The sequence below is a fragment of the Mameliella sp. LZ-28 genome, assembly GCF_012274245.1.
Taxonomy (GTDB): domain Bacteria; phylum Pseudomonadota; class Alphaproteobacteria; order Rhodobacterales; family Rhodobacteraceae; genus Antarctobacter; species Antarctobacter albus.
In genome coordinates, this window is sequence record NZ_JAANYX010000011.1 from 1 (window position 1) to 55,638 (window position 55,638).

The 55,638-nt window shown below is 64.9% G+C and carries 52 protein-coding genes and 2 tRNA genes (1 of these 54 only partly in view); 26 read left to right on the forward strand and 28 right to left on the reverse strand.

The features are described from left to right. The first annotated feature begins 440 nt into the window (after positions 1 to 440). The 3 genes from hsdR (at position 441) to G9Q80_RS06635 (ending at position 6,014) form a co-directional block, all read left to right on the forward strand. Complete coding sequence (gene hsdR / locus G9Q80_RS06625) at positions 441 to 2,762, forward strand: EcoAI/FtnUII family type I restriction enzme subunit R (protein ID WP_088713948.1); 2,322 nt, start codon at positions 441 to 443, stop codon at positions 2,760 to 2,762. A gap of 499 nt (positions 2,763 to 3,261) precedes the next feature. Beyond that, the gene (locus tag G9Q80_RS06630; RefSeq protein WP_088713947.1) at positions 3,262 to 5,013 is read left to right on the forward strand and encodes a hypothetical protein; all 1,752 of its coding nucleotides are present in this window, start codon (positions 3,262 to 3,264) and stop codon (positions 5,011 to 5,013) included. Positions 5,014 to 5,018: 5 nt separating this feature from the next. After that, positions 5,019 to 6,014, forward strand: coding sequence for an SUMF1/EgtB/PvdO family nonheme iron enzyme (locus G9Q80_RS06635; protein WP_088713946.1), 996 nt, complete (start codon positions 5,019 to 5,021; stop codon positions 6,012 to 6,014). A gap of 191 nt (positions 6,015 to 6,205) precedes the next feature. Here the strand turns inward: G9Q80_RS06635 and G9Q80_RS06640 are convergent, their stop codons facing one another. Beyond that, positions 6,206 to 7,726 carry a hypothetical protein gene (locus G9Q80_RS06640; RefSeq protein ID WP_052244754.1) on the reverse strand — a complete coding sequence of 507 codons (1,521 nt, stop codon included), beginning with the start codon at positions 7,724 to 7,726 and terminating at the stop codon, positions 6,206 to 6,208. Between the two features lie 173 nt (positions 7,727 to 7,899). Between G9Q80_RS06640 and G9Q80_RS06645 the strand changes: the two genes are divergently transcribed. Together G9Q80_RS06645 and G9Q80_RS06650 are read left to right on the forward strand one after the other, a co-directional pair. After that, on the forward strand, positions 7,900 to 8,037 hold the full coding sequence (locus G9Q80_RS06645) for a hypothetical protein (RefSeq protein WP_157903766.1): 138 nt from the start codon (positions 7,900 to 7,902) through the stop codon (positions 8,035 to 8,037). Then, positions 8,034 to 9,104, forward strand: coding sequence for a tetratricopeptide repeat protein (locus G9Q80_RS06650; RefSeq protein ID WP_088713945.1), 1,071 nt, complete (start codon positions 8,034 to 8,036; stop codon positions 9,102 to 9,104). Before G9Q80_RS06645 ends, G9Q80_RS06650 begins: the two co-directional genes overlap by 4 nt. Positions 9,105 to 9,182: 78 nt before the next feature. Here G9Q80_RS06650 and G9Q80_RS06655 read toward each other — a convergent pair whose 3' ends face one another. The 7 genes from G9Q80_RS06655 to G9Q80_RS06685 all read right to left on the reverse strand — a co-directional run bounded on the left by G9Q80_RS06655 (position 9,183) and on the right by G9Q80_RS06685 (position 15,824). Continuing rightward, positions 9,183 to 10,364 (reverse strand): vWA domain-containing protein, encoded by a 1,182-nt coding sequence (locus G9Q80_RS06655; RefSeq protein WP_088713944.1) that lies wholly within the window; start codon positions 10,362 to 10,364, stop codon positions 9,183 to 9,185. 110 nt (positions 10,365 to 10,474) lie between these two features. Beyond that, entirely contained in the window at positions 10,475 to 10,645 is a 171-nt protein-coding gene (locus G9Q80_RS06660) for an apolipoprotein acyltransferase (RefSeq protein WP_069211616.1), read from the reverse strand. Continuing rightward, positions 10,642 to 12,030: a DUF2927 domain-containing protein gene (locus tag G9Q80_RS06665; protein ID WP_088713943.1), complete on the reverse strand. Its 1,389-nt coding sequence runs from the start codon at positions 12,028 to 12,030 to the stop codon at positions 10,642 to 10,644. The genes G9Q80_RS06660 and G9Q80_RS06665 overlap by 4 nt, the downstream gene beginning before the upstream one ends. Next, entirely contained in the window at positions 12,030 to 12,461 is a 432-nt protein-coding gene (locus tag G9Q80_RS06670) for a GNAT family N-acetyltransferase (RefSeq protein ID WP_500862228.1), read from the reverse strand. The genes G9Q80_RS06665 and G9Q80_RS06670 overlap by 1 nt, the downstream gene beginning before the upstream one ends. Positions 12,462 to 12,752: 291 nt before the next feature. After that, on the reverse strand, positions 12,753 to 13,655 hold the full coding sequence (locus tag G9Q80_RS06675; RefSeq protein ID WP_088713941.1) for an AEC family transporter: 903 nt from the start codon (positions 13,653 to 13,655) through the stop codon (positions 12,753 to 12,755). A 78-nt stretch (positions 13,656 to 13,733) separates the two neighbouring features. Further along, positions 13,734 to 14,885 carry a cytochrome-c peroxidase gene (locus tag G9Q80_RS06680; RefSeq protein ID WP_088713940.1) on the reverse strand — a complete coding sequence of 384 codons (1,152 nt, stop codon included), beginning with the start codon at positions 14,883 to 14,885 and terminating at the stop codon, positions 13,734 to 13,736. A 99-nt stretch (positions 14,886 to 14,984) separates the two neighbouring features. Then, positions 14,985 to 15,824 carry an AAA family ATPase gene (locus G9Q80_RS06685; RefSeq protein WP_088713939.1) on the reverse strand — a complete coding sequence of 280 codons (840 nt, stop codon included), beginning with the start codon at positions 15,822 to 15,824 and terminating at the stop codon, positions 14,985 to 14,987. Between the two features lie 438 nt (positions 15,825 to 16,262). On the opposite strand from G9Q80_RS06685, the gene dksA reads away from it, so the two are divergent. The 4 genes from dksA to G9Q80_RS06705 all read left to right on the forward strand — a co-directional run bounded on the left by dksA (position 16,263) and on the right by G9Q80_RS06705 (position 19,972). Continuing rightward, on the forward strand, positions 16,263 to 16,685 hold the full coding sequence (dksA, locus tag G9Q80_RS06690; protein ID WP_043145369.1) for an RNA polymerase-binding protein DksA: 423 nt from the start codon (positions 16,263 to 16,265) through the stop codon (positions 16,683 to 16,685). Between the two features lie 75 nt (positions 16,686 to 16,760). Beyond that, positions 16,761 to 17,933, forward strand: a complete 1,173-nt coding sequence (locus G9Q80_RS06695) for an FAD-dependent monooxygenase (RefSeq protein ID WP_088713938.1) — start codon at positions 16,761 to 16,763, stop codon at positions 17,931 to 17,933. Between the two features lie 75 nt (positions 17,934 to 18,008). Then, positions 18,009 to 18,983 (forward strand): XdhC family protein, encoded by a 975-nt coding sequence (locus tag G9Q80_RS06700; protein ID WP_043145246.1) that lies wholly within the window; start codon positions 18,009 to 18,011, stop codon positions 18,981 to 18,983. Next, the gene (locus G9Q80_RS06705) at positions 18,980 to 19,972 is read left to right on the forward strand and encodes a molybdopterin-binding protein (RefSeq protein WP_088713937.1); all 993 of its coding nucleotides are present in this window, start codon (positions 18,980 to 18,982) and stop codon (positions 19,970 to 19,972) included. The genes G9Q80_RS06700 and G9Q80_RS06705 overlap by 4 nt, the downstream gene beginning before the upstream one ends. 3 nt (positions 19,973 to 19,975) lie before the next feature. Here G9Q80_RS06705 and G9Q80_RS06710 read toward each other — a convergent pair whose 3' ends face one another. Continuing rightward, a complete protein-coding gene (locus G9Q80_RS06710) occupies positions 19,976 to 20,572 on the reverse strand; it encodes an SAM-dependent methyltransferase (RefSeq protein WP_069211622.1) in 597 nt (198 codons plus the stop codon). A 93-nt stretch (positions 20,573 to 20,665) separates the two neighbouring features. Then, the gene (gene infC, locus G9Q80_RS06715) at positions 20,666 to 21,265 is read right to left on the reverse strand and encodes a translation initiation factor IF-3 (protein WP_074620908.1); all 600 of its coding nucleotides are present in this window, start codon (positions 21,263 to 21,265) and stop codon (positions 20,666 to 20,668) included. 137 nt (positions 21,266 to 21,402) lie between these two features. Here infC and G9Q80_RS06720 point away from each other — a divergent pair, with 137 nt between their 5' ends. Together G9Q80_RS06720 and G9Q80_RS06725 are read left to right on the forward strand one after the other, a co-directional pair. Further along, entirely contained in the window at positions 21,403 to 22,440 is a 1,038-nt protein-coding gene (locus G9Q80_RS06720; protein WP_133066354.1) for a hypothetical protein, read from the forward strand. 239 nt (positions 22,441 to 22,679) lie between these two features. Further along, positions 22,680 to 24,965 (forward strand): arginine/lysine/ornithine decarboxylase, encoded by a 2,286-nt coding sequence (locus tag G9Q80_RS06725; protein WP_043145241.1) that lies wholly within the window; start codon positions 22,680 to 22,682, stop codon positions 24,963 to 24,965. A 296-nt stretch (positions 24,966 to 25,261) separates the two neighbouring features. Here the strand turns inward: G9Q80_RS06725 and G9Q80_RS06730 are convergent, their stop codons facing one another. The 6 genes from G9Q80_RS06730 to cysG all read right to left on the reverse strand — a co-directional run bounded on the left by G9Q80_RS06730 (position 25,262) and on the right by cysG (position 30,838). Then, entirely contained in the window at positions 25,262 to 26,128 is an 867-nt protein-coding gene (locus G9Q80_RS06730) for a ferredoxin--NADP reductase (RefSeq protein ID WP_088668634.1), read from the reverse strand. Between the two features lie 124 nt (positions 26,129 to 26,252). Continuing rightward, positions 26,253 to 26,642, reverse strand: coding sequence for a DUF934 domain-containing protein (locus G9Q80_RS06735; RefSeq protein ID WP_088713935.1), 390 nt, complete (start codon positions 26,640 to 26,642; stop codon positions 26,253 to 26,255). Continuing rightward, complete coding sequence (locus G9Q80_RS06740; RefSeq protein ID WP_232788142.1) at positions 26,639 to 27,379, reverse strand: phosphoadenylyl-sulfate reductase; 741 nt, start codon at positions 27,377 to 27,379, stop codon at positions 26,639 to 26,641. The genes G9Q80_RS06735 and G9Q80_RS06740 overlap by 4 nt, the downstream gene beginning before the upstream one ends. Before the next feature lie 55 nt (positions 27,380 to 27,434). Next, the gene (locus G9Q80_RS06745; RefSeq protein WP_088713933.1) at positions 27,435 to 29,108 is read right to left on the reverse strand and encodes a nitrite/sulfite reductase; all 1,674 of its coding nucleotides are present in this window, start codon (positions 29,106 to 29,108) and stop codon (positions 27,435 to 27,437) included. A 42-nt stretch (positions 29,109 to 29,150) separates the two neighbouring features. After that, positions 29,151 to 29,450 (reverse strand): DUF2849 domain-containing protein, encoded by a 300-nt coding sequence (locus tag G9Q80_RS06750; RefSeq protein ID WP_069211627.1) that lies wholly within the window; start codon positions 29,448 to 29,450, stop codon positions 29,151 to 29,153. Next, positions 29,381 to 30,838 carry a siroheme synthase CysG gene (gene cysG, locus G9Q80_RS06755; RefSeq protein WP_088713932.1) on the reverse strand — a complete coding sequence of 486 codons (1,458 nt, stop codon included), beginning with the start codon at positions 30,836 to 30,838 and terminating at the stop codon, positions 29,381 to 29,383. Before cysG ends, G9Q80_RS06750 begins: the two co-directional genes overlap by 70 nt. Positions 30,839 to 30,947: 109 nt before the next feature. On the opposite strand from cysG, the gene G9Q80_RS06760 reads away from it, so the two are divergent. Next, the gene (locus G9Q80_RS06760; RefSeq protein ID WP_043145361.1) at positions 30,948 to 31,436 is read left to right on the forward strand and encodes an Lrp/AsnC family transcriptional regulator; all 489 of its coding nucleotides are present in this window, start codon (positions 30,948 to 30,950) and stop codon (positions 31,434 to 31,436) included. A 20-nt stretch (positions 31,437 to 31,456) separates the two neighbouring features. Here G9Q80_RS06760 and G9Q80_RS06765 read toward each other — a convergent pair whose 3' ends face one another. After that, entirely contained in the window at positions 31,457 to 32,632 is a 1,176-nt protein-coding gene (locus tag G9Q80_RS06765; protein ID WP_088713931.1) for a cytochrome P450, read from the reverse strand. A 58-nt stretch (positions 32,633 to 32,690) separates the two neighbouring features. Here G9Q80_RS06765 and G9Q80_RS06770 point away from each other — a divergent pair, with 58 nt between their 5' ends. From G9Q80_RS06770 to G9Q80_RS06790, 5 genes are all read left to right on the forward strand, one after another. Continuing rightward, a complete protein-coding gene (locus G9Q80_RS06770) occupies positions 32,691 to 34,433 on the forward strand; it encodes a sensor histidine kinase (protein ID WP_088713930.1) in 1,743 nt (580 codons plus the stop codon). A 76-nt stretch (positions 34,434 to 34,509) separates the two neighbouring features. After that, positions 34,510 to 35,736: a sigma-54-dependent transcriptional regulator gene (locus G9Q80_RS06775; RefSeq protein WP_088714153.1), complete on the forward strand. Its 1,227-nt coding sequence runs from the start codon at positions 34,510 to 34,512 to the stop codon at positions 35,734 to 35,736. A gap of 293 nt (positions 35,737 to 36,029) precedes the next feature. After that, positions 36,030 to 37,034, forward strand: a complete 1,005-nt coding sequence (locus G9Q80_RS06780) for a DctP family TRAP transporter solute-binding subunit (protein ID WP_043145222.1) — start codon at positions 36,030 to 36,032, stop codon at positions 37,032 to 37,034. Between the two features lie 84 nt (positions 37,035 to 37,118). Then, positions 37,119 to 37,853, forward strand: coding sequence for a TRAP transporter small permease (locus G9Q80_RS06785; protein ID WP_074620916.1), 735 nt, complete (start codon positions 37,119 to 37,121; stop codon positions 37,851 to 37,853). A gap of 4 nt (positions 37,854 to 37,857) precedes the next feature. Beyond that, on the forward strand, positions 37,858 to 39,291 hold the full coding sequence (locus G9Q80_RS06790; protein ID WP_074620917.1) for a TRAP transporter large permease: 1,434 nt from the start codon (positions 37,858 to 37,860) through the stop codon (positions 39,289 to 39,291). 56 nt (positions 39,292 to 39,347) lie between these two features. On the opposite strand, the gene tpiA is transcribed toward G9Q80_RS06790, so the two are convergent. After that, positions 39,348 to 40,100: a triose-phosphate isomerase gene (tpiA, locus tag G9Q80_RS06795; RefSeq protein WP_043145218.1), complete on the reverse strand. Its 753-nt coding sequence runs from the start codon at positions 40,098 to 40,100 to the stop codon at positions 39,348 to 39,350. Positions 40,101 to 40,207: 107 nt separating this feature from the next. Here tpiA and G9Q80_RS06800 point away from each other — a divergent pair, with 107 nt between their 5' ends. Next, positions 40,208 to 41,101 (forward strand): isopenicillin N synthase family dioxygenase, encoded by an 894-nt coding sequence (locus tag G9Q80_RS06800; RefSeq protein WP_088713929.1) that lies wholly within the window; start codon positions 40,208 to 40,210, stop codon positions 41,099 to 41,101. A gap of 35 nt (positions 41,102 to 41,136) precedes the next feature. On the opposite strand, the gene G9Q80_RS06805 is transcribed toward G9Q80_RS06800, so the two are convergent. Further along, complete coding sequence (locus G9Q80_RS06805) at positions 41,137 to 41,460, reverse strand: TfoX/Sxy family protein (RefSeq protein WP_088713928.1); 324 nt, start codon at positions 41,458 to 41,460, stop codon at positions 41,137 to 41,139. Next, positions 41,457 to 41,840 carry a HesB/IscA family protein gene (locus G9Q80_RS06810; protein WP_043145215.1) on the reverse strand — a complete coding sequence of 128 codons (384 nt, stop codon included), beginning with the start codon at positions 41,838 to 41,840 and terminating at the stop codon, positions 41,457 to 41,459. Before G9Q80_RS06810 ends, G9Q80_RS06805 begins: the two co-directional genes overlap by 4 nt. 247 nt (positions 41,841 to 42,087) lie before the next feature. On the opposite strand from G9Q80_RS06810, the gene G9Q80_RS06815 reads away from it, so the two are divergent. Then, complete coding sequence (locus tag G9Q80_RS06815) at positions 42,088 to 42,594, forward strand: hypothetical protein (protein WP_088713927.1); 507 nt, start codon at positions 42,088 to 42,090, stop codon at positions 42,592 to 42,594. 87 nt (positions 42,595 to 42,681) lie between these two features. Continuing rightward, positions 42,682 to 42,861 (forward strand): hypothetical protein, encoded by a 180-nt coding sequence (locus G9Q80_RS06820; protein ID WP_157903765.1) that lies wholly within the window; start codon positions 42,682 to 42,684, stop codon positions 42,859 to 42,861. Between the two features lie 39 nt (positions 42,862 to 42,900). On the opposite strand, the gene G9Q80_RS06825 is transcribed toward G9Q80_RS06820, so the two are convergent. From G9Q80_RS06825 to rimK, 6 genes are all read right to left on the reverse strand, one after another. Further along, on the reverse strand, positions 42,901 to 44,100 hold the full coding sequence (locus G9Q80_RS06825) for a multidrug effflux MFS transporter (RefSeq protein WP_088713925.1): 1,200 nt from the start codon (positions 44,098 to 44,100) through the stop codon (positions 42,901 to 42,903). Positions 44,101 to 44,229: 129 nt separating this feature from the next. Next, on the reverse strand, positions 44,230 to 45,471 hold the full coding sequence (locus tag G9Q80_RS06830) for a glycerophosphodiester phosphodiesterase family protein (RefSeq protein ID WP_088713924.1): 1,242 nt from the start codon (positions 45,469 to 45,471) through the stop codon (positions 44,230 to 44,232). 89 nt (positions 45,472 to 45,560) lie between these two features. Next, positions 45,561 to 46,292, reverse strand: coding sequence for a DUF3307 domain-containing protein (locus G9Q80_RS06835; RefSeq protein ID WP_088713923.1), 732 nt, complete (start codon positions 46,290 to 46,292; stop codon positions 45,561 to 45,563). Continuing rightward, positions 46,292 to 46,954, reverse strand: a complete 663-nt coding sequence (locus G9Q80_RS06840; RefSeq protein ID WP_088713922.1) for a hypothetical protein — start codon at positions 46,952 to 46,954, stop codon at positions 46,292 to 46,294. The genes G9Q80_RS06835 and G9Q80_RS06840 overlap by 1 nt, the downstream gene beginning before the upstream one ends. Positions 46,955 to 47,033: 79 nt before the next feature. Next, positions 47,034 to 47,396 carry an SUF system Fe-S cluster assembly protein gene (locus G9Q80_RS06845; RefSeq protein WP_043145204.1) on the reverse strand — a complete coding sequence of 121 codons (363 nt, stop codon included), beginning with the start codon at positions 47,394 to 47,396 and terminating at the stop codon, positions 47,034 to 47,036. A 564-nt stretch (positions 47,397 to 47,960) separates the two neighbouring features. Then, positions 47,961 to 49,376 carry a 30S ribosomal protein S6--L-glutamate ligase gene (gene rimK, locus G9Q80_RS06850; RefSeq protein ID WP_043145202.1) on the reverse strand — a complete coding sequence of 472 codons (1,416 nt, stop codon included), beginning with the start codon at positions 49,374 to 49,376 and terminating at the stop codon, positions 47,961 to 47,963. A 191-nt stretch (positions 49,377 to 49,567) separates the two neighbouring features. Here rimK and G9Q80_RS06855 point away from each other — a divergent pair, with 191 nt between their 5' ends. Then, entirely contained in the window at positions 49,568 to 50,503 is a 936-nt protein-coding gene (locus G9Q80_RS06855) for a pirin family protein (protein WP_088713920.1), read from the forward strand. 145 nt (positions 50,504 to 50,648) lie between these two features. Then, positions 50,649 to 50,897 carry a hypothetical protein gene (locus tag G9Q80_RS06860; protein ID WP_133066353.1) on the forward strand — a complete coding sequence of 83 codons (249 nt, stop codon included), beginning with the start codon at positions 50,649 to 50,651 and terminating at the stop codon, positions 50,895 to 50,897. A 5-nt stretch (positions 50,898 to 50,902) separates the two neighbouring features. Here G9Q80_RS06860 and G9Q80_RS06865 read toward each other — a convergent pair whose 3' ends face one another. Beyond that, positions 50,903 to 51,667 (reverse strand): polysaccharide deacetylase family protein, encoded by a 765-nt coding sequence (locus tag G9Q80_RS06865; RefSeq protein WP_043145196.1) that lies wholly within the window; start codon positions 51,665 to 51,667, stop codon positions 50,903 to 50,905. 247 nt (positions 51,668 to 51,914) lie between these two features. Here G9Q80_RS06865 and G9Q80_RS06870 point away from each other — a divergent pair. Beyond that, positions 51,915 to 51,991 (forward strand) — tRNA-Asp (locus G9Q80_RS06870). 36 nt (positions 51,992 to 52,027) lie between these two features. Further along, positions 52,028 to 52,104: transfer RNA gene (locus tag G9Q80_RS06875), tRNA-Asp, on the forward strand. 254 nt (positions 52,105 to 52,358) lie between these two features. Here the strand turns inward: G9Q80_RS06875 and mepK are convergent. Further along, the gene (gene mepK, locus G9Q80_RS06880; protein ID WP_069211643.1) at positions 52,359 to 52,928 is read right to left on the reverse strand and encodes a peptidoglycan L,D-endopeptidase MepK; all 570 of its coding nucleotides are present in this window, start codon (positions 52,926 to 52,928) and stop codon (positions 52,359 to 52,361) included. Between the two features lie 336 nt (positions 52,929 to 53,264). Here mepK and G9Q80_RS06885 point away from each other — a divergent pair, with 336 nt between their 5' ends. Both G9Q80_RS06885 and lpxD read left to right on the forward strand, forming a co-directional pair. Further along, entirely contained in the window at positions 53,265 to 54,890 is a 1,626-nt protein-coding gene (locus G9Q80_RS06885) for a L,D-transpeptidase family protein (RefSeq protein WP_088713918.1), read from the forward strand. Between the two features lie 39 nt (positions 54,891 to 54,929). Further along, positions 54,930 to 55,638 carry the 5' portion of a UDP-3-O-(3-hydroxymyristoyl)glucosamine N-acyltransferase gene (lpxD, locus tag G9Q80_RS06890; protein WP_088713917.1) on the forward strand. The gene runs 383 nt beyond the window's last position, so only the first 709 of its 1,092 coding nucleotides appear in the window; its start codon is at positions 54,930 to 54,932; its stop codon lies beyond the right edge, outside the window.

A 55,638-nucleotide genomic window follows, 5' to 3' on the forward strand; every position in this document is an offset into this window, starting at 1 on the left:
CGACAATCACCTCATTGAGAAACTCCGCTGAGTGCTCCATGGAGAAAATCCCTGCAAATCTACACAACGCTGGGACTCGCAGATCACGCGCTCACAGGGAAGGTGGGGGCAGAGCACCGCTTACGCTGCACTGAAACGGCGGGCGCAGCTTTTGGCTGAGCTAGAGCAGATAGTCGGAAGCCAGTGCTACAACGGCAATATCCAGAATTGGGGACCCGGCGGCGCGTATGAAGGCCAAGGCCGGAGCTTTCGCTATCCTTTGACTCTGCGAAATGCGAACGGCGAAGAGATCAAGAGCCGGAACCCATTGCGGGCTGAGTTCTCGCCTGAGGAATTGTCTACAGGCCACTACAAGTTCGGGGCCAACAAGCTTCACATCATCCGAGGGCTGGATGAGGTCCTCCGTTTCCTGGAGGAGAATAAGGGCTTGAAGGTCTAGGATGAGCCTACAAGACGAGACCGAAGCCGACACCCGCGCCGAGCGCATTGACCCGGCGCTCAGGGACGCCGGTTGGGGAGTGGTGCCGGATTCGAAGATCAAGCGCGAGGTCATCTGTCCGGGCCGCATCCAGAGCGGTGGCAAGCGCGGCAAGGGCCTCTCTTGCGACTACGTGCTGATCTACAAGGACCAGAAGCTCGCCACATTGGAAGCCAAGAAGGCGGGCCACAGCCACCGTGACGGGGTCGGACAGGCTAAGGACTACGCTGACCGCCTTGGCACGCGCTTTGCCTTTGCCTCCAACGGGCTGAAGTGGCACCAGACCGACATGGCCACCGGGATTGAGGACGACGACCTCTCGTTGCCGTTCCCTTCGCCCGAGGATTTGTGGTCTCGCACCTTCTCGGACCATCTTGAGTGGCGTGGCCGCTTCGGCGAGGTGGAGTTTGAGACCGATGGCGGCAAGTGGGAACCGCGCTACTACCAGCACCGGGCCGTCACAGCCGCTCTGGAGGCCGTAGCGCGGCGACAGAGCCGCATCCTACTGACGCTGGCCACCGGCACAGGCAAGACGTCCATCGCCTTCCAGATTGCTTGGAAGCTGTTCCAGTCGAGCTGGAACCTGAGCTACGAACCACAGCGCCGCCCGCGCATCCTGTTCCTGGCCGACCGCAACATCCTGGCCGATCAGGCCTACAACGCCTTCTCCGCCTTCCCCTCGGACGCCGTGGCCCGGATCGACCCGAAGACCCTCCGCCGCAAGGGTGGGGTGCCCAGGAACGCCAGCCTCTTCTTCACCATTTTCCAGACCTTCATGACGGGAGACGAGCCGGTCTTCTACGACTATCCGCCCGACTTCTTCGACTTCATCGTGATCGACGAGTGCCACCGGGGCGGGGCAAAGGACGAGAGTTCGTGGAGGCGCATCCTAGAGTACTTCGAGCCTGCGGTGCAGTTGGGCCTGACCGCAACGCCCAAGCGCAAGCACAACGCGGATACCTACGGCTACTTTGGTGAGCCGGTCTACACCTATGCCCTGCGCGACGGGATCGACGACGGCTACCTGACGCCGTTCAAGGTCCGCCAGATGGCCAGCACTATCGACGAGTACGTCTACGATCCCGAGGATGACGTCCTTGCGGGAGAGGTCGAGGAGGGGAAGACCTACACCGAAGACGACTTCAACAACCGCATCATCATCGAAGAGCGCGAGTTGAGCCGGGTGAAGGAGTTCATGAGCCAGATGGACCAGCGACAGAAGACCCTCGTGTTCTGCGCTACGCAGGACCACGCAGCTCTTATCCGGGACCTGATCAACAAGGTGAAGGACAGCAGCGACCCCAACTACTGCCATCGCGTGACAGCCAAGGACGCCGCCGTAGGGGAGCAATGGCTGCGCACCTTTCAGGATAACGACAAGACCATCCCGACGGTCCTGACGACCTCGCACAAGCTCTCCACGGGGGTCGATTCACGGAATGTCCGCCACATCGTCTTGATGCGCCCGATCCGGTCCATGATCGAGTTCAAGCAGATCATCGGTCGGGGGACGCGGGTCTACGACGGCAAGGACTACTTCACGATCTGGGACTTCGTGAAGGCGCACGAGAACTTCAACGATCCCGATTGGGACGGGGAACCAGAGGAGCCGCCAGAGCCGCCACGCGGGCCTCTCCAGCCGCTTCCTCCCGACCCGTCACCAGAGACACCAGAGGACGAGGAAGGGCCTGTGCAGCCTCCTGAGAGGCTTGTGGTCAAGCTGGCTGACGGGAAGGCCCGCAAGATCAAATACGTCGCCGCGACCTCTTACTGGGGACCTGACGGCAAGCCGATCTCTGCAACCGAGTTCCTGCAGCGGCTGTTCGGAGACTTGTCGGGCATGGTGACGGACGAGGACCATCTTCGCGCTCTGTGGAGTGACCCGGACAAGCGCCAGCGCTTTATCGACCAACTTGACGAGGTCGGCTATGGGCGTGACCGTCTGGACGATATCCGCGCCTTGGTCGATGCACCGCACAGTGACCTCTTTGACGTCTTGTCCTACGTGTTGTTCACGCTCCCGCCTCTGACCAGATCAGAGCGGGTAACCAAGCTGGAAGGGTCTGGTTTCGATCAAGCCTATGCTGACGAGATGCGCGAATTGCTACGAGGCATACTCGGCGCCTACGTGTCCAATGGTGAAGACGAGCTGGCTTCAGACAGCTTGGGCCGATTCCTACGGAGCCGCTATGGCAGCGTGTCGGAAGGAAAAGCCAAGCTCGGTGACCTCTCCGAAATCCGAAGGGCCTTCACTGACTTGCAGGCGGAGCTGTATCGGTCCTAGCGCTTGATCGCATTCAGGCTTGTTCTGTTTAGCCGTCCTTCAGAGAATTCTCCTTTCGGCAGCGCTCTTGTGGTCCGCATACTGCTGGGGCATGGTGCTGGTACATAGTGGCAAGACCTCGGCTTTGAGGGTTGCGCAATTTCAATGCGTTACGGTTTTGGTGCGGGAGTTCGAGTCTCTCATCACCCACCATTTCCCGCAGGATGCACGGCATTGGCCCCGGATCGGGCCGGGGTGTTTTCCAACGGCGGACAATGTCGCCGTCCCGGTTGGATTGGACGCCGCCCGGGTGCCCCCTGTGGCGGCTGTGCATAACATCCTCGCGAGCTGTTCCGCGAGGGTTGCTTTCACACACTCAAAATTGTCATTTGTAACTTTGACTGTCCGCGTCCGCCCGGCGCTGCCGGATGACTGTCCAGCCAGGCGGGGTACGGAGAAAATTGTTCATTTCCTTTGAAGGCGGCAGGCCGCTTTCCCGGGACAACGCGAGAGGATAATCGTGCGACCCAAGAGCTTTATCAGCGCCACCGCGGTGGCGGCCATTTCCGCCGCCACCCTGCACACCACGCCCGCACTGGCAGAGGCAGGCGGTGTGCTGGATCCGCAGACGCGCGCGCTTCAGATGCAGCAGTACAATGAGGATCGCACCAAGAGCATTCTCGAACTGCAACCCTTCCGCACCACCCAGACCGCCCAGGGGGCCGACGGCACCAGCTATGAGCTGGTCTCGCTGAACCCGGGCATCAACTCCTGGTATGTTCTGACCGTCAGCTCCGAGGGATTCTGGTCCAGCACGCGGCAGTTCCACCTGGAACTGGCCGATCCGGAACATTCGGTCATGGCGCTGGCGGGCGGGGCCGAGCCCGAACTGGTCATCACCGGCGAGGCGACCGAGTACCGCTGCGCCCCCTGGTCGGGCCGCAGCCCCGAGCTGGACGAGGCCCAGTATCGCGGGCTGCCTTTCGCGCCGATCTGCGAGGAACGCGTGTTCCTGCGCAACCAGGTGCGCGGCAACTCCACCAACCGCGAGGCAGTGGCGGAATTCCTGCGCGACAACGTCGTCTTCGGCGAAAGCATCGTGAACATGATCAAGGGCTCCTTCTACGAGGATGCCTTCATGAACTCCGGCCCCGTGGTCGAGGGCGCGGATGCGGGCGAAACGGTCAAGGCGCTTGGCAAGGCCAAGCTGGACAATGCGCCGGTCTTCCGTGCCAGCTTCAACTTCGATCTCGAAGGCGCCGAGGGCGGCCGTGTCGAGGCGGGCAGCTGGTACGCCATCAAGGATGTGCCCGGTGTCTATGCCAGCGCGATGAAGCCCGGCATGATCTCGCGCGAGATCCTCAGCCGCCCGGGAGAGACGCATGGGCTGGACGGTGTAGAGCGCGGCGCCGACGTCTACATGATGGCCTTCGATCTGGAACAGTTCGAACTGGGCTACGAGCTGGGCACCGAACACCCCCGCCTGGGCTGGTCGCCCCGGCCTTCGGGGGCAGGGCGCAACTATCGTACACCCGGTCCCGACGGCATCGACGACTCCACGCCGCTGGTGCGCTCGGGCATGCTGTCCCCGGCCAAGACCGACCGCGTGGTGGGCACCTTCGCCGCCGGGTTCAAGCGCAGCCACGGCGCCTGGCGCCTGACGGAAAAGGCCTATACCAACTACGGCCATCACTATGGGTTCATCAGTGAAGGCGTGGTCTTCTCCAAGCTGCAGCCGGACCTTGTGACCATTCTCGTCATGGATGATGGCACCATCGACATGCGCAAATGGACGCGCGAGGATGAAAAACTCCTGCCGCGGATCCGCTTTGCCCGCCAGAACGGCGTGCCCCTGGTCGAACCGGACCCCGCCACCGGCGAGGGGGTGCCCGGCAGCCAGGTGCGCAGCTGGATGGGCGGCAACTGGTCCGGCGACGCGGACGCCAAGCTGCGCACCCTGCGCGGCGGCGCCTGCATGAAGACCGCCGCCGGGCGCAAGTTCCTGATCTATGCCTATTTCTCGACCGCGACGCCGTCCGCGATGGCGCGGACATTCCAGGCCTATGGCTGCGACTACGCGATGCTTCTGGACATGAACTCGCAGGAACACACCTATGCCGCCGTCTACACCCAGGAGGACGGTGCCGTGGTCCCGCATCACCTGGTCAGCGGAATGGCCTCGATCGACGACCGCCGCCGCGACGGCACGCCGATTCCGCGGTTCGTGGGCTTCGCGGACAACCGTGACTTCATCTACCTGTTGAGGAAGTGAGCGACATGACGACAAGGCGCAAGGTGATCGGAGCGGCCCTGGGGGTCGTGCTGGCGGGGCTGATCGGCGCATCCGAAGGCGCCGCCCAGACCCTGCAACAGAACAACGAGGCGATGTTTCGCCAGATGCAGGCGGCGCGGGGCGTCACCAATGCCGAGATCCAGCGCATCCGCCAGATCTTTGCCGGCTCGCGCTGGATCGGGCAGGGCAACCCTGCGGTGACGCGTCATCCGCTGACTCCGGAACAGGCGCAGGCGCGCTTGCCCGCCCCGGCGCTGGAGTTCTACCGCAACAAGCGGTTCGAGAAGATCTGCGGCGAGAAGTACATGGCGCCGCTCTACGATCCGGCGACGCAACAGCCAGAGGATGCCAAGGTCTGCGCCGACATGTTCGAATGGCCGAACGTGCCGCTGGCCTACCCGGTGACTTGGGTGCGTGCCCGCGAAGCGGCGGAACTGTGCTGGGCCGAGGGAAAACGCATCGGCGACGCGCATGAATGGGAAGGCGCCTCGCACGGGGCGCTGACCCCGCCGGACTATTTCTTTGGCATGAGCGTGCAGGCCGCCCGCGCGGCCCATAACCGCAAGTACCAGTCCAGCGCCCGCTACAGCATCGGCCCGACCTGGAAAAGCGGCGTCTGCGCGACTGGCAGCTTCAAGTCCGGCGGTTGCAATGGCGGCAGCTTTACCGGCTGCGGGTCCAACACCTATCCGGCGGGCAGCTTCCCGAACTGCAAGAGCCCACTTGGCGTCTACGACATCGACGGCAACGCGGCCGAGCACATGAACCTGCCGCTGGCAGCCGACCAGATGGCCAGCCGCGGCAGCCGCAAGCTGGGCGTGACCGAGATGAAGGGCAGCTGGTTCATCTGGGACACGGTACGCGCCCATACCCATTGGAGCCGTTGGCGCGCGCCTTACTGGCATGGCTCACGCGTGCTGGCGCAGGGCAGCCACCATAACTACCACCTCGGATTCCGCTGCTTCAAGGACGTGAACTGACGCTTCCGTACACCGAAACAAGAAACGCCGCCCGGCCCATCGCCCGGCGGCGTTTCTTCATGTCCGGTGCGGCCCGATACGCCCCTATCGAGTTTCTTCTTGGCAAAAATACCCCGGGGGTGAATTGGCCGAAGGCCAAGAGGGGGCAGCGCCCCCTCTTTATTGGTTCACGTCCGCGAACGGGCCGGGTCTCAGTTGGCGCTTGCGACCTGCAGCTGCGCGGCGCGGATCGGGCCTTCGTCGCTGATCAGCGATGCGTAGTCCGGGTCTGCCATCAGGTCGGCCAGGCGCACGGGGCGTCCGTTCAGATAGGCGGTCTGGCTGATCAGGCGAACACCGTGGCTGTAGTCGGCGTAGGTGGCGCCGTGCACGGTGCTCAGCGGCTGGATCGCCTTGCCGTTGGTCCGGTGCCAGCCATAGATCGCCACGCGGCCACGGTTGCTGCTCAGCCGATTGGTCAGCACCAGGTCCTTCTTGTGGCCCGAGGTCAGGTGGCCGGCGACGGAGGCTCCGCGCAACTGGCCTTCGACGGTGCGGTTGTGGCGCACGAGATAGTCGGTCGAGGACATCTGCGGACCCGGGGTCATCGGCTTCGGTGCCACGCGGGTGTCGGCGGCGCGGTAGATCTGGTCCACCATGCGGCGCGTCGGCAGCATCATGTCAAAGCGCCCGGCGATCTGCATCGCGGCGGGCAGGCCCATCGGCACGCGCACGAAATCGCGGTCACTGCCGACGGCCAGGTAATCGGGCGTCGCGCAGAATGTGATCCGGATCGGCGAGCCGTCGCGGGCGCGGCCCGAGACTTCGACAGGCACCAGGTCCTGGAGGAACGAGGGCATGTTTCCGGCAAGAATTTCACGCGCGACAAGGCGGTCGCGCTCGGTGCCGCTGGTGCGCATCAGGCCGGCCATGACCGCGTCGCCGCCTTTCGCCGAACCACGGCGGTTCGGCATGGCGCGGGTCAGGCGGGTGTTGCAGGTCGCGCCGGACACCGGGCGTTCGATGGCGCGCGGCAGGGCGGCCAGCGTGGCGGTCGGCGCCTCTGCTTCGGGTGTGCGGTCGATGCTGGGTTCGGGCAGTTTCAAACCCTCCGGACGCAGTTTCGGACGCAGCGACACCGCAACCTGGATGGTCTCGGGGACCTCGGGAATGTCCAGTTCGGGGCGGGCGCGGGGGCGGATCGTCCCCAGTGTCGCGATCTGCGGCACCAAGGAAGACTTCAGCACTTCCTTGTCCGGCTCCGGGGTGACGTCGCGCGGCAAGGAGGCCAGCGCCAGCGGTGCACTGTCCAGTTCCGGTGTCGGCAGGCCGTCGGCGCGCGGCGCGGCAAGCCCGCCGGGAGCGCTGCGCGCGATGTCCGGCGCGGCGGAATGGTCGCGCCCGACAGGCAGCTGGTGCGGCGGGTGCCAGGTCTGTGCGCGTGGCAAACGGTGGACCACCTCGCTCAGGGCCGCGTGCCGGGGCTCGGCGGCCGGGGCAGGCGCGACCGTCGGGGCCAGCTTGCTCACCATGACCGGTGTCGCGGGTGCCGCTGTCGGGCCCTGATCGTCGGGCATCATGACAAGAACGGTCACGGCCGCAGCCGCGTTCAGGGCTGCAAAGCCCAGTGCGGCGGCAACGAGGCCGGGACGGCGTGCGGCGGAATCAAGTCTGGATAACCAGCCCTTGTGTTCGGCGGCGATTTCAAGATCGGAGGAGTGTGCCTGCATCATGACGCTGCCTCCTAGTCGCGAAGCGTTAAGCGAACAATGACGATGCGCACGGCATGGCCCGCCTTGGGCGGGAACTCGCCAACCCGGCCCGCAACCATCCTGTGGCTGCAAGGCCGCAAAGCGGATCATGCACCGATGTGTCCGTTGATAGGGTTTGATCTCATCCAATTGGAATGAAAGAGTATCTCTGGATTTTAGTCAAACTGCTTCGGCAGCAGGTGGCGGATTTCCGCGAGGACTTGCATCTGGGCAACAGCCCGCAGGTCATTTGCGAAAATAACGTCGAAAAGTTGAAAGGAACGCGCGGATGATCCGTTCGACACGAGACCTTACCAAAGTGATTCTTGCTGCGGCGCTGATGCCGCTGGCTGCTCCGGCGCAGGCTGCCGGTGCGGAAGATGCGGCCCGGCTGTGCCGCGAACTGGCGGGTCCGGCCACGGCCGAGGCGCCGGTCAGCAAGCAGGCGGTCAGCGATTACTTCCGCGCGCTGCGTTCCGCCCGCGCTGCCTGCGAACGGGCGGTCATCGGGGCCAACCCGGATCCAGAGGCGCTGTTCCAGGTGGCCGTTCTGATGCAAGCCGATGGTGAACATGCCCTGGCGCTGGAAACCTTCGAACTGGCTGCAGAGGCCGGGGTGGCAGCCGCGCGCACCAAGTTGGGTGATTATTTCAACTTCGGCACCGGCGACGTGTCCGAGGATCTGGACCGGGCCATCGCCGAATATCGCGCGGCTGCGGATGCCGGCGATCTACCGGCAAAGGCCACTCTTGGCATGATGAGCGGGCTGGGGCGCGGAACCTCGCGCGACTTCCGCCAGATGGTCGGCCTGCTGCAGGAGGCCGCGGATGGGGGCTATCACTTTGCCCAGCTGCGTCTCGCCTCGATCTACATGAACCCGCGCAGCCTGCCGCGCGGCCTGGCCGAGGAACTGGGCCTGCCCGACGTGGTCAAGGCGGCCGAAATGCTCGAACTGGCCTCGAAACAGGGCAACGAGGATGCGGCGCGGGCCCTGTCTCAGCTTTACTCCGAGGATGGCCCGGTCACTGATCCGGCACAGCGTGCGGCGCTGATCCGGCGGTCGGCCCAGGGTGGCGACCCGGCGGCGATCAACGCGCTGGGGTTCCTCTATGAACGCGGCGAGGGGGTGGACTACGACCCCGAACAGGCGGCTTCGCTCTATGTCCAGGCGCTGGAGTCGGGCCAGGTTTCGGTCAACGAGATCCGGGGCCGGGTGGATGGCCGCGCCGTCGCCTGGGACCGGGACACGGCACTGGCTTTCCAGCGGATCCTGCAGGAACGCGGGCTTTATGACGGTGCGCTGGATGCCAAGGTCGGCCCGGGGACGCTGCGTGCGGCGCGGGGGCTGGCAACCCGGTGACCCGGGCATATCCGGGGCCGTCTGCCAGATTGGCAGGAGGTCCCGGGTCACGCCCGGGACGGGCCCATTCGTGGGACGTCAGCCCAGCAGGCGCACGCCCCGGTCGATCCCTTCCAGCGTCATCGGCACCATGCGGTCTTCGAATATCTCGCGGATCATGGTGATCGACTGCGTGTATTGCCAGTGCTTCTCGGGCACCGGGTTGATCCAGAGGTGATCGTGCCACTGGTCACGCGCCCGTTGCAGCCAGACCTGTCCGGCCTCGGCGTTCCAATGTTCATTGGCGCCGCCGGGATAGGCAATCTCATAGGGTGACATCGAGGCATCGCCGACAAAGATGCACTTGTAGTCCGGCCCGTAGGTGTTCAGCACCTCCCATGTGGGGGTCTGCCCATCCCAGCGCCGGGAATTGTCGCGCCAGACACCTTCGTACAGGCAGTTGTGGAAATAGTAGTGTTCGAGGTGCTTGAACTCGGACCGCGCGGCAGAGAACAGCTCTTCGACCACCTTGATGAACGGATCCATCGAGCCGCCCACGTCGAGAAACAGCAGCACCTTGACCGCGTTGTGCCGTTCCGGCCGGGTGACCACGTCAAGATAGCCGTGTTCGGCGGTCGCGCGGATGGTGCCGTTGAGGTCCAGTTCTTCCTCGGCGCCCTGCCGCACCCAACGGCGCAGGCGTTTGAGCGCGACCTTGATATTGCGCGTGCCCAGCTCGACCGAGTCGTCGAGGTTGCGGAACTCCCGCTTGTCCCAGACCTTGACCGCCCGCTGGTGGCGGCTTTCGTCCTGTCCGATACGCACGCCTTCGGGATTGTAGCCATAGGCGCCGAAGGGTGAGGTGCCGGCCGTGCCGATCCACTTGTTGCCGCCCTGGTGGCGGCCCTGCTGTTCCTTCAGGCGCTCCTTGAGCGTCTCCATCAGCTTGTCGAAGCCGCCAAGCGCCTCAATCTGCGCGCGCTCTTCCTCGGTCAGGTGCTTTTCGGCCTGCTTTTTCAGCCAGTCGGCGGGCAGGTTGACCGCCTCAAAGACTTCTTCTGCGCTGATCTGGTCCAGCCCCTTGAAGGCGGTTGCGAAGGCGCGGTCGAACCGGTCGAGATGCCGTTCGTCCTTGACCATCGCGCTGCGCGCCAGAAAGTAGAAGGCTTCGACGTCATAGGTGGCGAGGCCCGCGCGCAATCCTTCGAGAAAGGTCAGGTATTCGCGCAGCGTGACCGGCACGCCGGATTTCCGGAGGGTTTCGAAGAAGGGTACGAACATGGCGCGACGCTATCCCGATTTGCCGGGCATGGAAATGGGGTACGGGACGGCAGTTCGGCTGTCCGCGTTGGCCGTCATCCTGGCGATTGCCCGCGAATTTCCGGCGTTCCTCAGCCCAGCAGGGTCTTTTCCAGCGCGATCGTCACGACCAGCCCCAACAGGGCGAAGGCGATGGCATAGATCACCGCGTATTGGGCAATATCGGCCCAGTTGCCCTTGCGCCGTTTGGCGGTCGTCCCGCCGATGATGGCGCCCAGAAGCGCCCCGAGGATCACGATCATAGCGTCCCTTGTCCCTGCCTCGCGGGATTGAGCGATCCGATCTCGCGCAGTTTCGCGCGCACCGCCCAATCAGAGCCGAACCCGTAGCGTGCCCAGCCGAGCGAGTCCACCCGGACGCTGCGGCCCTCGGCAACGCGGCCCGAGAGTTCCAGTGCCTCGGCCCGCAGCATCAGGAGCGTCGCCAGAAGGGCCGCGTTCTCATGCCGGGCGGCGGTGTCCAGGTGCGGACCGATGAGGGCCAGAGCATGTTCCGAATTGCCCGAGGCGATGGCATAGGCCCCCAGTTGCGAGGCGACATAGGCGCGATGGAGCGCGGTGTCCGGGCGGCGGCCAAAATAGCGTTGTGCCAGGACGAACTGATCCTGCGCCGCCTGCGGGTCGGTGGCCTGCAGCAGCCGGCCCATCGCGTAATGCGAAAAGGCGCGGCGATGATCCGTCCAGCCCATTGCCGAGGCAACCTGTAGCGCCTCGATGGCGGCGGTGCGCCGCTGTGCCGGGTTGGCGCCGGGGCCAAGGGCCGTCTGAACCGCGTCGATCCAGACCCGGGGCGTTTTTGCCAGCCGCTGCGGGACGATGCCCTGGCCGCGCGGGTTCACGCGGGCCAGGATCGCGGGCAGACGGTCGGCAACCTGTCGCCGCGTCATGCCGGTGCGCAGCGCCGGGTCATAGTAGACACGCAGTATCATCATGTCGTAGCCGGTCAGGACCGTGTGGACGTTGTCGTCGTTGAACACGCTGTCGGGCAGGCGATAGAGATCGTTCAGAGGGCCGATGGCCTGGGCCAGCTCCTCGTGCAGGCAGTCGCGGACTTCCTGCGGCGAGGCGTCGTTGGGCAGGAAGATCGCCAGCCGTTCACGCTGTGTCAGCGAGGACCAGCTGACAGACCGGGATCGCCGCTTGCTGCGGTATTCCGCCAGGGACGAGACGTTGGGAACCACGAAACAGGCGGCCTGGGGCAGGGCGGCGCGGATGTCGGCCCGGCTGACGGCCTGGACGGTGATATTGGCCTGGGGGTCGCCGCTGAGCGCGATGTCGATCCCGGCCTCTTTGCGCAGCCGGTGCAGCAGTCGGCGCAGGTCCGGCGCCAGCGAGGCGGGTGGCGCACCGGTGACGCGGACGGTGATCGGCGTGTCGAAACGGGTAAAGCTCTGCAGCGGGCGGCCCGATTCCAGCGTGAAGGCCAGGTCGAGGAAATCCCGCGCCACGTCCTGGTTCGAGGCCACGGGCGCTTGTGGGCGCGGTGCGGCAAAGCTCTTCATCGGGGGCAGGCCGCTGGTTCCGTCGACCGCGGCCGCGCGGGTGGCCGCGGTGTCGGTCGGCGTGGCCGGCATGCAGGCGCCCAGCAGCAGGTAGAGCGGGAGCATCAGGCGACGGGACCTGCGCATCACATCCTCTGGTACTTGATGAAGGGCGTCAGCGTGCCGATCCGGTCGTAAAGCTGGCGGGCCGTGGTGTTGAAGTCCTGCGTTAACCAATAGACGGTGGCGGCGCCATGGGCATCTGCCTTGTCATAGACGCCCTGGATCAAGGCGCGACCGATGCCCTGTCCGCGCACATCGGGAACTGCGTAGAGATCCTGCAGGTAGCAGACCTCCTCGATCTTCCAGGCGTGGCGGTGGAACAGGTATTGCGTCAGGCCGACCAGCCTGCCGTCAAGTTCGGCGACAAGGGCGTTGAAGTCGCGCGGATCATCGCCCAGAAGGCGTGCGAAGGTGGACGCATAGACCGGTTCGGGAACGGAGCTTTCGTAGAAGGCCAGGTAGGCCGTCCAGAGCTCACGCCACGCCGGTTCGTCCGCGGCGGCCAGGGGGCGCACCGTGAGAGCCGTATTTGGGGACACTTTTGAAGCCTGCCTGCTTTGTGTTCCGTGTGGATGCTCTAAGACATCCTTGGATTTTCTGTCCTCTGTGGGATCACTATAGGGCAAAACCTTGGTTTCTGCCCAGCACTAAGCCCGCCTGTGGATAATTTTTTCCCGATTTCGGGAAGGCGGTTCGGAAATCGTTAATTTTATGGAGTTTCGCTGGATCAGGTGAGTCCGAATTGCCACTGTGGATGCCTGTTGATAACCCTGCCGCCAGGTCAAACGTGGCGGTTTCTGGGCACTTCAGGCCAGCCAGGCCAGCGAAAACAGCGACAGGACACTGGTCCAGATGATGACCGGCGCGATGGCATCCGTGCGCACGCCGTACAGCAGCGCCAGCGCAAAGGCCATTGCCCCCGACGGTCCGGCGGCGGTCAGCGTGAAAAGCGTCTGCCAGGCCTCGGGCGGGGCCACGGCCCAGAGGGCACCCGCGACCAGTGCCGGGAAGGCCAGCAGTTTCAGGGCGGACACAGTGGCCACCAATGGTGTCGGTGTCAGCGCGTGGCCTGACAGGATCACCCCGAGGGCGAATAGGGTCAGCGGCGCGGCCCCGGCCCCGGCAAAGCCCATCGCGGTCAGGATCGGCTCTGCCACCGGCAGGCCGGTGACATTGACCACCATGCCAAGCGCGATGGCGATCAGCACCGGGTTCGACGCGATGCGCCGCAGGGCCGGACCGGGTCCGGCACCGCGATTGGCCATCAGGTCCGTCGTGACGATGAAGAAGGCAAAGCTGACCGCCGCGTCCCAGGCCACGATGGCGGTGACGGGCAGGGCCGCTGCCTCGCCGTAGATCAGAAAGCTGATCGGCCAGATATACAGCAGCGTGTTGACGAAGATCGTGGCCATCGCCAGCAGCCAGGATTCCAGCAGCTCGCGCCGGAACAGCAGGCGGCAGACCGCGAAGGTCAGACCGAACAGCGCCACCTGAGAGGCGGCATACCCGGCCAGCGCGCCAACCCGGAAGGATGACCAGTCCAGCGCCGAGATCAGAGGAAAGATCAGCGCGGGTTGCAGGATGAGAAAGGCGATCCGGTTGATCGCGCCCGCCTCACCCTTGCTGACCTTGTCGAGGCGGCCCAACAGGAACCCCAGGGCCAGCATCGAGAAGACCGGCAGGATGTCATGGGTCAGAATGAGAAGCATGGGGCCGTCCGTCTGTGTTCCCCGCGACAGAGCATGCCGGGCCGCCGGGCGCAAGCTGCCGCCGGGGCAGGGCTCGGGTCAGTCCCTGGACAGAAGATGCTCGTACCTGGCGTCGGTCAGCGTCTTCAGGAACGCCACCAGTGCGTCGATGCGTTCATCGTCCAGCGCGGGCCCGTGGGTCAGCTCCTCCTGCGCCAGCGTACCCGGGACAGGCGGCGGGCCAAAGGGCGCGCCGGTTTCCGGGTTGATCTGTCGCGCGGCGGATTTGCTGTTGTAGCGGTTGTAGAACAGGATCACCGTCCGCAGGTCCTGGAACACACCGTTGTGCATGTAAGGGCCGGTCACGGCGACGTTGCGCAGGGTGGGGGTGCGGAACTTGCCACGTTCGCCCGGGTCCGTCACCGCCGGGTTGTCCAGCAGGCCGTTGTCGACCTGGTCCGGCAGAATGCCGTTCAAGCCCCGCAACGGGCCGTTCTGCGGCACTCCGATGTTGTGATAGCGGTAATCGGTAAAGGTCTCGCGCGGGTCCATCTGGCCGCGTCCGACCTGGTGGCAGAGGTTGCAGTTGGTGAATTGCTGCGAAAAGAACAGCAAGCGCCCAAGTTCCTCCTGTTTCGTCAGCTCAGCGTCGCCGCGCAGGAACCGGTCGTATTTGGAATCGAAGGGCGCAAAGACCTCGGTTTCCTCGAAGGCGGCGATGGCCTGCGTCATGGCGGCATAGGCGCTGTCCGCCTCGTCCCAGACCTCCGCGCCGAAGAGGGACGGAAAGGTGGCCTCGTACACCGGGTCTTCGCGCAGGCGGGCCATGACAGCCGCCTTGTCGGTCATGCCCATCTCGATGGGGTTCAGCGGCGGGCCGCCGGCCTGGTCCGCAAGCGTCGCGGCGCGCCCGTCCAGGAATTGCCCGCCTGTCCAGCGCCCTTCGGCATCGCGGTGAAAGGCGGGTGAGAGAGCGGCATAGGTGGCGGTGGGGGCGTTCCGGTCCCCGAGCGACAGACCGTCGTCGCCGGGTGAGGCCATGCCGCGTGGGTCGGCGAACCCATAGGCGGGGTCATGGCAACTGGCACAGGATTGTGTCCGGTTGGCCGAGAGGTTCACGTCATGAAACAACAGCGCGCCCAAATCTGCCTTCGTCCGGGGCACGTCGGGCGCGTCACCGGAAACCACGGCGGCAAGGGTCGTGACGCCCAGGGTCAGGGCGGCAAGAACGGACAGGCGAAAGGCGGACATGACGACTCCTTTGGGCTTGGGTCGTCGCATACGCCGAAAATGGACCTGAGTAAATTGATCGGGATCAAGCCCCGGCGGTTTGGCCGGGGCGGGATCGCCTCAGCGTTGGCGCCGCGCCATGAAGGCCAGCCGTTCGAACAGATGCACGTCCTGTTCGTTCTTGAGCAGCGCGCCGTGCAGGCGGGGCAGGGCGCTGGCGCCGTCGCGTTTCAGGTCTTCGGCGTCCAGATCCTCGGCCAAGAGCAGCTTGAGCCAGTCCAGCACCTCGGAGGTCGAAGGTTTTTTCTTCAGGCCCGGCTGTTCGCGCAGCTCGTAGAACTGGGTCAGCGCGGTGGTCAGCAGCGCGGGCTTGATGCCCGGATGATGGACCTCGACGATCTTGCGCAGGGTCTCGGTGTCGGGGAACTTGATGTAGTGGAAAAAGCAGCGGCGCAGAAAGGCGTCGGGCAGTTCTTTTTCGTTGTTCGAGGTGATGATGACGATGGGGCGCTGTTTTGCGCGGATCGTCTCGCCGGTCTCGTAAACGTGGAACTCCATCTTGTCGAGTTCCTGCAGCAGGTCGTTGGGGAACTCGATGTCGGCCTTGTCGATCTCGTCGATCAGCAGGACGACCTTGCCCTCGGCCTCGAAGGCCTGCCACAGCTTGCCCTTGCGGATATAGTTGGCCACGTCGTTCACGCGTTCGTCGCCCAGCTGGCTGTCGCGCAGCCGGCTGACGGCATCGTATTCGTACAGTCCCTGCTGCGCCTTGGTGGTGGATTTCACCGCCCATTCCAGCATCGGCAGACCCAGGGCCTTGGAGACCTGGCGCGCCAGTTCGGTCTTGCCGGTGCCGGGTTCCCCCTTGACCAGCAGGGGGCGTTCCAGTGTCACCGCGGCGTTCACCGCCATCGTCAGATCGTCGGTAGAGACGTATTCCTCGGTGCCTTCGAAACGCATGGCGCGACCTTCTTGCTGTAACCTGTCGCCAGAGGGGTAGTGCGGTGCGGGCGCCTTTGCAAGTGCAGCACCCGTGCCCGACCGTGGCGTCACAGCGTGTCTTCACGTGCGGGTCAAGGCATCGGCACCCGGCGGCCGGAAGGGCCTGCGCCATCCTGTCGCTTTTCGACTTTTGAAAGCGCGGCGGAGGCGAAAACCGGGCCCGGAAACAGGTGCCGATGTTGGAACCCCGGGCCGGAAATCCAGTCCCGAGAATGGCTTGGCCGGGGCATCCCGCGCTTGCCACAAAGTTACCCAGGGGCAGCCGCAAATCGGCCGAGGAAAGACGCTAATGTGACGTGACAACGGTCGCGGCTTGCTTTAATGCCTGCCCGCAGGGGTGCCAGATATCTGAGGAATTTCAACATGGCGGATATTGGCGTTGATGAGGGAGCGGATATGAAGCCTGAGACCTTTCTGCCCGATGATTACCGTCCGGCCGAAGACGAACCGTTCATGAACGAGCGGCAAACAGAGTACTTTCGCCGCAAGCTCCTGGCCTGGAAGGCCGAGCTTCTGTCCGACAGCCGCGACACCATCGAAGCGCTGCAGGAAGGCACGCGGAACATCCCTGATGTGACCGACCGTGCCAGCGAAGAAACCGACCGCGCAATCGAATTGCGCACGCGCGACCGTCAGCGGAAACTGGTCAGCAAGATCGACCAGGCGCTGCGCCGTATCGACGAGGGCGAATATGGTTACTGCGAAGTGACCGGCGAGCCGATCAGCCTGAAACGGCTGGATGCACGTCCGATCGCCACCATGAGCCTCGAGGCGCAGGAACGCCACGAGCGCCGCGAGAAGGTGCATCGCGACGACTGAGCCGCGACCACATGGACACGACATGGTAAACGCCGGGGCCTTGCCTCGGCGTTTTTCCTTTGCCAATGGAAGCACATGGAACTGACGGGCCGCGACATCACCATCATCGGCGCCGGGATCGGCGGGCTGACCGCGGCGCTTGCACTGCGGGCGCGGGGCGCCGAGGTGCGCATCCTGGAACAGGCCGACGCGATCCGCGAGGTTGGCGCCGGCATCCAGGTCAGTCCCAACGGGTTGCGGGTGATCGAGGCGCTGGGTCTGGGCGAGGGGTTTCGCGCCATCTCGGTCGTCGGGCGCGCCGTCTCGCTGCGCGAGGCTCGGGGGCGCGAGGTGCTGAGGCTGGATCTGACCCGGCTGCCGGCCGAGCAAAGCTATCGCTTCGTGCACCGCGCGGACCTCGTGGATCTTCTGGCCGGGCAGGCGCGCGCGGCAGGCATCCGTGTGCGCCTGCTGCAAAAGGTGCGCGAGGTCATGCCGGGCACGCCGCCGCGGGTCGCGCTTTGCAATGGCGATGCCACCGGCGCAGAACTTGTGATCGGCGCGGATGGATTGCATTCGGTGCTGCGCCCGGTCCTGAACGGGCAGGCAGACCCGTTCTTTACCGGGCAGGTGGCCTGGCGCGCGGTGGTGCCCAACACGGTCGGCCATCCGCCAGAGGCGAGGGTCCACATGGGGCCGGGGCGGCACATGGTCAGCTATCCGTTGCGCGGAGGCGACCAGGTGAATGTCGTCGCGGTCGAAGAGCGGCGTGGCTGGGTCGAGGAAAGCTGGAGCCATCAGGATGCGGGCGACAACCTGCGCGCGGCTTTCGCGGGCTTTGGCGGGATGGTGCCGGGCCTGTTGGCCGGGGCGGACCAGCCTGGCCTGTGGGGGCTGTTCCGGCACCCGGTGGCGCGGGTCTGGCATGGCGCGGGTGTGGTCCTGCTGGGGGATGCGGCCCATCCCACCCTGCCTTTCCTTGCCCAGGGGGCCAACATGGCGATGGAAGATGCCTGGGTTCTGGCCGATGCTCTGTCAGAGGCGCCCGACATGGCCTCGGCGCTGGCCAGTTACCAGCACCGACGCCGCGACCGGGTGGTTCGGGTGATCGAGGCGGCCAATGGCAACGCCTGGAAATACCACCTGCGCAACCCGCTGGTGCGCGGCGTGGCGCATCTGGGTCTGGGCGTCGTGGGCCGGTTGGCACCGGGCCGGATGCTGCACCAGTTCGACTGGCTTTACGGGCACGACGTGACGCGCGGCGCCTGATCCGTCCGACCATTGAAGGGGGGGACACCGGCCCCCTACATGATAGACATGGCCCGTCACAGGGGAGAGGCATTCATGGACAGGGTAGACGCGATTCCCGAACAGGCATTGGCCTGGCACCGTGCAGGCGATGGCGCCGTACTGGCCACCGTGGTCGAAACATGGGGCTCTGCCCCACGGCGCGTCGGCAGCCAACTGGCGATTTCCGGATCGGGCATGATCGAAGGTTCGGTCTCGGGCGGCTGCGTCGAGGGCGCGGTGATCGTCGAGGCGCTGGAGGCGCTGGAGGCGGGTGAGCTGCGCGAGCTGGAGTTCGGGGTCTCCGACGACGACGCCTTTGCCGTCGGCCTGGCCTGCGGCGGCACAATCCGCGTGCTGGTGGAACCCGTGGGGGACGTCCTGCCGGAACTGCTGCTCGAGGACCTGGTCAAGGCCCGTGCCGCGCGCGAGCCCGTCGCCTACGTGGTCGACCTGGATCGCAGCGACCGCTGGCTGGACCGACAGGGTTTTGCCGATCGATTCCGCATGGACCGCTCCGGGTTCGAGCCGGACAGCCGCGTCTTTGTCGGCATCCACAACCCGCCGCTGCGGCTGATCGTGGTGGGCGCGGTGCATATCGCCCAGGCCCTGCTGCCGATGGCGCGCATCGCGGGCTATGATCCGTCGGTGATCGACCCGCGCGAAACCTTTGCCTCGCCCGAGCGGTTTCCGGATACGCGCCTGTTGCACGACTGGCCGGACGAGGCGGTCGAGACTCTGGGGCTGGACACGCGCACCGCGCTGGTGCTGTTGACCCATGATCCGAAGCTGGACGATCCGGCGCTGGAAAAGGCGCTGCGCTCTGGCTGTTTCTACATCGGGGCGCTGGGATCGACCCGCACCCATGCCAAGCGGGTGACACGGCTGACAGAGGCAGGGTTCACCGAGGCTGAGATCGCGCGCATCCATGCGCCCATCGGGCTGGACATCGGCGCCGCCGGTCCGTCGGAAATCGCCGTCTCGATCATCGCGCAGATGACTCAGGTGTTGCGCCGCGGGGATCTGCGATGAAATTCGGCGCCGTTCCGTTGGACGAGGCCGAGGGCGCCGTGCTGGCGCATAGCGTCGCCCTGGACAAGGGGCGCCTGCGCAAGGGGCGGGTGCTGACGCCCGAGGACCTGGACAAGTTGCGCGGTGCGGGGCTGGACGAGGTCATCGCGGCGCGGCTGGAACCCGGCGACATCGGCGAGGACGCCGCCGCTGCGCGCCTGGCGCAGGCGCTTGTCCCCGACTCGGCGCGCGCGGGGCTGAAGATCGGCCAGGCGGCGACCGGGCGGGTGAACCTGCACGCCGAGGCGCCCGGCGTCGTCGAGGTGCTGGCGGGCCGCATCCACGCGCTGAACGCCCTGCACCCGATGATCACCGTGGCGACGGTGCCGGAATGGCAACGCGTTGCCGCAGGCGGCATGGTGGCGACGGTCAAGATCATCTCTTACGCGGTGCCCGAGGCCGCGCTGGAGGCGGCGTGCCTGGCGGGGCAGGCAGGGCTGCGCCTGCGGCCCGTGGTCTGCAAGACCGCGCAGCTGATCCAGACGACGGTCGACGGGTCGGAAACCGGTGACAAGGGGCAGAAGGTCACGCAGGATCGGCTGGATCGGCTGGAGGTTCAAATCGGTCCGCAACAGGTGGTGCCGCACCGCGTCGGCCCGCTGGCAGATGCGATCGCGGCCACCGATGCGGATGCGGTTCTGATCCTGACGGGCTCTGCCACCTCTGACCTGCACGACGTGGCGCCGGAGGCGGTGCGACGGGCCGGCGGCTCTGTCACGCATTTCGGGATGCCGGTCGACCCCGGAAACCTGCTGTTCTACGGCGAACAGGCCGGGCGCCCGGTGATCGGCCTGCCGGGGTGCGCCCGTGCTCCGGCGCTGAACGGCGCCGACTGGGTGCTGGAACGGCTGTTGTGCGGCGTTCCCGTCACCCCGCAGGACATCGCGGGCATGGGCGTTGGCGGCCTGCTGAAGGAGATCCCGGCGCGCGGACGTCTGCGCGAGGCCTGAGGATCAGCGCGGCGCATCCCCGATCAGGTCGATCAGGGCCGAACGGCCCTTGTGGCCCGCGCCCTCGTCCAGGTCCTGTTCGTATTCCGCAAGACGCAACAGGGTCAGGTCCGGGAAGGCCGCGCGCAGCATCTCTGCGGTATACATGTTGTCGGGGTTTCCCGGCCCCCCGGTGCCATAGTCCACCTGCTTCGGCGTGTAGCCATGCAGCATCAGGCGCCCACCCGGAGCCAGCGCACGGCGCAGCCCGGCAAAGACAGGGGCGCGTTCCTCGGGCGACAGGAACTGGAAGAAGACCGCCACAACCAGGTCATAGGTCCGGCTCCAGTCCCAGTCCTCGATCGTCGAGACGTTGAAATCCGGGGCCACGCCTGCCTTCTTCGCCAGCTTCTCGGCCTTGGCGATGGCATTGGGCGACAGGTCGAAGGCCGTGACATCGCAGCCCTGCTGCGCCAGCCAGACCGAATTGCGGCCTTCGCCATCGGCGATGCACAGCGTACGGGCGCCCGGTGGAATCAGCCCGGCATGTGCGGTCAGAAAGCCCGAGGGCGCGGTGCCAAAGACATACTCCTCGGTTGCGAAACGATTGTCCCAGCTCATGCGCGTTCTCCTTGGGCAGATACGAAAAGCCCGCCTTGGCGGCGGGCTCATGTGCGGATAATGCGCCTTTTCAGGCGATCATGTGCCGGACCCTCACTTGGCTGAGGGGCCGATCATCATGACCATCTGGCGGCCTTCCATCTTCGGCATGTTCTCGACCTTGCCGATTTCCTTGACGTCTTCCGCCACGCGTTCCAGCAGTTCGCGGCCAAGGTTCTGGTGCGCCATTTCGCGTCCGCGGAACCGCAGGGTGACCTTCACCTTGTCGCCGTTCTCGAGGAACTTGAAGACGTTGCGCATCTTGACCTCGTAGTCGTGGGTGTCGGTGTTCGGGCGGAACTTGACCTCCTTGACCTCGATGATCTTCTGTTTCTTGCGCGCTTCGGATTCCCGCTTCTGCTGTTCGTACTTGAACTTGCCGTAGTCCATGATCTTGCAGACCGGCGGCGTCGCGTTGGGCGAGATTTCCACGAGGTCGAGCCCGGCTTGTTCAGCCAGGTCCATCGCACGGGCAGGGGTGACGACACCGACGTTTTCGCCTTCGGCGCCAATGAGCCGGATTTCAGGGGCCCGGATACGGTCGTTGACTCGGGGGCCTGTGTCGCGCGTGGGCGGCGCGTTATGTGGTCTGCGGGCTATCGGAATGCTCCATTTGCGGTTTTCATCAGGGTGGCAAGGTAAACTTGGGCGCATAGGCTTTCAAGCGGCAATTCCACGCCTGTGCGCCACTTGCAAACGGATTCCCCTTGAAGCTGGCCGGGGGGCAGCGCACACCGCTCTCCAGGAACCCTGCGCACCGGCGCGCGGGGCGGAACGTGATGGAGGTTCCCATGAGAAACCTGATCTTCGTCCTGGTCGCGGTTGCAGCGGGCGTGGGTGGTTACCTGTGGTACGCAGACCAGCAGGCCAAGGAAGAAGCGGCACGCGCTGCGGCCGAGGCGGCCCGGGCGGCCGAACTGGCGGCAGCGGAAGCGGCTGAAAAGGCCGAAGAGGCGGCCAAGGACGCGGCAGAGGATGCCGTGGACGTGGCCAAGGACGCGGCGGACGCAACCGTCGACACCGCCAAGGACGTGGCAGATACCGCCAAGGACGCGGCGGATGCCACGCTGGACGCGGCCAAGGACGCCGCCGACAAGACCGTGGATGCCGCCGAAACCGCGCTGGCGGATGCCGCCAAGGATGTGGCAGAGGGCAAGGCCAAGCTGGGCGATGCCCTGGCCGGTGCCGCGGACAAGACGCTGGATGCTGCCAAGGACGCGGCGGATGCGACCGTTGACGTGGCCAAGGATGCGGCTGACGTGACCGTGGACGCCGCCAAGGATGCCGCCGACGCGACGATGGACGTGGCCAAGGACGCCGGTGACGTGGTCGATACGGCCCTGGCGGACGCGGATGCGCCCGAGGCCGTCGATCCCGCGCCCGCTGCAGAGCCTGCCGAAACTGCCGAGCCGGCCGCAGATCCTGCCGCCGAACCCGTCGAGACGGCTGACCCGGCTTCGGAACCGGTGCTGGAGCCGTCGGAAACAGCCGATCCGGTGGTCGAACCCGTCGATACAGCCGAGCCGGCCGCAGAACCCGCAGCGGATCCGGCCGCAGAGCCCGTCGAGTCGGCGGAACCCGCCGATGCCGCGCCCGCGGCCGATCCGGCCGCAGAGCCTGTCGAAACCGCCGATGCGCCGTCGATCCAGGAACTGCTGACCGTCGATGGTTTCGACTATGACAAGGTGGTCGACTACATCGACAACTCCGAGCTGGGCGAGCTGAAGAAGGTCAGCGCCAAGGCCGCGGTAGAGGCTGTCCGGGACAACCCCGAGATCACCCAAACCGCGCTGGACCAGATCAAGGTTCTGCTGGGTCTCGACGAGTAAGGTCCGTATCCCCCGAAATGTAGAAGGGCCGCCCGATGGGGCGGCCCTTTTGGTTTGGTGCGCAACTGTCTGCAGACATCCTGGGCATCGGCATTCGATGTCGCGTAAATGCGCCGCGAAAGCGGCCCTTCGGCTGGTGGATCTTGGATGGCCGTTCCGCGTGGTCTATCGTGGCCCGGACGTCGTTGCCGAGGCTTCGAGAACAATCGGGCGTCCAGGATCGCATCAAGGATAGACAGATGAAGTTTCGCTTTCCCATCGTCATCATCGACGAGGATTTCCGGTCCGAAAACACTTCGGGCTTTGGAATTCGTGCTCTTGCCGAGGCGCTCGAGAACGAGGGGTTCGAGGTTCTGGGCGCCACGAGTTACGGCGACCTGTCACAGTTCGCACAACAGCAGAGCCGGGCGTCGGCTTTCGTCCTGTCGATCGACGACGAAGAATTCAGCCCCGGCCCAGACCTCGACCCGGCCGTTCTGAACCTGCGAAACTTCATCGAGGAGGTCCGCGCAAAGAACGAAGACGTGCCGATCTATATCTACGGTGAGACGAAGACATCACGGCACTTGCCGAATGACGTCCTGCGCGAACTGCACGGCTTCATCCACGCCTTTGAGGATACACCCGAATTCGTCGCCCGTCACATCATCCGTGAAGCGAAGAACTATCTCGAATATATCCAGCCCCCCTTCTTCAAGGCACTTCTCGATTACGCCGAAGACGGGTCGTACTCATGGCATTGCCCGGGGCATTCCGGCGGGGTCGCCTTCCTGAAATCGCCCGTGGGGCAGATGTACCACCAGTTCTACGGTGAAAACATGCTGCGCGCCGACGTCTGCAACTCGGTCGAGGAGCTGGGGCAACTGCTGGACCACAACGGCGCCATCGGGGCGTCGGAAAGGAATGCGGCGCGGATCTTCAACGCCGACCATTGCTTTTTCGTGACCAACGGCACCTCGACTTCGAACAAGATGGTCTGGCACCACAGCGTCGCCCGGGACGACGTCGTGCTGGTGGACCGCAATTGCCACAAGTCGGTCCTGCACGCGATCATCATGACCGGAGCGATCCCGATCTTCCTCAAGCCGACGCGCAATCATTGGGGCATCATCGGTCCCATTCAGAGATCCGAGTTCGAGCCGGAGGCGATCCGGGCAAAGATCCGGGCTAACCCGCTGTTGGAGGGGCTCGATGCCGATACGGTAAAGCCCCGCATCCTGACGCTGACGCAATCGACCTATGACGGTGTTCTCTACAATACCGAAGTGGTGAAGGACCTGCTCGACGGGTATGTCGAAACGCTTCACTTCGACGAGGCCTGGCTGCCCCATGCCGCCTTCCACCCGTTCTATGGTACCTACCACGCGATGGGCCGCCAGAGGCCGCGCACGAAGCATTCCGTGACCTACGCCACCCAGTCGGTTCACAAGCTTCTGGCCGGCATCAGCCAGGCGAGCCATATCCTCGTGCAGGATTCCGAGGAAACGAAGCTCGACCGCCACCTTTTCAACGAATCCTACCTCATGCACACGTCGACTAGTCCGCAATATTCGATCATCGCGAGCTGCGATGTCGCGGCGGCCATGATGGAGCCCCCGGGTGGAACGGCGCTGGTCGAAGAAAGCCTGCTGGAGGCGCTCGATTTCCGGCGTGCCATGCGCAAGGTCGACGCAGAATATGGCAATGACTGGTGGTTCCAGGTCTGGGGGCCGGACGAACTGGCAGAGGACGGGATCGGCCGGGCAAAGGATTGGGAGCTGAAGAAGACCGACAGCGATGCGGTCGAAAGCTCGGGCGAAGACGCCTGGCACGGCTTTGGCGACATGGCCCGCAACTTCAACATGCTGGACCCGATCAAGGCGACGATCATAACGCCCGGGCTCAACATAGATGGTCGGTTCGAGGACACAGGCATCCCGGCCTCGATTGTCTCGAAGTACCTTGCCGAACATGGGGTCGTGGTCGAAAAGACCGGTCTTTACAGCTTCTTCATCATGTTCACCATCGGCATCACGAAGGGCAGGTGGAACACGCTTCTCGCCGCGCTTCAGCAATGCAAGGACGACTATGACCGGAACCAGCCGCTCTGGCGTGTCATGCCGGAGTTCTGTGCCAAGCAGTCGCGGTACGAACACATGGGGCTCAAGGACCTGTCCCAGCATGTGCATGAACTCTATGCGAAATATGACGTGGCCCGGCTGACAACCCAGATCTATACCAGCGATCATCATCCGGCCATGTCACCATCAGAAGCCTTTTCCCACATTGCGCGCAGGAAGACCGAGCGGGTCGGGATCGACGAGCTCGAAGGTCGTGTGACCACGAGCCTCGTCACCCCATATCCGCCCGGTATCCCGCTTCTCGTTCCCGGCGAGATCTTCAGCACGGAGATCGTGGACTATCTCCGCTTCAATCGTGAGTTTTCACGCGAGTGCCCTGGCTTCGAGACTGACATCCACGGCCTCTTGCAGGAAACGGACAAGAACGGCGAGGTCAGGTACTTCGCCGACTGCGTCGCAGAGTGAACAGAAAATCGGCGCGCCGGGGGGCGTTCTTGTGCGACAGGCGGCGGCTTGCGGCAATCTCGTCGTGCTGTTCCTGCGTGTCGCAGGCCCCCTCTGCGGTCATGGAGCCGTTTCGGACCGGGGGGAATTGGTCAACTATCCCGCCACGGATGCCGCTGCCGGGCGCGCTGTCGTCTCAATGAGACCTTCAAGGCACTCGTTCGTCGTCTTGTGCCTCTCTATCGCACAACAGTCCACCGCAACGCAGAAGGGCCGCCCGATGGGGCGGCCCTTTCGCGTTCCAGTGCGGCGCTTTCTCAGTCGAGAAAGGCCTTTTCGACAACGTAGTGCTTGGGGTCGGAGTTCGCCCCTTCTTCCAGCCCGTATTCCTCGAGCATTTCCTTCAGTTCGAGGTTGAAGGCCAGGTTGCCGCAGATCATCGCCCGGTCGGTCTCGGGGGTCAGCGGCGCCACGCCCAGGTCCTCGAAGGCCTCGCCCGAGCGCATCAGGTCTGTGATGCGGCCCATCTTGGCGCTTTCTTCGCGGGTGGTGGTCGGGTAGTACTTGATCTTCTTCCAGAAGCCTTCGCCGATCACCTCGGCCAGGAGTTCGTCGGTCTTGAGGCTCTCGATGATCTCGCGGCCATAGGTCAGCTCGCCGGCCTCGCGGCAGGTGTGGGTGATGATGATTTCGTCGTAATCCTCGTAGGTCTGCGGTTCGCGCAGGAGCGAGGAGAAGGGCGCAAAGCCGGTGCCGGTGGCAAAGAACCACAGCCGCTTGCCCGGCAAGAGCGCGTCATGGACCAGCGTGCCCACAGGCTTGGGGCGCAGGATGATCTGGTCGCCCGGCTTGATGTGCTGCAGTTTCGAGGTCAGCGGGCCGTCCTGCACCTTGATCGAGTAGAACTCCAGTTCCTCGTCCCAGGAGGGGGAGGCGATGGAATAGGCGCGAAGCAGCGGTTTCTGCTTGCCGGTCTTGGGATCGGGGTCGCCCATCAGGCCGATCATGACAAACTCGCCCGAACGGAACCGCAAGCTCGCGGGGCGCGTGCAGCGGAAGGAAAACAGCCGGTCGGTGTAGTGCTTGACCTCGGTCACGGTCTGGGCATCCGGCACGGCAAGGGTGCGGGGCGCGCGGGCGGGCTCGGTTGCAGTGGCGTCGGTCACGGGGCTCATCTCTGTCATGTCGTCCTGCCGGTCTGGTAGGCCGGCACCTCTTGTCTAGCTTTGATCTGTATCAGGTGAAAGGCGGCGCAAGGGCGCGGGCCGGGATTGCCCCGGCCTGCGCCCGATGACGTCGCGAAATGAGTCAGGCGGTGCCGCGCATCCGTGCCTGGTAGTCATGGGCGCGCCAGTCGGCGCGGAACACCCATTGGTCCTGCGGCTGGCGTTCGGCCAGCGCTTCGTCGATCTCGACTTCGTCGAAACCGGCGCGCCGGGCCATCGCGTATTGATCCGCGATCACATGCCCGCGCGCCCGCAGGCGGCCCTTGTATCCCCGCAGGCGCAGCAGTCGCGCCAGGGTAAAGCCGCGCCCATCCGCAAAGCTGGGAAAGTCGATCCGGATCATGCCGGTGTCGTCGTCGAAGGCGAGGCTTTCGGGGGCGGTGTCGGACGGCAGGTCCTGGGCCGCCGGGCCGTCGAAGTCGCCGTTCCAGTCCTCGGCGTGAAAGCCGTCGTCGCGCACGATGATCGTCATGCCTTTTCTCCTTGTGTCTCGCCGCCTCTGACGGCGCGGCCATCCACGAAATGGATGCCGCATTCTTCCTTGTCCTGCCCGCGCCAGCGGCCCGAGCGGGGATCCTCGCCGGGCGCGACCTTGGACGTGCAGGGTTGGCAGCCGATCGACGGATACCCCTGCGCTACCAGCGGATGCTTGGGCAGGCGGTTTTCCTCCATGTAGGCGCGCACGTCCTCGGGCGTCCAATGGGCCAGCGGGTTCAGCTTGATCCGGCCGGTGCCGTCTTCAAGCTCGAAGAACTCCAGCGCGGCACGGGTGCCGGACTGGTAGCGCTTGCGCCCGGTGATCCAGCCGTCGTAGCCGTCCAGCGCGGCGTTCAGCGGCTCTGTCTTGCGCAGGGCACAGCAGGCATCGGTGTCCGACATCCGCAGGGCGCCATAGGGATCGCGCTTGTCTAGCGTTTCGCGGTCGGTGCGGATGATCCGCAGGTTCTCCAGCCGCAGCCGTTCCGCGACCTCCTGCTGATAGGTCAGGGTCTCCGCGAACAAGAGCCGCGTGTCGATGAACAGCACCGGCGTCTTGCGGTCCACCATCGCCACCAGGTGCAACAGGGCCACGGATTCAGCCCCGAAGGAGGACACCAGCGCCAGTTGCCCGGCGTCGGGATCGCTGAGCGCGCCTTCCAGCACCGAAGTGGCGCTGTGATGGCGATACCGCGCGTTCAGCGCCGCGACCCGTTCGGCGCGGTCGGTCATGTCCTGCCGCGTGCCCTGCGCGGCAGGTCTGGACGGGGTGAAGGCGTTCATGCGCTCAGGCCGCCTCGGACCGCTTGTCGGCCTTCTCGCCGTAGAGCGCCGTCTTGAAGGGCGCCATGCCCAGACGGCGATAGGCCTGAAGGAAGGTTTCTTCGGCGCTGTCGCGGTGGTCGAGATAGGCCTCCACGATGCGTTCGATGGCCGGAACGATTTCCTCGGCTGAAAAGCCGGGGCCGGTGCGGTCGCCCAGGGCGGCGGTTTCGGTGTGATCGCCGCCAAGGGTGATCTGGTAGTTTTCCACCCCCGCGCGGTCCAGGCCCAGGATGCCGATATGGCCGACGTGGTGATGCCCGCAAGCATTGATGCAGCCCGAGATCTTGATCTTCAGGTCGCCGATCTCGTGCTCGATCTTCAACTCGTCGAAGCGCGTGGCGATCTCCTGCGCGATCGGGATCGAACGAGCGGTCGCCAGGGCGCAGTAATCCATGCCGGGGCAGGCGATGATGTCGGACACCAGCCCGATATTGGCGGTGGCCAGCCCGTGCGATTTCAGCCGCGCGTGGATTTCCGGCAGGTCGTCCTTGTGGACATGCGGCAGGATCACGTTCTGCTCATGGCTGATGCGCAGCTCGTCGTGGCCGAACTCCTGCGCGATGTCGGCCATGACTCTCATCTGGTCCGCCGTGGCGTCGCCGGGCGTTTCGCCATGCGCCTTGAGGCTGATCTGCGCGATGGCATAGCCCTCTGCCTGGTGGTCCGACAGGTTGGTGTCAGCCCAGGCGCGGAAGACCGGATCGTTGTCATAGGCGCGGTCAAAGGCCGAAACAGGGCGTTTCGTGAACGAAGGCGCCGCGAAATGGGTCTTGATCGTCTCGAACAGGTCCAGGTCGGCGCCGTTGAAGGCGGCCTTGGTCTCGGCGAAGCGCGCCTCGACCAGGCGGCGGATCTCGTCGATGCCGTGCTCGTGCACGGTGATCTTGATGCGCGCCTTGTACTTGTTGTCGCGGCGGCCCAACAGGTTCCAGACCGAGACGACGGCCTCGACGTAGGGCAGCAGGTCTTCCTGGGGGACGAACTCGTTGATGATCTTGCCGATCATCGGCGTGCGGCCCAGTCCGCCACCGACCAGCACGGCATAGCCGATCTGTCCGTCCTTTTCGACGATGCGGATGGCCAGGTCATGCGCGGCGGTCACGGCACGGTCGTTGGGCGACCCGGTGACGGCGATCTTGAACTTGCGCGGCAGGAACTGGAATTCCGGGTGATCGGTCGACCACTGGCGCAGCAGCTCCGCCACCGGGCGCGGATCTGCGATCTCATCCGCCGCGGCGCCGGCGAAATGGTCGGCGGTCACGTTGCGGATCGTGTTGCCCGAGGTCTGGATGGCGTGCATCTCGACCTCTGCCAGCGCGTCCAGCATGTCCGGCACATCCTGCAGCTTGGGCCAGTTGTACTGGATGTTCTGCCGCGTGGTGAAATGGCCATACCCCTTGTCCCAGCGCTCGGCGATATGGGCCAACTGGCGCATCTGGGCGCTGTTCAGGGTGCCATAGGGGATGGCGACGCGCAGCATGTAGGCGTGCAGCTGCAGGTAGAGGCCGTTCATCAGGCGCAGCGGCTTGAACTCGTCCTCGGTCAGCGACCCGTCGATGCGGCGCTCCACCTGGGCGCGGAACTGGCGGTTGCGTTCCGCCACGAAAGCGGCGTCGAAGTCATTGTATGCGTACATCTGTCGTCTCCTTTGCGCCTCGGCGCGTGGGGTCGGAAAATCTTACAGCTCGGCCTGTTTGCCGTGCGCGTAGTTCGAAGGGCCCTTGCGGCGGAAAGCCTCGCGGAAATGCGTCGGCTCCGGCCCGTTTGCGCCCGGTTCCATGTCTGCGAGATAGACGCCGACAACCTCCGCGTGCCGCGCGCTGGCCTCGACCAGCCGCAGCTGGGCGTGGGCCTCGTCGGTCAGCAGTTCCGCATCGCGCAGGTCCGCGCTCCAGCGGTCGTCGGCGGTCAGATAGACGACGTCGCCAGCGAGGAGGGCGTTTGCGGTGACGACTTTGGGTGTGAACTTGCGGGCCATTGATATGCCTCCTGATCGAAACTTGTGACGGGAAGGCCATCGCGCGGGGCGAGGCCGTAAAGCATGAGGGCGGGGCCGTCGAAGCCAGCCTCCGCGAGGTCGGTCGAAAGCCGGTCGAGTGTGGTGTCCAGCACTCGCTGGTCGGGGCGCGAGGCATTCTCGACCACGGTGACGGGGGTGTCGGGGGCGGCGCCATGCATCATCAGCCGGCCTTGCAGGAAATGCGCGGCGCGCTTGCCCATGTAGATCGCGGCGACCTCGCCGGGGCGGGCCAGGCTGCGCCAGTCGTGATCGGCAAAGCCCTGCATGTCATGGCCGGTCATCACCCGCGCCGAGGCATTGCGCCCGCGTTTGGTGATCGACTGGCCGATCGAGGCGACAGCGGCAGAGGCGGCGGTGATGCCGGGCACCACGTCATAGGACAGACCCGCGGCCAGAACTGCCCCGATTTCCTCGTCCAGGCGGCCGAAAACGGTGCAGTCACCGCCCTTGAGCCGCACCACCTGCGCGCCTGCGAGGCCGTGCTTGACGATCAGCGCGTCGATGTCTTCCTGCCGGGAGGAGGGGCCGAAACCGGTCTTGCCCACGTCGATCATGGTGGCCTCGCGGCGGGCCAGTTCCAGGATCGGCTGCGGCACCAGCCGGTCGTGGATCACCACGTCGGCGGCGTCCAGCGCCTTGCGCGCCTTCAGCGTCAGCAGGTCCGGATCACCGGGGCCGGCACCGACAAAGGAGATGTGGCCGGGGCGCTGATCGCGCTCAAGGTGGCGGGCCAGAAGGTCGTCCAGAGCCTGGCCAACGGCCTCTTCGCCCTGCGTGATCGCGCGGGGGCCTGCGTTGAAATAGTAGTCCTGCCAAAAATCGCGGCGTGCGCGGCCAAAGGGCAGGGCCTCTGCCATTTTGCGGAACGTCTTGCCGATGCGCGCCAGCGTGCCCAGCGTCGCGGGCAGGCGCTCTTCGAGGTCGGCCTTGATTGCGCGGGCCAGCACCGGGGCCGCGCCCTCTGTCCCGATGGCCACGGTCACCGGATCGCGGTCGACGATGGCGGGGGTGATGAACTGGCTGTCCTGCAGGTTGTCGACGACATTGACCAGCGCGCCCTCGGATCGGGCCAGCGCGGCTGTGCGCGCGTCCTCGTCCGCATCCTCGTTGGCGCCGTAGAACAGGACGGCGCAAAGCGTGTCGCCCGGTTCCAGCGCACGGGGCACCAGGGTCAGGACACCTTCGGCGGCCCAGGTGATGATCTGACGGGCGGGGTGGGCGGCAAAGACGGTGATCTGCGCCTCTGTCTTGAGGAGCAGGCGCAGCTTGGCCAAAGCGGCATCGCCGCCGCCGGAAACAATCACCCGCCGCCCGGCGAGATCGAGAAAGATCGGGAAGTGCTGCACTTCGGAACTCCTTGCGTCTGCCTTTGATAATAGGAAATTGTCCCCCGTTTTGCCTATGGGGCTGGGAAAGTAAGAACGTATGTTCTACAAGGTCAATGTCGGTGGAGAAATGTTCCAATACTGGCCGAGAGGGAGAACAGCCGTGAAGATCGACGACACGGATCGGAAAATTCTTGCGGAACTGCAACGCGATGCTGGGCAGTCGCTGGACGAGATCGCCAAGAAAGTGGGCTCTTCCAAGACCCCTGTCTGGAACCGGATTCGCAAGTTGCGCGAGGGTGGGGTGCTGGGTCAGCAGACCGTTGTGCTGGACGCCGAAAAGCTGGGGTTCGAGGCGACGTTCTTTGTCCTGATCCGCACGTCCGAGCACGAGGCGGACTGGCAGGCAAAGTTCCTCAAGGCCCTGCGCGAACGCCCCGAGGTGCAAGAGGCGCACAGGCTGGCGGGCGACATCGACTATATCCTGAAGGTGCGGGTGAAGAATGCCCGCGCCTATGACGTATTCTACCAGGCGCTGATTTCAGAGGTGAAGGTGCACAACGTCACCGCGCTCTTGTCGATGGAAGAGATCAAGGCGACGACGGCGCTGCCCTTGTGACCAAGGGCGCTTGGCCCGTGTCACGATGTGCTGACCCTCAGATGTTCCAGCCCGTGAAAATGATAGAGGTTGGCGTACTGCGGCGGTTCGGCCAGGCGCAGGGCGGGCAGGCGCTCGAACAGGATCGGCAGGGCGATCTGCAGCTCCAGCCGGGCCAGCGGCGCGCCGACACAGAAATGCAGACCGGCGCCGAAACTGGTGTTGGCGCTGATCGGGCGCGCTGGATCAAAACGCGCCGGGTCAGGCCAGACCCCGGGGTCGCGGTTGGCGGCGCCCAGCAACAGCGCCACCTGGTCTCCGCGCCGGAAGCGATGCCCGAAAACCTCCACCTCTTCATAGGCGTAGCGCGTGAACATGTGCAGCGGCGGGTCAAAACGCAGGATCTCTTCGACCGTGGTGTCGGCTGACGCCCGCGTGATACCCAGCCCGCGGTCCAACAGGCACTTGATCCCGTTGCCAAGCGTGTGCACCGTCGCCTCGTGGCCCGCGTTCAACAGCAGGATGCAGGTGGTGATCAGTTCCTCGGTCGAGAGCTTCTCGCCATCCTCCTCGGCGGCAATCAGATGGGTGATCAGGTCATCGCCGGGCTGGCTGCGCCGGGTTTCGACATAGCCCTTGAGGAAATCCGAGAACTCCTGCGCCGCGCGCGCGGCACCATCCTCGATCGCGCGGTCGCGGCGGGCCTGGTAGATGGCGACCATCGCGTTCGACCAGGCCAGCAGTTGATCCGCCTGGGCCTCCGGCACTCCCAGCAGGCGGCAGATCACGATGACCGGCAGCGGCTGGCAAAAGCCCGTCAGCAGGTCGCAGTCACCCTCGGGCAGGCGGTCGATCAGGTCATTGGACAATTGCGCGATTTCTGGCCCCAGCGCCTTGATCCGGCGCGAGGTGAAGGCGCGCAGCACCAACCCGCGCAAACGGGTGTGGCGCGGCGGTTCCAGCTCCAGCATGGAATGCGCCTCGACCGCGTAGAAGGGCGCGAGATGCGGCGGAATCGCGGGGGCCTGTTCCGGCGGGATCTCTCGCCCGAAACGGCGGTCGCGCAGGAGCGCGCTGACCGCCCGGTGCGAGACCGCGCAGGGCATCGCGTAGTCCTCCCACCAGGCCAGATCGCCTGCGCCGCGCAGGCGTTCGTAGAACTGGTAGGGGTCCTGGACGAATCCGGCGTCGGTCGGGTCTTGGGAAAAGCGCTGCATGGGGGGATGCTTGGCCCGTCTTGGCAGCACTGGCAAGAGGGGTCTATGATCGTTGGCCATGAGAGACAGACCCACAGCACGCGCGCCCATCGTCGGGCTTTTCCTGGCCGCGGTCGCTGGCCTGGGCTGGATCGTCTGGACAACCAGCTACGCCGAGGCCCTGCGCCAGGTCGAGGCACAGGGCCGGTCTGACCTGAGACTGGCCGCCGACCGGCTGGTGACCGGGTTGCAACGCTACCGATCGCTTGCGGTGTCGCTCGCCGATCATCCTGCGCTGACCGCGCTGCATGCAGATGGGGACCGGGCCGCGGCAGAGGCGGTTTTGTTGCGCAACCTGGACCAGACCGGCGCGCTCAATGCCTTTTACGCCGACCGCAATGGGCGCGTTCTGGCCTCTGCCCAAGGCGAGGTGCCTGTCGATCTGGCGGCGCAGCCCTGGTTCCTGCGGGCGGTGAACGGCGCGCTGGGGGCAGACCGGGGCATCAGCGCAGCCGCCGCACGGCGGGCCTATTTCCACGGTGTTCCGAGCTTTGGTCCGGACGGCAAGGTGCGGGGTGTGCTGGTCCTCGTGGCCGACATCGAGGCGCTGGAATGGGAGTGGAGCGGTTCGCGCCCCTCGGTCTTCTTTACCGACGCGTTGAACCAGGTCTTCGTCACCAACCGCTCCGAACTGCTGTTCTGGCAGCGCACCGAGCGGGCGATGATCGGTCCCGGGGGCGAGGTCGTCGATGTCCATGCGCGTATGGTCGGCGAACACGAGGTTTGGCACCAACGTCTCAGCCCCTATGTCCCGCGTGCGGCCCTGCACCTTGTCCAGCCGCTGCCTGTGATCGGCCTGACCGGCGAGGCACTGGTGGACGTCGGACCAGCGCGGCGGCTGGCTTGGTTGCAGACCGCCGTGGTGGCGGTGCTCTGCCTCTTCTTCGGATCGCTGCTGTTCCTGGCAACAGAGCGGCGGCGCGCGCTCAGCATCGCCAATGCGCGGCTGGAAGGCCGGGTCAGGGACCGGACGCAGGACCTGGAACAGGCGAACATGGCGCTGCGGCGCGAGGTATCGGAACGAGAAGAGGCAGAGGCCGCGCTGCGCCGGGCACAGGCGGAACTGGTGGAAGCAGGCAAGTTGAGCGCCCTGGGCCAGATGTCGGCAGGCATCAGCCACGAGCTGAACCAGCCGCTGATGGCAATCGGGCAATTCGCCGAAAACGGCGCCGCCTTCCTGGACAAGGGCAAGCCGGAGAAGGCGCGCGCCAACCTCGACCGGATCGCCGGGCTGGCGGCGCGGGCGGCACGGATCATCAAGAACCTGCGCGCCTTTGCCCGCAACGAGGCAGAGCCGATGGGCAAGGTCGACGTGGTGGCGGTGCTGTCCTCGGCGGTGGAGATGACAGAGGCGCGGTTGAAATCCGACGGCGTGACGCTGCATTGGAACCCGGAATCCTGGCCCGCGCCGATCTGGGTCATGGGGGGCGAGGTGCGCCTGGGTCAGGTCTTCGTCAACCTCATCAACAATGCAGCCGATGCCATGGCGGGGCAGGAGGTCAAGGTGATCGAGATCACGCTGGTGCTGGGTGACAGGTTGGTGGTGCGGGTGCAGGACAGCGGGCCGGGCATTGCCGATCCGGACAAGGTGTTCGAGCCGTTCTATTCGACCAAGCAAGTGGGCGACGGCATGGGGCTGGGCCTGTCTATTTCCTACGGTCTGGTGCAGAGTTTCGGCGGCCGCATCCGCGGCGCCAACACGGAAGCCGGGGCGCTGTTCACGGTCGAGCTGGATTACTGGCGGGCGGAGATGGCTGCGTGAGGACGAGGGACGACGCTTGTCCCGTCCTACAGACGGAACCTCGCCCCGCCCACCGGCCCTTGGGAGACCGGACATGATGGTCAGCCGCGTGCTGCTGGTCGATGACGATGCCTCGGTTCGCGAGGCGCTGGGGCAATCGCTGGAACTGGCGGATTTCGACACGCTGACCGCCGGGTCTTTTGTCGAGGCCAAGGACCGGATCCGTCCAGATTTCGACGGGGTGATCGTCTCGGACATCCGGATGCCGGGGCGGGACGGCTTTCACCTGCTGGACTATGCGCACCAGCAGGACCCGGAACTGCCGGTCATCCTGCTGACCGGCGAGGGCGACATTCCGATGGCGGTGCGGGCCATGTCGCAGGGGGCCTTCGACTTTCTGGAAAAACCCTGCAGCCCGGCGGATTTCACGGCCGTTGTGCGCCGGGCCCTGAAGACGCGCGGCCTGGTGCTGGAAAACCGGCGGCTGAAGGCCCAACTGGAAACCGGCGATCCGGCTGCGCGGCTGATTTTCGGCATTTCACCTGCGGCGGAACGCTTGCGCGCCCGCGTGCGCATGGCCGCGCGCGCCGGGACAGAGGCCCTTGTGACCGGCGCGCCCGGCACCGGCATTTCCAAGGTGGCCGAGGTTATTCATCTGGCCTCGCCCCGTGCCAAGGCACCGTTCCAGAAACGTGCCGCATCGGGGCTGGACCGGGCCGAACTGCAGGCCCTCTGGCAAAGTTGCGCCGGTGGGTCGCTGTTCCTCGACGGGATCGGCGGGCTCAGCCAGGATACGCAACTGGCCCTGATCGACCTCATGGAACAGGGCGACACGGTCCTGATCGGGGGCAGCACGCAGGACTTGTCAGTAGCGGCGGAAAAGGGCGAGATGTCCAGTGACCTCTACTACCGGCTCGAGGTCTGCCAGGTTCGTATTCCTTCGTTGTCGGAACGCCCCGAGGATATCCCGGTTTTGTTCCGCCACTATGTCGCCCAGGCCGCCGAACAGGCCGGCCTTGCGCCGCCGGAGATTACCGAGGACCTGATCTCCAGCCTGATGGCGCAGGACTGGCCGGGCAACGCCCGCTCACTGATGAGCACGGCCATGCGCTTTGTGCTGGGATTAGGCGACGTTGCTGCGCCGGAGGGCAGCCTGGGGCTGGCCGAGCGCATGGCTCAGGTCGAGCGATCCCTCCTGATCGAGGCGCTGCGCAAGAACGAGGGGCAGGCGCGGCATGCCGCCGAGGCATTGAAGCTGCCGCGCAAGACCTTTTACGACAAGCTGGCGAAATACGGGCTGAAACCCGAGACCTATCGCGCCTGATGGCGAGTCGCGCCGAAGGGCAGGGGGATTCGCAATCTGCCCGGCAACTGTGCGGATTTCCGCACAGCGAGCGGAAACAGCTGTGCGGAGAATCGCACGACTCGCGGCGCCAAGACACCGGTCGCGCGAGGAATTCCATCGTAACGATATGATTTTGTTTCAGAAAAGTGGCACGAAAGAGTTTCCGGTCACGCGCTCTTGATCCGATTCGGAACAGGCGGCTTTCTAAGCGGCATCCGGCGCCTCGAGGAGGGGCGCCGCGAAACTTGCAAAACGTATCTGGGAGGATACCCATGAAAAAGTTTCTGATGACCGCCGCGGCGGCAGCCCTTGTCGTGACCGGTGCCACCGGCGCCCAGGCCGCCTGCGACGAGGGTGAGCTTGTCATCAAGTTCAGCCATGTCACCAACACCGACCGTCACCCCAAGGGCATCGCCGCCACCCTGCTGGCCGAGCGCGTGAACGCCGAGATGGACGGCAAGGCCTGCATGGAGGTCTTCCCGAACTCGACCCTCTACAACGATGACCAGGTGCTGGAGGCGATGCTGCAGGGCGACGTCCAGCTGGCCGCGCCCTCGCTGTCGAAGTTCGAGCAGTTCACCAAGCAGTTCCGCATCTTCGACCTGCCGTTCATGTTCAAGAACATCGAGGCCGTCGACGGGTTCCAGAACTCCGACACCGGTCAGAAGATGAAGGAATCGATGACCCGTCGCGGTCTGCTGGGCCTGGCCTTCTGGCACAACGGCATGAAACAGATGTCGGCCAACAAGCCGCTGGTTGATCCGGGTGACGCCGAGGGACTGAAGTTCCGCGTGCAGAACTCCGAAGTGCTCAAGGCGCAGATGGCGGCCCTGGGCGGCAGCCCGCAGCCGATGGCCTTTTCCGAGGTCTACGGTGCGCTGCAGACCGGCGTCGTCGACGGACAGGAAAACACCTGGTCCAACATCTACGGCCAGAAGTTCTTCGAGGTGCAGGACGGCATCACCGAGACCAACCACGGTGTGATCGACTACCTGGTCGTGACCAACGTGGACTGGTGGGAAGGCCTGGACGCGGACGTGCGTGACCAGCTGGCGACCATCATCGCCGAGGTGACCGAGACCCGCAACGCAGAGAGCTTCAAGGTTAACCAGGAAGCCAAGCAGGCCATCATCGACGCGGGCGGCACCGTGCGCGAACTGACGCCTGAGCAGCGCGCGGCCTGGGTCGACACCATGAAGCCGGTCTGGGACGAGTTCGTGAAGGACGTGGGCCAGGACAACATCGACGCAGCACAGGCCATCAACAACGGCATGTAACGGCCTGAGCGCCGAATGCCCGGCCCCCGTGATAGTATGGGGGCCGGTTTTTTTGTACCCGAAACCGGGGCAAGGAGGGGGACCATGTCATCTCATAATCCGCCGAACGGGATGTTCGGACGTTTCATCGACGAACTGGAAGAGACGGTGATCGCGCTCATCCTTGGTGCGATGACGATCATCACGTTCATCAACGTCGTGCTGCGCTATGGCGTGAACAGCAGCTTCGGTCGCTGGCTCGAGGACCTGCTGGGCGTCGACCTGCCCGGTGGCCTGATCTGGGGGCTGGAGGCGACCTCGTTCCTCTTTGCATGGCTGGTGCTGTTCGGGGTCAGCTACGCGGTCAAGAAGACCGCCAACCTGGGCGTGGACGCGGTGCTGAACGTGGTTTCCGCCCCGACACGCAAGGTCATGACCCTGATCGCGGCGGCGGTCTGCATCGGCTATGCCTTCCTGCTGCTCAAGGGCGCCTGGGACTACTGGGCCAACTTTGCCAACCTGCCGCAGACCACGGGCCGCTGGTTCCCCACCGGGTTCGAGGAGATGGGCCGCACCTCCTACCGCTCCTGGTACGAGGTGATCGACATCCCGATGCCCGAGTGGCTGCGCTTTATCGAACCCTGGATCAACGAGGGCGAAGCCTATGAAAAGATCCCGCGGTTCATCCCCTACGTCATCCTGCCTTTTGGCGCGCTGCTGCTGTTTTTCCGGTTTATCCAGGCCACCGTCCGCATCTGGCGCGGCGAAGCCGAGAGCCTGATCGTCAGCCACGAAGCCGAAGACGCGGTCGAAGACGTCGCGCACATGAACAAGGACTGATCCGATGGATGTTGTCATTCTCTTTGGCATGGTGATCGGCCTGATGCTGATCGGTGTGCCGATTGCCGTCTCGCTCGGGTTTTCCTCGATCGTCTTCCTGCTGGTGCTCAGCGACACCTCGCTGGCCTCGATCGCGCAGAGCTTTTTCCAGGCGATGGCCGGGCACTACACGCTCCTGGCGATCCCCTTCTTCATCCTGGCGTCCAGCTTCATGTCGACGGGCGGCGTGGCGCAGCGGATCATCCGCTTTTCCATCGCCTGCGTCGGGCACCTGCCGGGCGGTCTTGCCATCGCCGGCGTCTTTGCCTGCATGCTCTTCGCGGCGCTTTCCGGGTCCTCTCCGGCAACGGTGGTCGCCATCGGGTCCATCGTGATCGCCGGGATGCGACAGGTGGGGTATTCCAAGGATTTCGCCGCCGGTGTCATCGCCAACGCGGGCACCCTGGGCATCCTGATCCCGCCGTCGATCGTCATGGTCGTCTATGCGTCGGCCACCGATGTTTCCGTGGGCCGCATGTTCCTGGCAGGGGTCATTCCGGGCCTGATGGCGGGCACCATGCTGATGGCCACGATCCTGATCATCGCCATCATGCGCGACCTGCCCAAGGGCGAATGGAAAGGCTGGGGCGAAGTGGCCGAGGCCGGGGGCGATGCGCTCTGGGGGCTCTTGCTGATCGTGATCATCCTGGGCGGCATCTATGGCGGCATCTTCACACCGACAGAGGCAGCGGCGGTTGCGGCGGTCTATGCCTTCATCATCGCCACCTTCGTCTATCGCGACATGGGGCCGCTTGCGAACAAGGAAGGCGGGCCGAACACGCCGCTGATCCGCAAGCCCATCGCCCTGGTCACCGCCTTCTTCCACAAGGACACAAAGGACACGCTGTTTGAGGCAGGCAAGCTGACGGTCACGCTGATGTTCATCATCGCCAACGCGCTGATCCTGAAACACGTCCTGACCGACGAACAGATCCCGCAGCAGATCGCCTCGGCCATGCTGGACGCCGGGTTCGGCCCGATCATGTTCCTGGTAATCGTCAACGTGATCCTGCTGATCGGCGGTCAGTTCATGGAGCCTTCGGGCCTCTTGGTGATCGTCGCGCCGCTGGTCTTCCCGATTGCGCTGCAGCTGGGGATCGACCCGATCCACCTGGGCATCATCATGGTGGTGAACATGGAAATCGGGATGATCACGCCTCCCGTCGGTCTGAACCTCTTCGTGACCTCTGGCGTGGCGGGCATGCCGATGATGCGGGTCGTCAAGGCGGCGCTGCCCTTCCTGGCCGTTCTCTTCGTCTTCCTGATCATGGTGACATACATCCCGATCATCTCGACGGTGTTGCCGGACAACGTGATGGGGCCGCAGATCAACTGCGCGGGTGCACCACCCACAAACCAGCTCGAGGCCGCCTTCTGCGAGGCGCGCACAGCGGAATAAGCAAAAGGGCCGGGAAACCGGCCCTTTTTTCTTGTCTCGGGGATGGCTGGCGCCCCCTATGCCTCCATCGGGGCGGCGTTCAGCGCCTCGATGATGGGCAGGAAATCCGCAGCCTTGAGGCTGGCCCCGCCGACAAGCGCGCCGTCGACATTAGGGACGGCAAAGATCTCGGCGGCATTGCCGGGTTTGACCGAGCCACCGTAGAGCAGGCGGGTCGACCGTCCCACCCCGGCGCCAAAGCGGCGCTCCAGACGGGCGCGGATGAAACCGTGGACCTCGCCGATCTGTTCCATCGTCGGCACCTTGCCGGTGCCGATGGCCCAGACAGGTTCATAGGCCACCACCAGCCGGTGCGCGGTGGCGCCGTCGGGGATCGAGGCGGCCAGTTGCCCACCGATGATGTCCAGCGTGTTGTTGGCCTCGCGCTGGTCCAGCGTCTCGCCGACGCAGACCACGGCGGTCAGGTTCGCGTCCCAGGCGGCGCGGGTCTTTTCCCGGATCAACTGGTCATCCTCACCATGATCGGCGCGGCGCTCGGAATGGCCGAGGATGACATAGCTTGCGCCCGCATCCGCCAGCATCGGCGCCGAGAGATCGCCGGTATGGGCGCCGGATTGGGCAGGGTGGCAATCCTGGCCGCCGATGGCGATGCCCTTTGCGGTCTGGGCCGCCGCCGCGATCAGGGTCGCGGGCGGGCAGACCAGGATTTCGGCCGCGCCCTCGGCGGCGGCACCCATCGCCGCCAGTTCGTCCAGCGCGGCGCGCGTTCCGTTCATCTTCCAGTTGCCCGCGGCCAGTTTGCGTCGCATATGCCTCTCCTTTTTGCGGGGCCAAGTGTCACCGGGCGCGGCGCGACGTCAAGCCCGCTTGCGGCGCGCGCGACCTCGTGACAAAGGGCGACCAAAGGGAGAGGCGGATGATCCCCAGACTGGATGCGGCAAAGATCGCGGCGCGGGACGCCGAAACACTGGCGGCGCTGAAGATCGGCGCCGAGGAAAGCGGCTTTCTGACCGTCTTCAACACCGGCATTTCCCCGGCGCGGATGCGGTTTGTACTCGCGGCCTACCGGGCCTTTTTCGACCTGCCGGAGGCCGAGAAACGCGCGGTGGACATGGCGGCGACCGGATCGAACCGCGGCTGGGGCGCCTCGCAGAGCGAGCAGGTCGACCCCGAGGCCAACCCGGATTACAAGCAGGTCTTCGACTGTGGCTTCGAGGCGCCGGACACGGGCCTGTCGGTTTATGCGGTGAACCTCTGGCCCGAGCGCCCGGAAGGGTTCCGGCAGGTGATCGAAGCCTATTACCGCGATGCTATGGCGGTTGCGATGGACCTGTTGCGGGGGATCGCCGAGGCGATTGGCGAAGATAGGGGCTTTTTCGACGACAAGTTCGCCCGGCCGATGGCCTTGCTTCGGGGCAACTACTATCCGCCGCGCCCGGGGTGGGCCGGCGAAAAGGACTTCGGCATCGGGGCGCATACGGATTACGGCTGTCTGACCCTGCTGGGGACGGACGGGGTGCCCGGGCTGGAGGTGCTGACGCCGGAAGACGACTGGCTGCCGGTGCGGGCCGATCCGGGGGAGTTTATCATCAATTTCGGAGAGATGCTGGAGATCTGGACCGGCGGCCGGGTCAAGGCGACGCTGCACCGGGTGCGGGGATCGGCGGAGGAGCGGATCTCGGTGCCGCTGTTCTTCAACCCTGACTGGGAGACCAACGTGGCGCCGATCGGGTCCGGGGAGTTGGTTTCGGCGGGTGCGCACCTGGAACGGCGGTTCAACGAAACATACCTGCACCTGAAGACGGGGTGAGACGGGGCGCCGGTACGGGCCTGGGAACTTGGGCGTCAGAGGTGATTCAGCGCCTCACGTGCCAGAGCGACGGCCACTTCCGGATCGTCCAGAGCGGCGCCGGGCAGGCTCCAATAAGGCATGGCCGCGCTTTGCCCCGTCTTGCGGGTATAGGTCCAGCGCGTGCAGCCCATGTCCTCAAGCCGATCGACGAAGCCGCCCGCGCCTTTGAGAAAGATACCACCCTCGGGGTGCAGGATCGCAAAGATCGTGCCCTGATGGTACAGGCACAGCCCGCCCATCATGCGCCGGGTGGTGATGTCTCCGAGGCCGGAAAAGAGATCGCGGGCAAAGGCGATCTCTTCGGCCGAGACGCTCACCCCTGGCTGCCCTGGTCGGCCGAGAGTTCCTCGACGTCCTTGAACTTGATGGATTCGCCGCAGCCGCAGGCGTCCACCACGTTGGGATTGCGGAATTTGAAGCCGGATTCGAGCAGCGATGTCTCGTAGTCGATTTCCGTGCCGAAGAGGAACATCTGCGCCATCGGCGCAATCAGGACGCGTGCGCCGTCCTGTTCCACCACTTCGTCGTTGGCCTCGGAACCGTCGACGTAGTCCATCGTGTATTCCATGCCCGCGCAGCCGCCTTTCTTGACGCCGATGCGCAGCGCATAGCGACCGTCCCGCTCCATCAGCTTGCGGATCTGGGTCACGGCGGTGGGGGTGATCGTCACGGGGGACTGACCGGGTATGCCAAACATGTGTGAAACCTCACTTTCAAACCAAGATTTAAGGGAGCGGCTGCGTCTACTCAAGAGGAAGCCGGCGCGCGCTGTTGTCGCCGGGTGTTTCAGAACGCGGATCGGGGTTGAGATGAAACGATTTTTCGGGGTGCTGGCCGGTGTCATGACCGTCATTTCAGGCGGTTTGTCCAGCACCGAGGAGGCGCAGGTCGATGTCTGTGCTGTCTTTTTCGACTGGCAGTAGCCTTATTTCGACGCTTTCGGCGTGGCGCCGACCGATGTGCCGTATCCCGTCGAAAGCAGGTGGATCGGGCAACCGCACGGAAAATTCGTCGGGTCGGATGACAGGCTGTTCGAAACGGAGATGGTCGAGGCAGGGTTCCGCAGCGATCCCCATGCCTTTGAGAAGACCAATCCCGGTGCCTGGGATCGGGTTGCGCAGTGCATCGACGACAGGTTCAGGGCCGCACCCCAGGCGGTGCGCCGCAGTCATCACCGGCGACTGGAGATGCCGAGGGCGCACGGGCGCCGCATTGAGAAAAACACGAAACTGCCTCGCGCCGATGCCTATGGAATGCCCTTGATGCCGCCCATGTCGGAGGTGCAGCAGCGGGCGTCCACGGTGCTCTACTACCGGATGCAGCTGGACACCTGGCGCGAGGACTGGGAAGCGCGCAAGGCAGATGGCCTGCTGGTGGTGGATGTGATCGTCGCCGACCTGATGCTGAAGGAGTTTCGGTGCGTGCTCTGGCCCGAGGCGGTGGCCGACTGACAAGCTGAGGTCGCCGGGATGAAGGCCGCTCGGGACAGTGAGATTGCGGGGTTTTACGAGGCTCTCGTCGGCGTGCAACCGCAACCCTTGTCGCCCTACCGCATGCGCATCGTCACCGCGCGGTTCGTGACAGAGCCAATGGCCTACCTGCGCAACATCGTTCTTGCGGAAATGGCCAGGGCTCAGGGCGCAGCGCTGGCAGGGAGCCTGGTTCTGCCGCCAACCTGTGTCGGACCCTTCGTGGACCTGGAGTTCCGCCGCGACTGACGGGGGCTGACTCCGACAACAATCGACCGGGCAGACTGCCTAGCCCACCGGTTCCGGCTGGCGGTTCGGGCGCAGGGCGGGCAGGGCGGCCAGGACCGAGAGAAGCGCCAACCCCCAGAGCAGCCAGATCAGGCGCGTCGGATCCGGTGTCGCCCCCAGAATGGCGCCGGACACCGAGGTCATGGCCGCGCCGCAGCCGATGGTGACGGCGCCGGACAACCCCGCCGCACTGCCGGTGAGATCGGGGCGCACCGACATGGCTCCGGCCATGCCTGCGGGCGTGCTGAGGCCGTTTGCCACGCCGATCACCGGCATCAGCAGGAAAAAGCTCCAGGCGCTGCCGGGGCCAAGCGTCCAGAGCAGAAGCGCGACGCCAAGGCCCGCGACCGAGACCAGCCGCCCGGCCAGGACCATCAGCGGCGGGGCCACCCGGGCGCCCAGGCGCCGCGAGAGGTACGAGCCGATGACGAAACCCGCCGGGGGCAGGCCGATCAGCGCGCCGACTGTGCTTTCCGAAATGTCGAAATAGGCTGCGCCCAGCAGGGGCGTTCCCGCAAGAAAGGCAAAGAAGATGCCGATGCCCAGCCCCATCGAGACCGTGTAGGACCAGAAGCGCAGGTCGGTCAGCAGCGCGGGGTAGGCCCGGAAATGGGCGGCAAAGCCCTGTCCCCGGCGTGGATTGGTTTCGCCCACGTCTGCCCAGCAGAGCCAGAGCAGCGCCGCGCCCAGCCCGGTGAAGGCCCAGAGTGTCGACCGCCAGCCCAGGGCCTGGTCCATGACGCCACCGATCACGGGGGCGATCATCGGTCCCAGCGCGATGGCCATGCCGATCGTGCCCAGCCGGCTGGTGGCCTCGCTGGGGGGAGAGGTGTCGCGCACGATGGCGCGCGACAGGACGTTGCCCGCGATGACGGCAGTCTGCAGCACGCGAAAGACCATGAAGCTGGTGAAATCCGGCGCCAGCGCCGTGCCGAGAGAGGCGCAGGTGAACAAGGCCAGCGACCACAGCAACACCGGGCGACGTCCATAGAGGTCCGATAGCGGACCGATGACCAGTTGTAGCCCGGCGGTGATCAGCATGAACAGCGAGATCGCGAGACTGGCCGTGGCGTAGGAGATGGAAAAGCTGCGGGCCATGTTCGCCAGAGAAGGCAGGAACATGTTGACCGAGACGATGCCCAGCACCGTCATCAGGACAAGCGTGACCAGGCTGGGCGGAGAGGCGGGAGGCTGTCGCATGGGGTTCAATCAATAGGTGTCCATGCGGTACCTGTTTTTCCGCCCGGGTGACAGCGGAGAATTGGCACCAATGCGAAAGGGCCGCCAGAAGGCGGCCCCGACACATGTGTTGTTGCCGAAGCGCGCGGGTCAGAGGCCCATGCAGTTGGCATAGAAGGTGGTCGTGGCGGGCCAGTCCGAGAAGACGCCCTTGACGCCGACCTGCTGGGCCAGAACGTCGAGGATCTCGAAATAGGCGCCGTCCGTGTTCGTGGCATCCTTGACCGACTGGAAGTACCAGCCGCCGCCCGAGGTCAGCGGGCCGGAGCGTTCCAGCGACCAGGTGATGATGTCCAGGCCGGCGGCATTGGCCTCTTCGGCGTAGACCGAGGGCACCATTGCGCCACTGTCATCCAGCGTGACCAGCATCCACAGCGGCGGCGCGATGTAGTTGACGCCCATCTCCTTCAGCTCGGCCATCGTCGGCTTGAAAGTGACGGCGTCCATCGGGTCGATCAGACCCTCGTCGTCGTCCGAGGCCTCGTAGCGATCATCCAGGTAGACCGCCTGCTTGCCGAACTCGGGTTCGTTCTCGATCCAGTAGAGCACGTCCGACAGATCGAAGGACTGGGCCCAGACGCGCGACGGGTCGATGCCGGCGGCCTTGTACTCGTCGATCAGCTTCTGCGCGTAGTCGGCCTGGGTGAAGCCGTTGAAGGGCATCTCGACCGAGGGAGCCTTGAGTTCGGGGGTGAAATCGGCGCCGAGGCTGTCGAACAGGGCGATCGATTCCGCGTGGGTCATCAGGGTCGCGCCGCTGACGAAAAGGTCGGTGCGCCAGTTGGCGGTGCCGCCCAGGTAGGCCTCTGCCGTGGTGGCCGAAGCATCGGCGGAATCCATCTTGGGTGTCAGGGTCTTGAACTCGGCCAGGGTCAGGTCCGAGGTGCGGCATTCGGCGCTGGCCTTTGCATCGCCCGAGGCCGGGGTGAAGGGCGTGGTGCACTTGGAGGCCAGCGGGCCTGCCACGATGTCGGTGGTGGTGTGCAGGTCGTTCTGGGCGTGGCGGCAGACCAGTTCCAGGTCGGCGGTGAAGGTCACGTCACATTCCAGGATGCCCGCGCCCATGCCCGCCGCGGCCCGGTTCGATTCGACCGTGTGTTCGGGGAACATCAGCGGCGCGCCACGGTGGCCAACCGAGAAATGCGTGCGCGCGGGTGTGTTGCCCAGGCAGGACTGCAGCTTGTCCTTGAGTGCGCCGTCTTCCATCCGCGACACCAGGTAGGCGGGGCGGACACCATAGGTGAGACCGGCGTCATAGGCATTGGCATGGGTTTCGGCCAGGACGGGGCCGGCCAGGGCTGCGCCGGCCAGGGCGAGTGTGAACGTCTTCATGAATAAGGACCTCCTGTTGAGAGGCCCTTCTCATCGGGGCGCAGGGTAACGGGCGCGTGACGGCTTTGACAAACTTCGGTAACGCTTTGTCAGGGCTGGGCGATCTGCATCAGGGCCAAAGTGCCGTAGCTGGCGCCAAGCGCCCAGGCAAAGGAGGCCAGCGTGCCGATGATGACATATTCGCTGGCCCGGTGATCCTCCTTGGCGGTGTCGAAACGCAGCACCGACTTGGCCGCGATCAGAAAGCCGATTCCGGTGGGTTCGCCGATTGTGACAAAGAGAAAGATCAGCGCCCGTTCCAGTTGGCCGATCAGACGACCGGCCTCTGGCAGGCCCTTCAGGGGTACCTCGAACCGGGCGGTCAGCATCCCCACGACATAGCCACCCGCAAGGACCGTGGTGATCAGCCCGGCGGCAAAGATCGCGGGCGCCACCAAGTGCGGCAACCAGGGCGCCCAGAGCCCCTGGGACGCGGCGGCGGGCCACCACAGGGCGGCGGCCAGCAGCGTGACCAGGTGAGCGCCCTGGTCCAAAAGGAAGGCGGCAAGCGTGTCGCGCCAGCGGGCCGGGGACCAGGCCTTGACCGCGTCTATCGCGAAATGCGCCAGGGCCACCATCAGCGCCACGACCCAGGCACCGCCAAGGGCCCCCCAGCTGAGGACAAAGACCACGCCCACATGCAACAGCAGGACCCCGAGGTTGCGCTTGCGGTCGACCATCCAGCGGCCTTGAAAGACGAAATCCGCCAGCACATGCGCCAGGAACAGCGCGGCAAAACTCTGCGCGGCCATTGGATCGAGAGCGGGGAGTGCAGGGGGCATCACAGGCTGTCCCGGATCGTGTCGATGCGGTTTTCGTAGACCCACAGTGTTTCCTGCAGCGCGTCCAGGGCGGTGCCGGAGAGGCGGCTTTGGACCGCCTGCCGGGTCACGCCCACCTTCTGCGCGATCTCTTCCTGAGTTGGGGTCTGTCCGCGGAGCGCCTCGAACAGGGCCTGTCCCTGCGTGCGGTTCCAGCCCTGTGCCTCACGATCCACAAAGAGCATGAGCGCGCCAAACGCGTCGCCCAGGGCGCCGGGAATTGGGGGCAGGGCCAGATGCGTGCCGCGCGCCAATCCTGCCAGCACGTCGCCCGCCATATGGAAGGCCGCGCCGGAGGCGGCGGCGAGGTCGCCGTCATCGGGGATGTGGGCGGGGCCGACGCCGATGCCGATCCGGGTGGCCAGCGACCCGGTGGCGGCAAGCGCGGCCTGGATACGCAGCGCGGCCCGCAGAGAAGGCTGGGCCAGTGGCAGGAACAGCTGCCAACCGTCGCCGCGATGGCGCTGAAAGACGGCTTTCGCGCCGATGTCCTCGCCAATGTCGCGGCTGACGCGTTCCAGCACCTGCATCGCCTCGTCGAGCGCCTCTGGCCCATGCCTGCGCGAGGCAACAAGGTCGCCGGTCAGGACGCTGGCAAAGTCATGAGCTTGGGTTTGGGGCATGCGCAAAGTTAAACCCTTGCATAGTAGAAATGCAAGGGTTTCGTTTTGCAGTCGTATTGTGCAAGGGGAAAGGCTTGCCTTACATGAAGCCCAGTTCCAGCCGCGCTTCGTCCGACATCATTTCCATGCCCCAGGGCGGTTCCCAGGTCAGATCGACATCGACCTGCTTCACACCGGGCAGCGGTTCGACCGCCTCGGCGACCCAGCCCGGCATTTCCCCCGCGACGGGGCAGCCCGGCGCGGTCAAGGTCATGATGATGTTGACCTCGTTCTGGTCGTTGATTTCGACGGTGTAGACCAGCCCCAGATCGTAGATATTGACCGGGATTTCAGGGTCGTAGACCGTGCGGCAGGCCTCGACCACCGTGTCGTAGAGCGGGTGATCGGTGCTTGAGGGCGCGATCAGCGGGGCGCCCTCCATCTGCGTGTTCTGCTCGGTCATTGCGGTCCTCGTGTCCGAATAGCTGAGCAATTATATAGGAAAAGTGACGGGCGCGGTAAAGGGCATGGAACCTCAATCCAACGAAAGATCGGCGAGCGTCTTCATCTTGTGACTAGCCGTCAAATCAGGCCGGAGGCGAAAATCCGCCGGTATGCCGATCTCCTGTCGCGGCTATATGATGAATTTTATATGCATCTTCCGTGACAAGTTAGAAAGTTCTAGTTATACAACTACAGGGTGTGCGCCTGTTTGGTGCGCGCATGGTGCGATTGCGCGGGAAACACTCGTCCCGCTGCAATTCCGAACACGAACTTGGATTGGCTTGGACTGGTGAGAACAATCATCACAATCTCGAACTTGACGTCGATTCTGAGCATTGATCCGGACAGGGACCAGTTTCGGCAGGCCCAGAGAAAGACCGATCGAACCGACCGTCTGCAATGGTCATTGGGGTACGGTTGGTGGATTCTCCCGGGTGCCATGCTTGGGCTGGTCTTCTGGATCGTGATCATCAGGTGGATCGTGGGGTTCCTGTTTCCGAACTAACCGGAACCCCTTGCAGGGTCAGCTGTCCTCGGCCTTGCTGATGCGTTTGACCGGCGCGGGACGCACCTTGGATTCCAGGTGCTCATACAGCTTTTCGGCCACGTTCTTCTTGGTCGCCGTCTCGATCCCCTCAAGCCCGGGGCTGGAGTTGACCTCCAGCACCTTGGGGCCTGCCTCGGACCGCAGCAGGTCCACGCCCGCCAGGTTCAGGCGAAAGGCGCGGGCGGCGCGCAGTGCGGTTTCGCGCTCTTCCTTGGTGATGCGGACAACCGTCGCCTGACCGCCGCGATGCAGGTTCGAGCGGAAATCGCCCTCTGCCCCGGTGCGTTTCATCGCCGCCACCACCTTGCCGCCGACGACGAGACAGCGAATGTCCTCGCCCGCCGCCTCCTTGACGAAATCCTGCACCAGGAAATTCGCCTTGAGCCCACGGAAGGCGTCGATCACCGATTCCGCCGCCTTCTTGGTCTCGGCAAGGACGACGCCCTTGCCCTGTGTCGATTCCAGCAGCTTGACGATCAGGGGCGCGGTCCCCACCAACCGCATCAGGCTCTGCGTGTCCTTGGGCGAGGCGGCAAAGGCGGTGTTGGGCATGCCGATCTTGTGCCGCGCCATGAGCTGATGCGCATAAAGCTTGTCGCGCGAGGCGGTGATCCCTTCGGAGCCGTTCACGCAGAAAGTGCCGATGGTCTCGAACTGGCGGATCACGGCGGTGCCGTAGGAGGTCACGCTGGCGCCGATGCGCGGGATCACCGCGTCATAACGGGGCAAGCGTTTGCCGTCGTAATGCACCTCGGGTGAAAGCGCGTTGATCGCCATGTAACAGCGCGTCGTGTCGATCACCTCGACGGTATGGCCGCGCTTTTCGCCTTCTTCGACAAGCCGGCGGGTGGAATAATTGTCCTCACGGCTCAGCACCGCGATCCGCAGTGCCCGGTTCGGCGCCGCCTGGCGGACGCGCGCGGTGGTGTAGACGTCGTAGCTGAGCTTTGGCTGCTGGAAACGGTCGGTGGCCACGATGGTGATATGATCCTTGAGCGCCTCTCGGCCCAGCAACATGCGCGACGCCATCGTCGAGCGATCGGTCAGTGTCATCTCGATCCGCCAGCTTTCGTCGCCGACGCGGATGGTGGATGCTATGACATAGCGGGATTCGGATTCGCCGTTCGACGAGGTGACTGTGCGGCGGTCGATGATCCGGGCCGAACAGGGAATCACCAGGTCGTCACGTCCGGGCACGGGGTGCACCGTGAACCGCACCTTGGGCGCCGAGGCCGGGCCGAAGGTCTCGATGTCGAAGGCATGCAGGGCCGAGGTGCGGGCGCCGGTGTCGACCTTGGCGCGCAGGGCGGGCAAACCGAGATCGGGTAACGAGACCCACTCCTCCCAGCCAAAACGGATCATTCCGGGCAGTGGTTCAAGGCTGTCGTCCATGCGGCCCTCCCTTCAGAGCCATTACAGCCCTAGCAAGGCCCGCGTCTTACAGCAAGGCGCGGGCTGAGTGCGCGCAAGGACCGTGTCCCGGGTGCTGGTTGTGCAAAAATGCACATACATGCCGGTTTGATCGGTGTATCGTTCGATGGTTCGAGGGCTATATTGCACTTCACCAGACAGGAGGACCCGAGATGAGCTGGAACCCCGCGCTTGATCCGCAATGTCCCACCGGCGATGCCGTGGACAGCATCGATACCGTCATCATCCCCCGTGCCCGCGATCTGGGCGGGTTCGAGGTGCGCCGTGCCTTGCCGGCGCCGCGTCGGCAGATGGTGGGGCCCTTCATCTTCTTCGACCAGATGGGCCCGGCAGAGTTCCTGCCGACCCGTGGATTGGACGTGCGCCCGCACCCCCATATCGGGCTGGCGACGATCAGTTACCTCTACCGGGGCCGGATGCATCACCGTGACTCTCTGGGCACGGACAAGTGGATCGAGCCGGGTGCCGTAAACTGGATGGTGGCCGGGCAGGGGATCACCCACTCGGAACGCACGGATGATGCCACCCAGGCCGAGCCGATGCCCTTTTTCGGAATCCAGACATGGGTCGCCCTGCCCAAGGACCAGGAGGACAGCGCGCCGGACTTCATCCATGCGCCAGCGGACGCGCTGCCCGTTCTGGACGGCGAGGGCAAGCAGGTGCGCCTGATCCTTGGCAACGCCTGGGGGGAACGCGCGCCGGTGCGGACCCCGTCAGAGATGTTCTATGCCGATGCGGTACTGAAACCGGGGGCCTCTCTGCCGCTGCCCGATGAACATGAGGACCGGGGTGTCTATGTCGTCGAGGGCGCCGTCGAGGTTGCCGGAACGCGCTACGAGGCGGGCCAGATGATGGTGTTTCGGCCCGGCGACCGGGTGTCCCTCCGGGCAGGGGGCGCCGGTGCCAGGCTCATGCTGCTGGGCGGTGCCACCCTGGAGGGGAGCCGATACATCTGGTGGAACTTCGTCGCCTCCTCGAAAGAGCGCATCGAAGAGGCGAAAGAGGCCTGGCGGCGCGGCGATTGGGAGCATGGCCGCTTTCAGTTGCCGCCGGGGGATGACGGCGAGTTCATTCCCTTGCCGGACTAGGGGCGGTCAGTGCGGCGCAACCATCAGGGTGAAAGAAAATGCGGCGTCGAAAAAATCCATTGTGGAGGCAACCGCTGAGGTCTGCACGCTGATCGCACCAGTAAGGGCACTTTCTTGCCTCCCGTGTTAACCAATGGGATTCCCGATGCCCCACTTGCAGCTGATTTCGACAGATGTGACCCCCGGACCGGGCGCCTTCCGGCGGATGGTCGAGGAAACACGCAACGCGACAGAGGCGGTTGCCGTTCCCGATATCCTGAAGACGGCGGCGGAACTCGTGGAGCATGCGACCTACGTCATGACCCGCGACGGAGACGGGGCTCCCGTGACGCGCATGTTGCTGCTGGCTGCCGAGATCGAAGAGATCCCGGCGCGTCTTTCCGCGGGTGACTGACCGGCTCAGCCGGCCGAGGCGGTCTGGACGAAATTCCGGCTCTGCCAGAGCGGCCAGCCCATCATCTGGCTCATCGTCCCCAGCTTGATGCCACGCGCCGTCAGCCCGTCCAAGGTCCGCGGCATGGCGCGCACCGTGCCGTGCTGGATGTCGTGGGTCAGGATGATGGCGCCGGGACGCGAGTGCGACAGGATCCGGCTGGCCACCACGCTGGCGCCGGGCCGGCGCCAGTCCTGCGGATCCACGGACCACAGGATCGTCGGCAGCTTGCGCGTGTTGTGCAGCATCACACGCTGGCGCTGGGTAAATGCGCCGTAGGGCGGGCGGAAGGTGACCGGCGGGCGGCCCGTCACCTTGAAGATCGCGTCCGAGGTCCGGTCGATCTGGCTGAGGACGCCCGCGTTCGAATAGCCCGCCAGGTTGGGGTGTGACCAGCTGTGGTTGCCGATCTCATGCCCCTCGTCTGCAATGCGCTTGACAATATCCGGCCATGTCACCACTCTTCTACCTATAAGGTAAAACGTGGCACGCAGACCACGGGCTTTGAGGATATCAAGAAGCAGTGGGGTCAGGGTCGGATGCGGCCCGTCATCGAACGTCATTGCAACAACTGGTGAGGATGTGTTCACGGCTGTGACCGTGACCGGGTCCGTTTTTGTCACGTCCCCTGGCAAGGCGATGTCGGGGGCCGCCCAGAGTGAATCGGGGCGCAGAAAGGCAACAGCAGCAGTGCCGGCGGACAGGAATGTCCGGCGAGAAAATTCAGACATGATACGACCTTGGCTAGGCTTGGGGCGTGCAGACCATACGAGAAAAGCCGGGCGATCGGTGGAATCGCAAGGTGAATTGACATTTGCGTGAAATACGGCCGCCAACCCGTGACCAATGCGCCACTTTAGATTCTCCGGGCTGGATGAAAAAATGCGCGAATTCGGGGGTCGAAACCGCTTGACGGGGCAGGGGGCTGCGCATAGAAGGCCTCTCACGCCACGGCCAAGCGGTCACGGCGGCAGTCAAGCGGTTGTAGCTCAGTTGGTTAGAGTACCGGCCTGTCACGCCGGGGGTCGCGGGTTCGAGCCCCGTCAACCGCGCCAACACTGCCCCGAAACGCAACGGCCCGACGCGAAAGCGCGGTTGTAGCTCAGTTGGTTAGAGTACCGGCCTGTCACGCCGGGGGTCGCGGGTTCGAGCCCCGTCAACCGCGCCACTTCTTCCTCACCGGTGGAAGCATTTGGCGCCAGCGCCTCTCCTAAAAAAATCTGATGCGCTGGCGGAACCAACCGCGCCTTGGCGTGTTTCCTTCTCAGACAACGATATACGACCGGTTAACCGCGTAGGGATATCCTGACTATCCCGTTCACGGTTTTCGAGGCAAAAAGACAAGGTGCCAAACAAAAGGCGCCCCGGTTGGGACGCCTGTAAGAGTGAACCAGAGACTGAAGAGGGGGGGGAGAAGAAAACTCAGCTGCCCCAGGAACGGACCGGACCGCAGTCCATGTGCACGAAGTTCGACCGGGTGTACCGGCCCACGCCGCCTGCATTACAGGCCTTGGCCGCCCGATACATCTGGCTGACAGAGCGCGACGCGAGCCGAAGGTCCGCTGCTTGACCGACCAGATGGCGCGAGTTCTTGGCCACGCCGGAAGAGCGTGCCCGCAACATCGCGTTCGTTTCCGGGCTGCGGTAGCCTGAAATCAGCATGTAAGGCTCAGACACATCCAGCAGGTTGTGCGAAGCGGCCATGATGTCGATCGTTCGTGTGTCGATCGACTTGATCTGGTTGTTGCGCCAATCGCGCATGAAATAATTGATCTCCTTGATCGCGTCGGCGAGGTAGTCGCCTTCGATCCAGTAGATCATGTCTACCCGTTCGCCCGTGCGACCGGAATACATCCGGATGCGCCGGACATCGCCTGCGCCGCGCAAGAAGCCTGCTGCGTTGGAGTAAGTCGGCGCCGCTGCGACGGCTGTCGCTGCGAACGCGCCAAGAAGTGCCCGGCGGGTGAAGCCGCCGCAAGTTGTCTCTGTCATGATGACCGCCTGTCCCGTGGTCGCCGTGTTACCTGATTCTGGGCGCATCGTTGTGCGCCGCCTGCCATCTATCCCCAGATGCCAAGAGCTATATGACACGAATCGTATGGCGCAAAAAGGGCGATTTGTGATGATTTGTAATGATCAAGGGGTAATTGGCGGGATTCTGCCCACAGCGGGCCAACTGTGGCGCGAATGCGCGGGTCTGCCTCTTTTCGGTCACAGCCTGGCTGCCCTGCCCTTTGGTCGACAACTTGGCAAAAATGTGAATAGACAGGCCTATGACCCTGTCGGCATTGTGTTTTCGGGGATCGCTGGTCGATGAAGGATTTGAGCATGAACAAGAGAGAAACCCGGGCCGTGTTCCAGGCGGCCCTCGCGGCAGGGGCCCTTTGGTTGGGAACTGCGCTGCCGGCTTTGGCCGAGGATGGGCTCACGCTCAAGGTTACGGCCTTCAAGCAGGCCGTGGCCGAGAACGTTGCCGACGATGACAGTATTGCCGCCTTCTACCGGGCACGGGATTTCGCCCCGATCTGGACCGGTGCCGGCGAGGGCGACCGCGCCCGCCGCCTGGCCTTGATGGAGGCGTTTTCGCTGGCGGATGACCACGGGCTGCCCGCCGGACGCTATGACCCCGACCGACTGTTGCGGCGGATGAGCCAGGCTACCGATGGCCGCTCGCGCGGGTTGCTGGAAATCGAGCTGACCCGCACCTTCATCCAATTCGCCAACGACCTTCAGTCCGGCATCCTGGATCCGGGCAATGTCGTTGATGGGATCAAGCGCGAAGCGCCGCGCCGCGATCCGGAAATGCTGCTGACCCGGTTGACCCAGGAAGATCCGACCGCCGTCTTCCTGAGCCTGGTGCCCAACAGCCCCGAATATACGCGCCTGATGCGGGCCAAGCTGCGGCTGGAACACAAGATCCGCAACGGCGGCTGGGGTCAGACCGTTCCCGCCGGCAGCCTGCGCCCCGGCAACAGCGGAAACGCGGTGGTTGCGCTGCGCAATCGTCTGACTGCGATGGGCTACCTGTCGCCCTCGCTCAGCATGACCTATGACGCCGAGATGGAAGCCGCTGTCCGCGAGTTCCAGGAGGATCACGCCATCGAGGTCGACGGCGTCGCAGGTGGCAGCACCATGCGCGCCATCAACGTCTCGCCCGAGGAACGGCTGCAGTCGATCATGGTCTCGATGGAGCGTGAACGCTGGCTGAACCTGCCCGAGGGACGTGGCAAGCGGCATATCCTCGTCAACCTGACGGATTTCCACGCTCAGATCATCGACGACGACAAGCTGACCTTTGAAACGCGCTCGGTCATTGGTGCGCAGGGGCATGACCGCCGGACGCCCGAGTTCTCGGACGTGATGGAACTGCTGGTTATCAACCCCTATTGGTTCATTCCCCAATCGATCATTCGCGGCGAATACCTGCCGGCGATCCGGGCCAATCCCTATGCGGCAGGCCACCTGGAAATCGTCGACTATCGCGGGCGCCAGGTCAGCCGGGAAACCGCCTCGGCCTATGCGAATTCGGGCAATTTCCCCTTCACCATGCGCCAGCCCCCTGGGCCGAGCAATGCGCTGGGGTCGGTCAAGTTCCTGTTCCCGAACAAGTACAACATCTACCTGCACGACACCCCGTCGCAGCACCTGTTCAGACGCGAGGTCCGGACCTTCAGCCACGGCTGCATCCGCCTGGATGACCCGCATGAGTTCGCCTACGAGATCCTGAGCCGCCAGGTCGACGATCCCGTGTCCTATTTCAAGCGGATCCATGCCTCGGGTGAAAACACGCGCATTCCGCTGGAAACGCCGATCCCGGTGCACCTGATTTACCGCACCGCCTTTACCAAGGCGAAGGGCCAGATGAATTATCGCAACGACGTCTACGGGCGTGACGCGATGCTTTGGCGGGCGCTGACCAACGAAGGGGTGGCCCTGCGCGCGGGTCGCAGCTAAACCTCTCCCGGACCGCGCCCTGCAACGTCCGGAGACACCATGCCTTTCACCATCGAAGACATCGCAATCGCCCTCGGCATGACTGCCGAGGGCGATTTGTCTCTGACCGTCTCCGGGCTGGCGGAGCCTGCGGACGCGGGGCCGGAGCAACTGGCGATGGCGGCCAGGCCCGAGTTCGTCGAGGCCCTGGGCCGGGGGCAGGCCCGCGCGGCGCTGCTGGCGGCGGGCACGGACTGGCAGGCGCTGGGGCTGCAAGCGGCGCTGCTGTCGGATCGCCCGCGTTTTGCCATGTCGGGGCTGACCGGCATGATGGACCGGGGGCCGGGTTACGCGCCGGGCCTCCATCCGCAATCGGTGATCGACCCGACCGCCGAGCTTGGTGAGGGCGTGTCGGTGGGGCCATTTGCGGTGATCGAGGCCGGCGCCCGGATCGGCGCCGGGTCGGTGGTTGGTCCACAGTGTTATGTCGGGCGCAACGCGCGCATCGGCGCGGGGGCGCTGCTGCATGTCGGGGGCCGGATCATGTCGGAGGTGGTCATCGGCGACCGTTTCATCGCCCAGCCTGGCGCGATCATCGGGGGCGACGGGTTCTCCTTTGTCACGCCGGAACGCTCGGGCGTCGAAAAGGCGCGCGCCTCGCTGGGCGGCGAAGGCACGGATAGTGCCCAGTCCTGGGCACGGATCGCCAGCCTGGGTGCGGTGACAATCGGCGACGATGTCGAGGTCGGCGCCGGGTCGACCATCGACA

Coding starts and splice junctions, on each gene's coding strand:
- tpiA (WP_043145218.1), bottom strand. CDS start 40,100: ATGCGACGCAAACTGGCCGCGGGCAACTGGAAGATGAACGGAACGCGC.
- G9Q80_RS06635 (WP_088713946.1), top strand. CDS start 5,019: ATGACGACAAGGCGCAAGGTGATCGGAGCGGCCCTGGGGGTCGTGCTG.
- G9Q80_RS06740 (WP_232788142.1), bottom strand. CDS start 27,379: ATGACCGACCGCGCCGAACGGGTCGCGGCGCTGAACGCGCGGTATCGC.
- G9Q80_RS06765 (WP_088713931.1), bottom strand. CDS start 32,632: ATGCAGCGCTTTTCCCAAGACCCGACCGACGCCGGATTCGTCCAGGAC.
- dksA (WP_043145369.1), top strand. CDS start 16,263: ATGAAGCCTGAGACCTTTCTGCCCGATGATTACCGTCCGGCCGAAGAC.
- G9Q80_RS06830 (WP_088713924.1), bottom strand. CDS start 45,471: ATGAAGACGTTCACACTCGCCCTGGCCGGCGCAGCCCTGGCCGGCCCC.
- hsdR (WP_088713948.1), top strand. CDS start 441: ATGAGCCTACAAGACGAGACCGAAGCCGACACCCGCGCCGAGCGCATT.
- G9Q80_RS06845 (WP_043145204.1), bottom strand. CDS start 47,396: ATGACCGAGCAGAACACGCAGATGGAGGGCGCCCCGCTGATCGCGCCC.
- G9Q80_RS06785 (WP_074620916.1), top strand. CDS start 37,119: ATGTCATCTCATAATCCGCCGAACGGGATGTTCGGACGTTTCATCGAC.
- G9Q80_RS06860 (WP_133066353.1), top strand. CDS start 50,649: ATGCCCCACTTGCAGCTGATTTCGACAGATGTGACCCCCGGACCGGGC.
- G9Q80_RS06770 (WP_088713930.1), top strand. CDS start 32,691: ATGAGAGACAGACCCACAGCACGCGCGCCCATCGTCGGGCTTTTCCTG.
- G9Q80_RS06705 (WP_088713937.1), top strand. CDS start 18,980: ATGAAATTCGGCGCCGTTCCGTTGGACGAGGCCGAGGGCGCCGTGCTG.
- G9Q80_RS06655 (WP_088713944.1), bottom strand. CDS start 10,364: ATGTTCGTACCCTTCTTCGAAACCCTCCGGAAATCCGGCGTGCCGGTC.
- G9Q80_RS06800 (WP_088713929.1), top strand. CDS start 40,208: ATGATCCCCAGACTGGATGCGGCAAAGATCGCGGCGCGGGACGCCGAA.
- G9Q80_RS06760 (WP_043145361.1), top strand. CDS start 30,948: ATGTTCCAATACTGGCCGAGAGGGAGAACAGCCGTGAAGATCGACGAC.
- rimK (WP_043145202.1), bottom strand. CDS start 49,376: ATGGACGACAGCCTTGAACCACTGCCCGGAATGATCCGTTTTGGCTGG.
- G9Q80_RS06710 (WP_069211622.1), bottom strand. CDS start 20,572: ATGAGCTGGGACAATCGTTTCGCAACCGAGGAGTATGTCTTTGGCACC.
- G9Q80_RS06730 (WP_088668634.1), bottom strand. CDS start 26,128: ATGACAGAGATGAGCCCCGTGACCGACGCCACTGCAACCGAGCCCGCC.
- G9Q80_RS06640 (WP_052244754.1), bottom strand. CDS start 7,726: ATGATGCAGGCACACTCCTCCGATCTTGAAATCGCCGCCGAACACAAG.
- G9Q80_RS06790 (WP_074620917.1), top strand. CDS start 37,858: ATGGATGTTGTCATTCTCTTTGGCATGGTGATCGGCCTGATGCTGATC.
- G9Q80_RS06680 (WP_088713940.1), bottom strand. CDS start 14,885: ATGTCCGCCTTTCGCCTGTCCGTTCTTGCCGCCCTGACCCTGGGCGTC.
- G9Q80_RS06700 (WP_043145246.1), top strand. CDS start 18,009: ATGGACAGGGTAGACGCGATTCCCGAACAGGCATTGGCCTGGCACCGT.
- G9Q80_RS06650 (WP_088713945.1), top strand. CDS start 8,034: ATGATCCGTTCGACACGAGACCTTACCAAAGTGATTCTTGCTGCGGCG.
- G9Q80_RS06810 (WP_043145215.1), bottom strand. CDS start 41,840: ATGTTTGGCATACCCGGTCAGTCCCCCGTGACGATCACCCCCACCGCC.
- G9Q80_RS06645 (WP_157903766.1), top strand. CDS start 7,900: ATGAAAGAGTATCTCTGGATTTTAGTCAAACTGCTTCGGCAGCAGGTG.
- G9Q80_RS06840 (WP_088713922.1), bottom strand. CDS start 46,954: ATGCCCCAAACCCAAGCTCATGACTTTGCCAGCGTCCTGACCGGCGAC.
- G9Q80_RS06685 (WP_088713939.1), bottom strand. CDS start 15,824: ATGCGTTTCGAAGGCACCGAGGAATACGTCTCTACCGACGATCTGACG.
- G9Q80_RS06725 (WP_043145241.1), top strand. CDS start 22,680: ATGAAGTTTCGCTTTCCCATCGTCATCATCGACGAGGATTTCCGGTCC.
- G9Q80_RS06865 (WP_043145196.1), bottom strand. CDS start 51,667: ATGTCTGAATTTTCTCGCCGGACATTCCTGTCCGCCGGCACTGCTGCT.
- G9Q80_RS06775 (WP_088714153.1), top strand. CDS start 34,510: ATGGTCAGCCGCGTGCTGCTGGTCGATGACGATGCCTCGGTTCGCGAG.
- G9Q80_RS06665 (WP_088713943.1), bottom strand. CDS start 12,030: ATGCGCAGGTCCCGTCGCCTGATGCTCCCGCTCTACCTGCTGCTGGGC.
- G9Q80_RS06745 (WP_088713933.1), bottom strand. CDS start 29,108: ATGTACGCATACAATGACTTCGACGCCGCTTTCGTGGCGGAACGCAAC.
- G9Q80_RS06825 (WP_088713925.1), bottom strand. CDS start 44,100: ATGCGACAGCCTCCCGCCTCTCCGCCCAGCCTGGTCACGCTTGTCCTG.
- G9Q80_RS06885 (WP_088713918.1), top strand. CDS start 53,265: ATGAACAAGAGAGAAACCCGGGCCGTGTTCCAGGCGGCCCTCGCGGCA.
- mepK (WP_069211643.1), bottom strand. CDS start 52,928: ATGACAGAGACAACTTGCGGCGGCTTCACCCGCCGGGCACTTCTTGGC.
- G9Q80_RS06750 (WP_069211627.1), bottom strand. CDS start 29,450: ATGGCCCGCAAGTTCACACCCAAAGTCGTCACCGCAAACGCCCTCCTC.
- G9Q80_RS06780 (WP_043145222.1), top strand. CDS start 36,030: ATGAAAAAGTTTCTGATGACCGCCGCGGCGGCAGCCCTTGTCGTGACC.
- G9Q80_RS06735 (WP_088713935.1), bottom strand. CDS start 26,642: ATGACGATCATCGTGCGCGACGACGGCTTTCACGCCGAGGACTGGAAC.
- G9Q80_RS06660 (WP_069211616.1), bottom strand. CDS start 10,645: ATGATCGTGATCCTCGGGGCGCTTCTGGGCGCCATCATCGGCGGGACG.
- G9Q80_RS06720 (WP_133066354.1), top strand. CDS start 21,403: ATGAGAAACCTGATCTTCGTCCTGGTCGCGGTTGCAGCGGGCGTGGGT.
- G9Q80_RS06835 (WP_088713923.1), bottom strand. CDS start 46,292: ATGCCCCCTGCACTCCCCGCTCTCGATCCAATGGCCGCGCAGAGTTTT.
- G9Q80_RS06695 (WP_088713938.1), top strand. CDS start 16,761: ATGGAACTGACGGGCCGCGACATCACCATCATCGGCGCCGGGATCGGC.
- infC (WP_074620908.1), bottom strand. CDS start 21,265: ATGCGCCCAAGTTTACCTTGCCACCCTGATGAAAACCGCAAATGGAGC.
- G9Q80_RS06675 (WP_088713941.1), bottom strand. CDS start 13,655: ATGCTTCTCATTCTGACCCATGACATCCTGCCGGTCTTCTCGATGCTG.
- G9Q80_RS06855 (WP_088713920.1), top strand. CDS start 49,568: ATGAGCTGGAACCCCGCGCTTGATCCGCAATGTCCCACCGGCGATGCC.